The organism is Flavobacterium laiguense (assembly GCF_003097655.1).
Lineage (GTDB): Bacteria > Bacteroidota > Bacteroidia > Flavobacteriales > Flavobacteriaceae > Flavobacterium > Flavobacterium laiguense.
On the sequence record NZ_QCZH01000008.1, the window covers coordinates 1 to 57,671 of the forward strand.

Here is a 57,671-nt window from a genome sequence, read left to right on the forward strand (position 1 = left end):
CATCCCAAAAAAATATCCCGAAAATTCATTGTGAAAAAACGTCGTAGTCTAAGTGGTACGTGCCAATTACCTCCAACTAGTATATATGCGAAACAAACCTTCGTCTATACATCCGTCAGTTGGGTAGATTGGCGAAGGTTTGTTTCGTTTTTTTGTTTTTCAAAAATAACAAAAAAAGATTACAAATCATCAAAAGGACTTTTTATTTGCTGAATACTTTTCGTACTAACGTGGGTGTATATTTCGGTGGTTTTACTGCTGTTATGGCCTAGTAATTCTTGGATATAACGTAAATCAGTTCCGCTTTCCAATAAATGTGTGGCAAAACTGTGGCGTAACCAATGCAATGTTACTGGTTTTAGAATTCCAACCTTTTTTAAAGCTTGTTTTAATACAAGTTGTAAACTCCTTGAATCGTATGGAGAGCCAGAAATTTGTCCTTCAAATAAATAGGTAGTGGGTTTGTGAATTGTGTAATAATCCCGCAACATCTCCAATATCTTTGGACTTAAGGGAGCTATTCTGTCTTTCTTCCCTTTTGCGCTTTTTAACATTACAATATTTCTTTTGGAATCGATATGAACCGGTTTAAGGGCTAGGAGTTCTCCACAACGCAATCCGCAAGCATAAATTAAACTCAACATCGTTTTGTGTTTTAGGTTGCTGTGTGCATTCAGTATCAATTTTACCTCTTCCTTACTCAAAACATTGGGAAGTAGTTTTTCTCGCTTGGGACGGTGAATTTTGTCTAGCTCTATTTTCGTGTCTAGTACGGTTGTGAAAAACAATTTGATGGCATTCACGATTTGATTTTGATAGGATGCCGACAAATTGTTATTTAAAATGTACTCATTATTGTACCGTATGACATCGTTATTGGTGATTTCGGCAACCGGTTTTTCGTTGTAAAAGGTTAGAAAGGATTTTAAGGCTTCGGTATAGGTTTTTATGGTGCTTTCGCTATAGCGTCTGGATAATAACCAGTGCTTGAATTTTTCTATTTGTGCGATTCCTTCTGTCGAAGGGTGTCTGATTGGAGTTTCGACAATCTGAAACTTCATTCGGTTCTCGAAGGTGTCGGGTAAGTGCCAAACTCCTAAGGTTTGGCTCCATCGGGATCCTTCTTGTTGCTTGATTCGGTCAGTCCAATCGGGATTTTTTTCGAAATAAATGGCGATTCGGCTTTCACCACGGCGTTTGATGAGTTGTGCTTTCCAGTTCATAAGGCGTATATTTGAAGTATGGCGTATAATTGAAGTATAAAGATAGGGGAATTATTTTAGATTGAAGATTTTAGATTAACGATTTCAGACTTCAGGTTTTCTGATAAGTGAATGGAAATTTAGATTTTAGGAGGTTTAAAACTTTTGAAATCAAAAATCTTTAATCATTTTTAGGCGTCAGGGTTAAAAAAAAGCTGCAATCCCAAATTTTATGGAATTGCAGCTTATGTGATTTTTGAAAACAAATCTTCTTTTGAAAATGAATGCCCTAGCCCTGATAGAAGCGGTATCCTTTTTTTGAGGCAATTTTTCTTTGCCTTAAGAAAAGATACAAGCGGATAGCAGGAAATGGCTCCTAATAATGCTACTCTTTATTGCTATAATATTTTTTTCTAAACCAAAAGGCGACATTGACTAAGGCGATTAGAGCGGGAACTTCGACCAATGGGCCTATGACACCTGCAAAGGCTTGGCCACTGTTGATGCCGAAAACGCCAATGGCTACGGCGATGGCCAACTCAAAATTGTTCCCAGTGGCGGTGAAGGCAATGGCGGTTGACTTGGAATAATCAGCGCCAAAGTACTTGCCGATGAAGAAACTCATGACGAACATAATGACGAAATAAATCACTAGCGGGATGGCGATGCGTACAACGTCCATTGGGATTTGGACGATTAATTCGCCCTTGAGGCTGAACATTAATACGATGGTGAACAGCAAGGAAATTAAGGTGATGGGGGAGATGAAAGGAACGTATTTGGTATCGAACCATTCGGCTCCTTTGGTGGTAATTAAGGCGTAGCGACTGATGATACCAAGGGCAAAGGGGATGCCGAGATAGATGCCCACACTTTCGGCAATTTGCCCAATGCTGATGTTGACTTCAAAGCCGTCGTACCCAAAATAAGGTGGCAGTATAGTGATGAATACGTAAGCGTAAAAGCTGAACATTAATACTTGGAAGATACTGTTGAGGGCGATTAATCCCGCGGCATATTCTCGGTTTCCGTCGGCTAGGTCATTCCAGACTACGACCATGGCGATGCAGCGTGCAAGCCCGATGAGGATGACTCCTATCATGTATTCGGGATAGCCGTTTAGGAAGAGTAAGGCGAGAGTAAACATTAAAATTGGCCCCACAACCCAATTGAGAAACAGAGATGCGCCAAGAACTTTGGTGTTTTTAAAAACTTCACCCATTTGTTCGTACTTGACTTTGGCCAGTGGCGGATACATCATCAAGATTAACCCAATTGCCAAAGGAATGTTGGTTGTTCCACTCGAAAAGGAGTTGATGAATCCGCTACTCGATGGAATAAAATAACCAATGGAAACGCCTAGAGCCATGGCTAGAAATATCCAAAGGGTAAGGTTGCGGTCGAGGAAGCCTAATTTTTTTCGCTCTAAAGCGGGAGCACAATTATTTGCTGACATAATTTAATTATTTTTTAGCATTTATTTTTTTTGAACCATTAAGGGATTAAGGCTCATTAAGCTTTACTTTGAACCTTCATTTACTTAATCTCTTAATGGTTAAAATTTTGAGTTTATTTTTTTACTTGTGAGAAAACATAAAACAGTTCGGTTGCAATTTGGATGCTACGTTCTTGATATTTCTCGGCTTGTTGTGGGGTGTTGTCAAAGGCTTTTGGGTCTTCGAAGGTGATGGGGATTCGTTTTTCGGCTCCTACAATAAGCGGACAACCGTCATCGGCTGAGGAACAAGTCAGAATGGCTGCAAATTCGCTTTGAGGGTTGAAAGCGTCATCGTATGTTTTGGAAAAGCAAATCACCGGATGATCGTTTTCGTTGTATTTTACGCTGTACACGGGATTGTTGCCCTCGGAAAGCGTTTTGATTTGAAAACCAGTATTGGTTAATGTTTGGGCTACCATCGGGAATAAAGCGGTAGCTTCGGTTCCGCCCGAATAGCTAAACACGTTTTTGATGTTGTAATACGCTGCTGCGGTTTGCGCCCAGATTTGGGACAAATGGCTTCTGCGGGAATTGTGGGTACAGATGAAATTGAGTCGGATGTCTTGGTTTGCCGTTACTTTCGATTGGATGAAATCTATAAGCGGTTGCAAAATGGTTTTGCGTTCGACTGAAATGCTTGCGAAATCTAAAGTGTCTATGGTATTATTGATGAGCGTAAATAGATTGCTTTTGGTTTGTGTCATTTGAAATAGGTCTTTGGTTGTTTGCTTGCAAGGTGAATATTAGCCCACAGTTAACAAGGAATGAACTGATTGGCACGGATTTTTGAATGAGATTTTTAATCTGTGTATGATCTGCTCGATCGGTGTTATCTGTGGGCCATCTTTTTTTGAATATAATGTTGACTGTTTATTAAGTTAAAAAGTATTCACGAGTGAAATAGTTATGAGTTTGTGTTTGTTAGCAACATCCTGAACCAGGAGTGCAACAGTTGGCTTCGTTTCCTATTTCGGATAATTTTACTTTTTGTTTTTCCTGTGGAGGACAACATTGATCTAATGCCAAACAAGCGGTTTGTTTGTTCAACAATAAAAAAGTCTCTCCGTTATAACCCAAATCGTATTTTCCGATAGTGTTGTCTTGGTATTCCACCTCAATTTCTAGATCTTCAAGTCCCAATACTTTTTCGGAAAGGGCAATGATATTCAATAATTTTTGGGCTTTCAATCGGTGGTCAAAATCGTTGGCATCCCACAATTGAAAATTCACAACCGATTCTTTGCGGACGGTTCCACCACAATCGATAAAGTTTTTGGTAATCATTCCAACTTCAGTTACGTGGAAATGTTCGGGTACGAATGTTCCGTTTGGCAACTGAAAAGTCACTCCTGTTGCAGTGCTTAAGTGTTTTTTTATTTCTGATAGTTTCATGATGAGGAAAGTTTAAAAGTTTAAATTGTTTAAGAGTTTAGAAGTTTATGGTTTCTTTGTACTTGATACTCAATTCTTGATATTTTCATTAACAACAATGATTTTTCTTTTTATCTATATAATTACTGACCAACTGAAAAAAGCCTTTGATTTTCTCGAAACCAACTTCGTTGATACAATAACAGGCTGAGTTTCCTTCTACATTGCCTTTTATAAGTCCGGCGTTTTTGAGTTCTTTTAGGTGTTGCGAAACGGTAGGCTGAGCTAGAGGCAATACATTTACAATATCTCCGCAAATACAGCTGTCCATTTTTAATAGGTATTCGATAATGGCAATGCGGGCAGGATGACCGATAGCTTTTGCCAAAATAGCCAATTCGTTTTGCTCGTCTGTGAAGTGTTCTGTTTTAGTAATTCCCATCGTCATATATTTATATTGCAATATTACGATATAGTTTTTAAATAAAAAAGCAAAACTGATTAAATTTTGCTTTTTAGGTAATCTTAATATAATTTGTTTCCAATGTGTTAATACAACATTTGTACTAATGGTGTTACTGCAGAAGCTGATTTTGGCAATAAAGCACTAAGTGCTGTAAACTGGGTTGGACTTACTAATTTTTTCATTTTGGCTGAAAACGATTCTCTGTTGGCTGTCATTTTTGAAGCGTAACCGGCTTTATCAGTTGTCATAGTTGGTAAAATATTTTTCTTTTTGTTTAGTGTTTCGTTTACTAATGAGTTTACAGCCGGTTTTTGGGCGTCGGTTAACTTCAATTTTGGAGATAATACTCCCATTACTTGGTTTGAAATGCTTGCAACGTCAAATGAGCTTGCTGCGGCAGTAGTTGCTGTTTTGCTTGCGGTGTTGGTTGCTTTTGTGATGTCTCCCACGCTTTGTGCATTGGTAAATGAAATGGTTCCAAGGAGAACGGCTGTGATAAATAGTTTCTTTTTCATAGTTGTTTTTTGTGTCGTTAAATAGTTAGTTATTAAATATTTGTAATTTTTATTATGTAAAAGTAAGTAAAAATTTAAAAAAAAATTAAATGTAAGAAATGTATGTTTTTTAATATTTATAATTAATATTTTAATATGACTATCCGTAATGAGTACCAAGAGTCTTTTTTATTAATTAGATTATAATCCGTCAACTGCCGAAGGCGGGATAATCCGCTATTTTCAACACATTCTAAATTGAAATCCGTTTTTATCAGCGTTTTCTCTTTAGTGAATCAGTATAATCCGTGTTCCATTCTCCGTTTATATATTTTTGGTACAAGTCACGGATAGTCATATATTTTAATATTGGCTTAGTGTCATTTTTATTTTAATAAGTGCGATAAATGGAAAAAAAATATATATTTTTGGTTGTAAGGAATGTTATATTAATTTAAAAATAAAAAGTAAATGAAAAAAATTGTTTTTGCAGTATTATTTGTTTCTTCTATCATGAGCGCCCAAGATATGGATGTTGTAAAAGGAGATTTCGGATTCTTAAAGGATCAAAAAGAGATTAATGTTGAATTTGATTATTCAAAAATGACTCTTTTGAAAGAGAAATTGACCGAAGGGCAATATGTTGCCAATAGAACCAAAGAATTAAATGATAAGACTAAAGGAACTGGTGATACTTGGAAAAAGAAATGGGATTCAAGTAAGGAATTAATTTGGAATCCTAAATTTTTGGAATTAATAAATATTGTTTTAGTAAAGGAGAATAAAGAGGTTAGTTTTCAAGAAGGATTGGTAAACGCAAAATATACTCTAATAGTAGAAACAGTTTGGATTTATCCAGGTTGGGATGCGGCAATCATGAAGCAACCAGCCAAGGTGAGTACGGTATTGAGATTTGTGGAAACGAGTAAAAAGTCGAATGTTTTATTGGAGATTTCTAGTGATAGCGCACCAGGAGATCAATGGGGGAATAATTTTAGTAACGAATCCAGAATTGGGGAAGGTTTTGCAAAAACTGGAAAATCAGTAGCCAAAATGCTCTTAAAAAAAGCATATAAGTAATAGTTTAATACTAGAAACGAAAGAGTCCCTATTTATGGGGATTTTTTTATGCCATAGAAGTCATATCAAATTGTTTAAGATTATTTTACCTATGAAATCGCCATGACAACAGTTGTCGCAAACACCAATGAAGATCTGGCGATACCTCCCGATACCTATCGGGATCTAACAAAAACAATATTATCTACATATGAAAAAAAGTGTCGTTTTATTATTTTTATTTTTTATTTCTGTTGCTTCCGCACAGCGATTTGATGTTTTATCAGGAAAAGTGAGTAACCTAAAAGGGATTGCTGCCTATAATGTTACTTTTGATTATACGAATCTGAAAGTCGATGGTTTTGAAACTGAAGAAGCGTATTTGGCCGATAAAATGGATAAAAGGAAAGAGGTTGAAGGGGAATCGGAAAAATTCAGAAAGGATTGGTATAAGGACAGAGAAAATAAATACGAACCCAAATTCATGGAATATTTCAACAAACGATTTGAAAAAGGGGAAATAAAATGTGAGAAGAACAGTGATTTACAATATACCATGAGCATTAAAACCACTTGGATCTATCCTGGTTATAGTGTTGTTGCTGCAGCCCAACCTGCAAAAATCAGTGCTGTTATAACAATTGTGGAAACGGCTAACCCCAAAAATATTTTGGTGGAAATGGAATTTGATAAGTCAATAGGATTGGCACAAGGCACATTTGAATTTGATCAAGGAGATCGTATCGCCGGGGCTTATGAAAAATTGGCTAAAAACATGGTTATGCAACTTAAAAGGTTTTTATAAAGACAATAACATTTTAAAATTTAAGACAAATGAAAAAAATAATTGTAGTTACAGTATTGTTCATTTCATGCTTGATGACAGCTCAAGAGATGAGTGTCATGCAAGGAGATTTTGATTTTCTCAAAGATCAAAAAGAAATTAATGTTGAATTTGACTATAGCAAAATGACTTTGCTAAAAGAAAAATTATCAGAAGAACAGTATATTACAAAAAGAGCTCAGGAGCTAAATGAAAAAACAAAAGGCATTGGTGATATCTGGAAAAAAAAATGGAATGCCGGTAAAGAATTAATTTGGAATCCAAAATTTTTGGAATTAATGAATGTTGTCTATTCAAAGGGTAAAAAGGAAGTTAGTTTTCAAGAGGGATTAACCACCGCAAAATATACTTTAATTGTAAAAACAATATGGATTTATCCGGGTTGGGATGCAGGAATAATGAAAGAACCTGCAAGAGTCTCAACATTTTTGCTATTCGTGGAAACCAATAATAAATCAAATGTTTTGTTTGAGATTTCCAGTAAAAATGCACCAGGAGACCAGTGGGGTAATAATTTCAGTAATGAAGCCAGGATTGGAGAAGGATATGCTAAAACTGGAAAATCATTGGCGAAAATGCTTTTGGAGAAAGTATATAAATAATTTTGAGGTAAAAAAAATCCTAGTTTTAAAACTAGGATTTTTTTTGTGCACTTTCCATTTCGAGTAAGTGAGCCATATTTTTGATAAGATTATCGTGTTTTTTTACAAACGGATTGTCCTCATCCCAAACATAACCGGCAAGTACGGCACATATTTTTCTTTTTACTTCTAGGTTTTCTGGTTGATGAAAAAACAAGGTTTGTAAATTACCGGTGTACCACTCTTTTACGTAAGTGGTAAAAACCGCAATTCCTCTTTTCATATATCCTGTAAATTCGGTTTCCCAATCTACAGTAATGCCTTGTGATTCTTTCAAGAAAAGTTTTGCTGCAAGCATACCGGATTCGGTTGCAAATGCAACACCCGATGAGAATACTGGATCTAAAAATTCTGAACTATTTCCTGTAAGTGCAAATCCATCACCGTACATTTTCTTTACAGAACGAGAGTAGTTTTCTAATTTTACGGGTTCAAATATAAAATCGACTCCGGCAAAACGTTTTATATAATAATCAGATAGTTGTATGGCGTTTTTTAATGCTTCGGCATTGTCTTTATTTTCGGAAAGGGAGTTGATAAATGAAGTTGGTCCAACTACTCCTAAACTTGTGTTTCCGTTAGAAAAAGGGATTACCCATAACCAAACTTCGGTTTCCAGTATGTCAAAGGAGATCATCGTTCCTTCCTCGCCTTCGGGACGGTTGACATCTACAACATGGGTAAAAATAGACGAATGCGGATCTAGTTTTGAAGGCGTATCCAAATCTAAAAGTCGAGGTAAAACTCTGCCGTAACCACTGGAATCGATGATGAACTTAGCATGAATTTCTTTTAAATTTCCGTCCTTGTCTTTAACAACGGTTGTCGAATTTTTGCCTTCGAAAGTAACCGAAATGACTTCCGATTCAAATTCTAAATCGATTCCTTTTCGAATCACTTCTTGCGCCATTGTATTGTCAAAATCAGCTCTTGGAACTTGCCAAGTCCAATCCCAACCTTTTGTGAATTTGTCGCTAAAATCAAATACACAAATTTCTTCTCCCCTAATAAAACGGGCGCCTAATTTTTTCTCAAAATTCATGGCATCTAGACATTCAAATAATTCTGCTTCAGCAAAATGATCCATTACTCTAGGTATAAGACTTTCTCCAACTACAATTCGGGGGAATTTTGTTTTTTCTACAACCTTAATTTTTATTCCGTTTTTATGAAGATAGGAGGCTGATACACATCCGGATGGCCCCGCTCCTATAATTAAAACATCTACGAATTCTTGTAACATTTTTATTGTTTTTATAAACTGTGTTGATTAATACTTGATTCATGCACTTTTCAAAAAAAAAGGAGCATTTTATTATTAGCTTAAATCAGTATTGCTTTTTTATTATGTGCAAATTTAAAATTTTATAGGCTTATAAAATTCTTTTTTTGCATTTAATGAGTGTATGGCTCATTCCTATGATTTCATGCATTTCATCAACTACAAATCCTGCTTTTTCGATAACTTTTAAAATGTCTTTTGAATGGAACATTTGGCTATTTCCATTGGCAACAGCCGTGAAATATAAGGAAGTGGCATGTAAACTGTATGTTGATGCTTGGAATTTTTGTAAATCCCAAAAGGTTTCCAAGATATAAAAACTAGCATCATCGGTCATTGCTTCATAAGCTCTTGCAAAAAGTCCGCTGATTTCCTGTAAAGAAAAACAGTCTATAAATTGACTCATCCATATAATGTCATATCCTTTTGGGAAAGGAATGGAATTATCTAATAAATTAGTGTCGATTGCAGTAATTCTGTTTTCAAATCCGGCTTCGGCTATATTTTTTCGAGCAACATTGGCTTGGCCAGGTAGGTCTAAAATGGTGATGTTCACCTTTGGATCATACTTTGCACATTGCATAGAAAATTTACCGGTATTACCGCCCACATCCAAAAAAGATTTAGGATTGTTTCCAAATAATATTGGCATTATTTCAGGGAAAGTATAATCCGAATAAAAATGATCGAAATCAAACCAACTTTTCTTGATTTTTTCGGGTAATTCAGATAATCCGATGTAGACAGTATCCCAATTTCCCAGTTCTTTCAATCCTTCAGGTTTTCCGTTAACAATAGAAGCTTCTAGATGGTTAATAGCAAGATAATTGACGTCTTGTGTGAAATCCATATTTATATTGGTCATTTTGTCTCTTAGTATAAAATAACCCGTTTTAGTTAATATGAATTCATTGTCTTTCAAGTATACCATTTCTAAACTCAATCCGGCTTCAAGCAAAACTTTTACGCCGTATACGGATAAATTCAATTCAGTTGCAATTGTTTCTATAGTTGCGTTGCCTTTATTGAATAAATAGTCTAATATGCCTAAATTACGAAGTGACTTTGCTGCTTGAAACATAATTGGGGCAAAAGCAATTTTTTGTGCATCTAAATTTGCTTGGACAACATTCTTTTTATCAGAACCAAAATCTTTCATTCTTTTTTTTTGTTAGTTTAGTATAAGTGGCTGTTGTAGTTATTGTTAGCGGTGATAAAGAAGTTGAGAAACAAAAAAATGTGTCGATTTACTTTTTTAAGTGATATTATGCTACATTTGCGTCCGTCAAATAAACCACAATATATTCTAAATAAAAATTAATTTTTGATTTATTTAGTTAAAAAACACCGTTAGAATGAATGAAATTAAGGAATTTTTAAGTTTACAAGAGTTCGAAGCCGTTATCTTTAATAATGGTAAAATAGATATAAGCCAAGTTGTTTTAGATAGAGTAAATGAAAGTTTTGATTTTTTAAAAAACTTCTCAGTTAATAAAATTATTTACGGTGTTAATACGGGTTTTGGACCAATGGCTCAGTATCGTATAAAAGATGAAGATCGTATTCAATTGCAATATAACTTAATTAGAAGTCATGCTTCGGGTACCGGAAAACCATTGAATGCTATTTGTGTTAAAGCAGCGATATTGGCTAGACTAAATACACTTTCCTTAGGTAATTCAGGAGTTCATCCTTCTTTAATTCACCTTATGAAAGAATTAATAAATAGAGATATTACCCCATTAATTTTTGAGCATGGTGGCGTGGGGGCAAGTGGTGATTTAGTGCAATTGGCTCACTTAGCTTTAGTTCTTATAGGGGAAGGTGAGGTTTTTTATAAAGGAGAAAGAAGACCTACCCAAGAGGTTTTCAAATTAGAGAATTTAGAACCTATTCAAGTAGAAATTAGAGAAGGTTTAGCTTTGATGAACGGAACCTCTGTAATGACGGGTATTGGAGTGGTAAATGTGCACCATGCCAATAAATTATTAGACTGGTCACTTAAATTTTCTTGTGCTATAAATGAAATTGTACAAGCTTATGATGACCATTTTTCGGAAGAATTAAACAATACGAAACGTCACAAAGGACAACGCGAAGTGGCTGCAAGAATGAGAAAAAATCTTGCGGACAGTACCTTAATTAGAAAAAGAGAAGACCATTTATATTCTGGAGAAAACACCGAAAATATTTTTAAGGAAAAAGTTCAGGAGTATTATTCCCTGCGTTGTGTTCCTCAAATTTTAGGTCCTGTTTTGGAAACAATTGATAATGTAGCTTCGATTCTTGAAGAGGAATTTAACTCGGCTAATGACAACCCGATTATCGACGTGAAAAATCAACACGTTTATCATGGAGGGAATTTTCATGGAGATTATATTTCCTTGGAAATGGATAAATTAAAAATAGTAATTACCAAATTGACTATGCTTGCAGAGCGTCAATTGAATTATTTGTTGAATTCAAAAATAAACGAAATTTTACCTCCATTTGTAAATTTAGGGACTTTAGGCTTTAATTTCGGGATGCAAGGAGTTCAGTTTACCGCCACTTCAACCACTGCCGAAAACCAGATGTTGTCTAATCCGATGTATATCCACAGTATTCCAAACAATAATGACAATCAGGACATTGTGAGTATGGGGACAAATGCAGCAGTTATTACCGCAAAAGTAATTGAGAATTCTTTTGAAGTATTAGCAATAGAGTTGATTACGATTGTTCAAGCGATTGACTATTTAGAACAAAAAGATCAAATTTCATCGGTAACCAGAAAAATATACGATGATATTCGTGTCATTATTCCAAGGTTCGAAAAAGATCAGGTAATGTATCCTTTTGTTCAAAAAGTGAAAGACTATTTGATTAATAATTAATTGTAACATTGAAATACACAACTATAAATTAGTATTATACACGAAAAATGAAACTAAAAATTATTATAATAGCTTTAATGTTTTCATCAATTGCAAATGCGCAAAATTACATTAGTATTAATACATCAGGAGTTAATGCTGTGGATCAAACGAACAAAAGACCTGCTGTTCCTGGCGCGTTCAGTAGTTGGAAGACTCATATTAACATGATTGCATACGGAGGATCTTCATTAAAAAAGACCATATTTAATAAAAAGAAAAGAGAAGCAAATTTATCAGAAACTCAAGCAAAAGTTAATTTAGTTAAAACAACTTATAACGATTCCGAACATTATCCTGAAAAAATTATAGATGGATGGCATTCTATTATTGCTACTGATAGTTATAACTATTGTTCTCCTGCAAAAGTATTGATGAAAAACAATGAAATTAAAGAATTTGTTGTAGAAAATTGGAACCGATTATCAAAGCCATTTACTGTTATGTCAGCTATTAAAAAAGGGAAGGGTTTGATTAGTGTTGAATTTGAAGAAGGAACAGTAACTTTAGAATTATATTTTACAAATGATTTAGAGCAACCTACTATTGTTGATAAGCCTTTAGGTTCAGGTTTTGTTTCATTTTGGTGTGATTCAAAAAAATTAAATGAAATAAAAATATTCTTAGAGGAAAAATATTACGGAGAACTTGGGGAAGCATTTACTTCTCAACCTGAATGCTCATCTATAGGAACAATTACTGTAGAAGTTAAACCGGGGATACATCGTTTTACAGCTGAGGGTAGTGGTACTATTAGTTGGGAAGGAGATGTTGAAGTTAAAGAAAATCTTTGTTTAAGTTACTTATTAAATAAGGATAATAAAAAAGACTGATTTTATTAGTCTTTTAGATTTATACTTGTTCAAAAAAAAGTTAAGCTTTATTTGAACTTAGCTTTTTGCTAGTCGTATAATGGGGTTTCATAAAACCAAACGATTCTGTTTTAGGAAATCAATGGTTTAAAAATGCCGAAGTTTTTTAAAAATAAAAATAATTTTATATTGTATGAAATCTAAAATAAAAATATGAAATGTGCATTGGTAACAGGAGGTTCAAGAGGAATTGGTAGTGCTATTTGTGAAAAATTAGCGCAAGACAGCAGCTATCATATTTTGATTAATTATCATTCGAATAAAGAAGCCGCTGAAAAAACATTAGAAAAAGTTATTGCAAATGGAGCTACTGGTGAGATTTTGCAATTTGATGTAGTAAACTTCGAAGAAGTGAAAAGTGTTTTAACACAATGGCAAGAAGCGAATCCTACTGCTATTGTTGAAGCTATTGTGAATAATGCAGGTATTACAAAAGACGGATTGTTTATGTGGATGAGTCCGGAAGATTGGTCTAGTGTTGTGAATACCAGTTTGAATGGATTCTTTAATGTGACTAACTTCTTTATCCAAAAAATGTTGCGCAATAAATACGGACGTATTGTTAATATCGTTTCGCTATCTGGGGTAAAAGGTACTGCTGGACAAACCAATTATTCTGCCGCCAAAGGAGCTGTAGTTGCCGCAACAAAAGCCTTGGCACAAGAAGTTGCCAAAAGAAATATCACAGTAAATGCAGTGGCTCCAGGTTTTATTAAAACCGATATGACGAGCCAACTTGATGAAAAAGAGCTAATAAAAATGGTTCCCGTGAATCGTTTTGGTGAAGCCGAAGAAGTAGCTGATTTAGTTAGTTTTTTGGTTTCTAAGAAGTCGAGCTATATTACTGGGGAGATAATTAATATAAATGGTGGGATTTATTCATAAAAATTACCTTAAGCAAAAATGAGTAAAAGAGTTGTGATCACAGGAATGGGAATTTATTCCTGTATAGGAACATCGTTAGACGAAGTAAAAGATTCCTTGTATAAAGGAAAATCTGGCATTTCTATTGATCCCGAGCGTAAGGAATTTGGCTTTCGCTCTGCTTTAACGGGTATGGTTCCTAAGCCCGATTTAAAAAATTTACTTTCAAGAAGACAAAGAATTAGTCTGGGAGAAGAAACAGAGTATGCCTATATGGCAACTATTGAGGCGTTGAAAAATGCCAATATAGATGATTCTTTTTTTGACGAAAATGAAGTTGGGATAATGTACGGAAACGATAGTGTTTCAAAGGCTATTATTGAAGCTACGGATATTATTCGAGAAAAAAAAGATACTGCTTTAATTGGTTCTGGAGCAATTTTTAAATCCATGAATTCAACCGTTACGATGAATCTCTCCACCATTTTTAAATTGAGAGGGATTAATCTAACCATTAGTGCGGCTTGTGCAAGTGGATCCCATTCTATCGGATTGGCTTATTTTTTAATCAAAAGTGGTTTTCAGGAAATGATTATTTGCGGAGGAGCACAAGAAATTAATAAATATGCGATGAGTAGTTTTGACGGATTAGGTGTTTTTTCCCCTAGGGAAGACGAACCATCTAAAGCGTCAAGACCTTTTGACTCTGGCCGTGATGGATTAATCCCTAGTGGTGGTGGTGCAACATTAATTCTGGAATCATACGAATCTGCCATAAAAAGAGGAGCAACTATTCTGGCCGAAGTTGTAGGGTATGGGTTTTCGTCTAATGGGGGACATATTTCGACTCCAAATGTTGAAGGTCCTTCTATAGCCATGCAAAGAGCCCTTGATGAAGCTGGAATAAAAGCGAGTCAAGTAGATTACATAAACGCACACGCAACATCTACACCTGTAGGGGATACAAATGAGGCAAAAGCCATTTTTGAAGTTTTTGGAGAAAGTAATCCGTATGTGAGTTCCACAAAATCAATGACAGGACACGAATGTTGGATGGCGGGAGCTAGTGAGGTTATTTATTCTATTTTGATGATGCAAAACGATTTTATTGCGCCAAATATCAATTTAGAAAACCCAGATGAAGATGCAGCAAAATTAAATTTGGTTAAAACCACTTTAAATAAAAAAATTGATATATTTTTGTCGAATTCCTTTGGTTTTGGAGGAACAAATTCAGCATTAGTAGTTAAAAAGTATAAAAAAAACAATGAAATGAGCCTATCTTAAAATTAGTCGTAAAAGCTAATGTTGATAGACAAATTGCATGTTACCAATAAAAAAAACATAATAGTATACATGAATAAAGAAGTTATAATAGAGAAAATTAAAGCGTTTTTGATTGAAGAATTCGAAGTGGATGGAGATGATATTCAGCCAGAAGCCAATTTAAAAGACACTTTGGGATTAGATAGTTTAGATTATGTAGATTTAGTTGTTTCAATTGAATCTAATTTTGGTGTAAAATTGGTTGAAGTGGATTTCGTAGGGATCGATTCATTTCAAAGTTTTTATGATTTAATCGAAAATAAATTAAAAGTTAAAGCCTAATTAATATTTTTAGATGCGACAAGCAATCTAAAATCTACTCCCGAAAACTTTCGGGACTAAAATCTACAATTTAAAAATGAGTGAATGGGATGGAAAATCTAAAGGCACTGTTTTAGGATATAAAATCTTCGTTTTTTTTATTAAAAAAGTAGGAATTAAATCCGCTTATCTGATCCTTTATTTTGTAGCTTCATATTATTTTATTTTCCTTAAAAAAAGCAATACCTCAATCTTTTATTATTTTAGAAAAAGATTGGGGTATTCCTATTTTAAATCTAAAAGAATGGTTTTTAAGAGCTATTATACTTTTGGTCAGACTATTATAGATAAAATTGCAATTGGAGCTGGATTGAAAAGCAAGTTTACTTATGAGCATGATGGAAGAGAAATTCTTATCAAACTTTTAGAAGAGAAAAAAGGGGGAGTGCTTATAAGTGCTCATATTGGGAATTTTGAAATAGCCGAACATTTCTTTAGTGAGATTGATGTTAATTTTCAAATTAACTTGGTTACTACCGATTTAGAGCATTCTTCGATAAAAAATTATCTGGAAAGTATTACCCAAAAACCAACCATTAAGTTTATAATCATTAGTGATGACTTATCTCACATTTTTGAGATAAATGCAGCTTTGGCTAGAAATGAATTGGTTTGTTTTACAGGCGATAGATATTTTGAAGGGGTAAAATCTTTGAGCGAGAATTTACTGGGACAAGAAGCCCTTTTTCCGGCAGGTCCTTTCCTTATAGCCTCTAGATTAAAAGTTCCAGTTGTTTTTGTATATGTAATGAAAGAGCCCAATCTGCATTATCATCTTTATACAAGAGAAGCCAAAGTAAAACATCGTGATGAAAAAGGATTGTTGAGAGAATACACAAAGAATGTTGAAATGATGCTTGAAAAATACCCTTTGCAGTGGTTCAATTATTTTGATTTTTGGAACCAATTACAAAAATAATAACGGTTTATTAGACTACAATTCAGCTTTTCCATTGATTTTGTATTTTATAAAAAGATAAAAATTTATGGAGAAATTTGATACAGTCATTATTGGTTCAGGTGTTGGAGGATTGGCTACAGCGATTTGTTTAGCCCGTGCGGGTCAAAAAGTTTTGGTTTTAGAACAACATTATGTTCCGGGTGGTTGGAGTCATAGTTTTACTTTAAAAGGACAACGTTTTAGTCCAGGCGTACATTATGTAGGATTGATAGATGAAGGACAATCTGTAAATGAACTTTATAGAGGTCTTGGAATTGCTAATGACATGGTTTTCTTTCGGATGAATAAAAACGGTTATGAGCGCGGAATTATTGGTGACGAAACTTTTAATTTTCCGTCAGGGGTCGAAAATTTAATAAAGGTACTTGTTGATCGTTTTCCAAAAGAAGAAAAAAACATCAAAGAATACTTGACTCTTGTGCAAAGAGTGAGTCGTGAACTGCAATTGATCCCAAAATTGAAAGGTTTTTGGCAAAATATTACCGTTCCATTTAGAACCAAACACTTCGGAAAATTTTCTTTATTTCCTTTAAAAAGAGTTATTGGTTGGCATATTAAAGATCCCTTATTAAAAGCAGTTTTAAATCTTCAATGTGGTGATCACGGTCTTTCGCCTAAGAGAGCTTGTTTTCCGGTACATTGTTCTGTAATGAGTCACTATTTAGATGGTGGTTTTTACCCAATGGGCGGAGGTGGCGGTATCGTAAAAGCGATGACCAATGGCGTAAAAAGAAATGGCGGTGAAGTTCGGGTCAAGCAAGATGTCGAAAAAATCATCGTAGAAAACAAGAAAGCGATTGGAGTACAACTTAAAAGTGGTCAAATTATTTTGTCTGAAAACGTGGTTTCTAATGCCGATCCTTCCATTACGTACTTAAGTCTTATAGGAAAATCACATTTAAGCAAAGGTTTGGTCAAGAAATTAGAAAAAACAAAATACTCTGTGACCTCTTTAATCCTTTTTTTGACATTAGACATCGATGTTACTCAATTTGGGATTGATTCCGGTAATATCTGGATGATGAAGGACGAGAATGATGATGCCAATTTTGAAGATCTAATGCACAATGAAATTGCCGAAGGTGATGCATTTCCGGCTGTTTTCATTAGTTGTACAACAATGAAAGACCCAGTTAGTTTCAATGGAAGATATCATAATTTTGAAGTAGTTACTTATGTCAATTATGATAGTCTAAGTGATTTTAATGGCTTAGAAGATTATCATAATGAGGAGTACATTATTTTTAAAGAGAAAGTGATTAACAAATTAATGAATAATATAGAAAAAGTTATTCCCGGTGCGAAACAAAATTGCGTTCAAGTAGAATTGGGTACTCCTAAAACAAATGAGTTCTATGTTAATTCAACCAGAGGGAATGTTTATGGTACGGAAAAAACATTAAATCAGGTGGGGCCTTTCTCCTTTAAGAATAAATCGGAGATTGAAAACGTGGTTCTTTGCGGTGCAAGTACGCTTTCGCATGGAGTGGCGGGAGCAACACATTCGGGAGTTGCTGCAGCGGCAGTAATTATGGGGTGTAAACCGGAAGACTTGTTAATTGACGATGCCAATCAAAAATTACGAATTTATGATGCCGAAGACTCAACGACATGGCCAGATTGGATTCATGTGAAAAGAGATCATAAATTAAGAAATTTCAAAGATTTGAAAGTCGATTAGTATTAATTATAATTTTAAGTTAAATTCGCTTTTTTTAAATCTACCTAAATGAAAAACGTCCTTGTAATCTATTATTCTCAATCGGGACAATTAGAATCTATAGCCAGAAATATTGCAAAACCGCTTTTACAATCAAATGACCTAAATGTACTATTTCATGAAATTAAGTTAGAGAAGCCTTTTCCATTTCCTTGGAACAATGAGGCTTTTTTTGGCGCATTTCCGGAATCATTTTTGCAAATTCCAACAGCGTTAAAGCCTGTCTCGGAAGAAATAATGAAAACCAAATTTGATTTGATTCTTTTGAATTACCAAGTTTGGTACTTAACACCTTCAATTCCAGTAAATTCATTTTTAAAAAGTCCAGAGGCTAAAGTACTATTGAATAATACAGCTGTTGTGACCATAAGCGGTTCAAGAAACATGTGGGTTATGGCTCAAGAAAAAGTAAAAGTTTTATTGAAACAAAATGGGGCACTGTTAAAAGGGAATATTGCTTTAGTAGATCGGGTTGGTAATTTAATAAGTGTTATTACTATTGTTGAATGGATGTTTTCGGGTGTGAAAAAGAAATACTTAGGTATTTTTCCTTTACCAGGAGTTTCTGAAAAAGATATTGCTGAATCTTCAAAATTTGGAAATGTAATTCTTTCTAGTTTGCACGAAAATAAATTGGATGATTTACAGAAAAAATTAATTGAAATAGATGCGGTAAGAATCAGTTCCTATTTAGTTACCGTTGATAGAACGGCTAACAAAATATTCAATAAATGGTCCAACTTTATTACTACTAAAAAGGAATCCAGAAAGTTATGGATAAAAGTCTTTAAAGTGTATTTGTTACTTGCGATATGGTTAATCTCACCAATAGTTTATATATTGCACCTTGTTACTTATCCGTTTAAGATTCAGAAAATAAAAAAAGAAATACAGTATTATAAAGGAATAAATTAGAATAATTATGTTTGATGTGTATATTACAAAAGCGGCTAAATATTTGCCAAATAAAGCCGTTTCTAATGACGAAATGGAGGATTATTTGGGACTTATAAATGATACCGCTTCTAAAGCTAGAAGACTAATATTAAGAAATAACAAAATTGTTAGCCGTTATTATGCTCTTGATAAAAACGGAACAAGCACACATAACAATGCTGAATTGACAAATAATGCCATTCAGGAATTATTTGATGATCGTTTTACCGCTCAGGATATGGAATTACTTTCTTGTGGTACAACTACACCAGATATTCTTGTTCCGTCCCATGCTGCAATGGTTCATGGTTTGTTAAAAAATAAATCGGTAGAATTAAATTCGTCTGCAGGAGTTTGTTGCGCAGGAATGAATGCTTTAAAATTCGGATTTCTATCCGTAAAATCAGGGAGTACTAATAATGCTGTTTGTACAGGTTCTGAAAAATTATCTACTTGGATGGTTTCCAAAAAATTTGAAAATGAAGTTGTTAATTTAAAGAATTTGGAAGAGCAACCTATTTTGGCTTTCAAAAAGGATTTTTTGCGATGGATGTTATCAGACGGAGCAGGTGCTTTTTTGCTAGAAAATAAACCAAGTGATTCGATTTCTTTAAAAATCGAATGGATGGAAGCTTTTTCATATGCACACGAGCTAGAAACGTGTATGTATGCAGGTGGAGATAAATTAGAAAGCGGAGAGATAAAACCTTGGAATGACTATAGTCCGGATCAATGGCTCAAAGAATCATTATTCGCATTCAAGCAAGATGTTAAATTGTTAGATGAGTTCATATTAGTAAAGGGCGCTCAAAGTATGGGTGATGCTTTAGCTAAAAATAATGTTACAGCTGATCAAATAGATTTCTTTCTACCTCACGTTTCCTCTCATTATTTTGTTGAAGGATTGAGTAAATCTCTAGCAGAAAGAGGAATGGTTATACCAATGGAGAAATGGTTTATGAATTTGGCATATGTCGGAAACGTAGGAGCCGCTTCTATTTATTTGGCTTTAGAAGAATTAATGAGTTCCGGTAAACTGAAAAAAGGAAATAAAATACTTTTGTCTGTTCCAGAAAGCGGTCGTTTTTCGTATGCTTATGCTTATTTAACGGTTTGTTAATGATGAATTCTACAATTGATAAAGGGTTGGATAAAGATTTTGTAGGGAGTTTAATTCCACAAAAATTCCCATTTGTAATGGTAGATAAGCTCTACTCTTATACCGAAACTTCATTGCTTTCTAGTTTTAGAATTGAAGAAAATGCTATTTTTTTTCAAAACGGAAATTTGCTAGAGTCTGGTTTGATAGAACACATGGCACAATCTGTGGCGTTACACACCGGATATCAGTTTTATTTGAAACAAGAACCAGCACCAACGGGTTACATAGGTTCCATTAAAGAAATTCAAATAAAAGAACTCCCAAAATTGAACGACGAAATTCAGACAACAGTTTCTATTTTACAGGAATTTGGGGGGATTACTTTGGTTGATGTTGTATCAAAAATAAATGATGTAGAAATAGCTAAAGGTCAAATGAAGACTGTTTTGGCTAAATAATTTTGAAACACCATAAATGAAAGAAGCCTCAAATCTTGTTGACATAAAGCGGTATTTGCCACATCGAGATCCGATGCTTATGGTGGATTTGATTTTAAAAATGGATAACGAAAACGTAGAAACCATTTTTGAAATTAAAGAGAATAATATTTTTATCGAAAACAATATTCTTGTCGAAGCCGGATTAATAGAGAATATGGCCCAAACGTGCTCTTCCGTCGTGGCAAAAGACTATTTTATAGATGAAGATTGCAATGATAAAGAAGGGGTAGATGTTGTCGGTTTTATAAGTGCCATCAAAACATTAAAAATTCATTCGCTTCCAAAAGTTGGCGATGTCATTATTGCGAAAGCCGTATTGGTTTCCAGTTTTGTTACCGATTCTTATAGCTTATGCATCATGAATTGTAAAACATATACTGGGGAAAAATTACTTTTGGAGGGAGAAATTAATCTTTATATACAAGAGAATAATTTAAAAAAATAGATTATATGAAGCAAGAAGAAGTTCCACAGGATAAAGGCAATCTTTCGAATAAAAACATGAAAGAGTTGGTTTATGCCACAGATGAGAAAGGCAATTATACAACTGCTTTGAGTACAGGATGGGAACCAAAAACGATTGCATTAACTAATTCTATTGATGAAATAAGCGAACGTATCGCTATTGCAAAAGAACAAGTGAAAAATAATGAAGTAAGTCCAATTTGTTATTTCATGGAAGTTAGCAGAATGGATATTGGTGTTCTTGCCAGTTACGTAGGAATGTGGCAATGGCGTGTGAAGAGACACTTCAAACCCAAAGTATTTGCGGGATTAAGCGATACTATTTTAAAAAAATATGCAGAGTCATTCAATATCAGTATTGAAGAATTAAAAAATTTTAAAACAAAGTAATGGAAACTAATTTTACGCATCATCAATCTGCCCATTGTGAAAATGGAGTAGCTTCCAATTTGTTAAAGCATAATGGATTAAATATTAGTGAGCCGATGGTTTTTGGAATAGGTTCGGGACTTTTCTTTGTTTATTTACCTTTTTTGAAAGTAAATTATGCACCGGCAATTAGTTATAGACCTATGCCAGGGCAAATTTTTAATAAACTGGCTAACCGTTTGGGTTTAAAAATAAAAAGACAAAAATTTTCTAGCGAAGCCAATGCCATTAAAGCATTAGATGAAAATTTAAAAAATAATATCCCTTCTGGATTGCAGGTTGGGGTGTACAACTTAACGTATTTTCCGGACGAATATCGTTTCCATTTTAACGCTCACAACTTAGTGGTTTACGGAAAAACGGAAACGGATTATTTAATCAGCGATCCCGTAATGGAAAATGTGACGACTTTGACGCATGATGAACTAAATAAAGTTCGTTTTGCCAAAGGTGCTTTTGCTCCAAGAGGACAGATGTATTATCCGATTCAAATTCCCCAAAACGTTGATTTAAAAGGCGCAATTGTCAAAGGAATAAAAAATACTTGTCGCGATATGTTGGCACCAATGCCAATAATAGGAGTGCGTGGTATTCGATTTGTAGCTAAACAAATCAGAAAATGGCCTGTTAAAAACGGAACTAAGAAAGCCAATCATTATTTGGCTCAAATGGTTAGAATGCAAGAAGAAATAGGAACTGGAGGCGGTGGTTTCCGATTTATATATGCTGCTTTTCTTGAAGAAGCATCGGTTATTTTAGAAAATAGTGAACTTAAAATTCTTTCACAAGAAATGACTGCTATCGGTGATTTATGGAGAGATTTTGCAGTAGAAGCTTCAAGGATTTATAAAAACAGAAGTACAAAAGAAGATGCCTACAATACAATTGCAGACGAACTTTTGGCTATTGCCGATAAAGAAGAAGTGTTTTTTAAGAAACTGAAACAAGCAATACGCTAATACCCTATTTTGAAATCCATTATCCAAATATCAAATTTATCCAAAATATACAAAGATGCCGAAATGTATTCTTTGAACGATTTTACTTTGGATATAAAAGAAGGAGAAATCTTCGGTTTGCTAGGTCCCAACGGTGCCGGAAAAACGACTTTGATTTCGATACTTTGTGGTTTGGTAAAACCAACCTCGGGTAGTTTTACCATTGATGGTTTGAGCTACGCCAAAAACGCAGATGAAATTAAACAAATCATTGGTGTTGTGCCTCAGGAATATGCCTTGTATCCTACTTTGACCGCTAGGGAAAACCTTCTCTATTTTGGAAGTATGTATGGCTTAAAAGGAAATGATCTTAAAGAAAAAGTAATTGACAGTCTGGATTTTCTTGGATTGTTAAAATTTGCGGATAAACGTGTTGAAACTTTTTCGGGAGGGATGAAACGTCGTGTCAATTTGATTGCAGGAATATTGCATAACCCGAAAGTATTGTTTCTAGACGAGCCTACTGTTGGTGTCGACGTACACTCTAAAAATGTTATTATCGAATATCTAAAACAACTCAACAAGTCAGGGACAACTATTATTTATACGTCACATCACTTATCTGAAGCACAAGATTTTTGTACCCATATTGCGATTGTTGATGAAGGAATAATTTATGCAGAAGGAACGCCGCGTGATTTAATTGCCGCTACAGCGAATGCCAGAGATCTTGAAGATGTATTTATTTCATTAACCGGAAACGAATTGAGAGATGTTATATAAACTTTTCATGTCCGTTTATAAAGAGTTCTTGTTGTTAAAACGAGATATGGGAGGAGTTGTTACCCTTTTTTTAATGCCCTTGGTATTGATAATAACAGTGACATTAATTCAAGATAATACTTTTAAAACGGTAACCGATTCAAAAATCCCAATTTTGTTGGTTGATTATGACAAAGGAAATGTCTCTAAAACGGTTTTTGATAATTTGCAAAAGAGCAACGTTTTTAGTGTTGTTACCACTATAGATGATGTGCCAATTACAGAGGCTGTGGCCAAAGAAGCTGTTTTTAAAGGGAAATTCCAAATGGCTATTGTTATTCCGTCGCATTTAAGTAGGGATTTACAACTCAAGATTGATCAAAATGTAGAACGAATTGTAAGCAGTTTAGGTTTTTCGGACTCCTTGGCGGTAAAGAAGCAAATAAAAATTGTAAACCAAAAAGAGGTAAAACTTTATTTTGATCCAGCAGTTCAGCTGAGTTTTAAAAGTGGAGTAATGAACTCCATTGATAAAATGATTTCTCAAATAGAAACCAAATCCATTTATACCACTTTTCAAGATCAATTAGGGGAGGGAGATACTAGTTTTGAGCAAAATAGTTTTATTACTTTCAAAGAGATCGTTCCTAGAATAAACAACAAGGAAATTATACCCAACTCAGTACAACATAATGTTCCGGCTTGGACACTTTTTGCTATATTTTTTATTGTAATTCCATTGTCAATCAATATCGTAAAAGAGAAAACGCAAGGAACCTTTATCCGATTACGCACCAATCCTGTCTCGAGTCAAATTGTTTTGGCGGGAAAAACGCTAATGTATTTGATCATTTGTATGATTCAGTTTTATATGATGATTGGGGTTGCCGTGTTTCTGTTTCCATATTTGGGTTTACCGGCTCTAAACGTTCAAGGGAATTTAATTTTGATGAGTGTTGTCGCTTTGTTTTCTGGATTTGCGGCGATAGGATTCGGAATTTTATTGGGAACCGTAGCCAAAACACAAGAGCAATCGGCCCCTTTTGGAGCTACTTCAGTCATAATTTTGGCTGCCATAGGAGGAGTTTGGGTTCCTGTTTTTGCCATGCCCAAAATAATGCAAGTTATTGCACAATCCTCACCTATGAACTGGGGTTTAGAAGCTTTTTATGATGTACTTTTGCGCAACGCAAGTATTTTGGATTTACTACCAGAATTAGGTTTGTTATTTTTATTTTTCATAGTTACCACAACCATAGCATTGCTGTATGATAAGAAGAAAAGAGCAGTATAAAGAAGCTAAAGCTTTGACAATTACACAAGAGATTAGAGTACGATTTAACGAAACAGATCCTCTTGGAATTGTTTGGCATGGCTACTATATAACTTATTTTGAAGACGGAAGAGAAGCTTTTGGTCGTCATCATGGGATTTCTTATTTAGATGTTTTTGATAGCGGTTTTACCACTCCCATTGTAAAATCTACCTGCGAACATAAACTATCGTTGCGTTATGGTGATGTGGCTCGAATAGAAACCACCATTGTAGATACGCCTGCCGCAAAAATGATTTTTAGATATAAAATATTTGATGCCAAGAATGAAATTGCCTGTACTGGAGAAACAGTCCAAGTATTTTTGGATAATAAAGGAGAATTAATGCTGACCAATCCTCCATTTTATGAAGAATGGAAACGAAAAGTGGGATTGTTGTAAATATAGAATCCTGACAGGGTTGATTGATAAAATAAAATGATAAAAGAAGTATATATAACCGAAACAAATTGCATTACTCCCATTGGGTTTGATGTGGCTACCAATATAAAAAATATTGGGGATGTAGTTTCCGGTATTCAATTGCATCACAATTCGTTGTTGATGAAAACCCCATTTTATGCTTCTATTATTAAGGATGCCGATTTGGATTTGGCTTTCGCCAAAGTGACTCCTGCTACCCATTATTCTAGGTTAGAAAAAATGATGATTTTGGCTTTAGAACCAATCCTTAAAAAAGCTAAAATTGTTTTAAATGAACGAACGGCCTTTATTCTTTCTACCACAAAAGGAAATATTACGGCTTTAGAAAATCAAAATGCTGTTGAACCTGCTTATTTGCATCTATTAGCCAAAACGATTGCAGATTTTTTCGAATTTAAAACAGAACCAATTGTGGTTTCAAATGCTTGTGTGTCTGGTGTATTATCGGTTTCGGTGGCCAAACGATTAGTTCAAAGCGGAGCGTATGACAATGTATTCATAGTGGCAGGTGATGAAGTTTCAGCGTTTGTTTTATCCGGTTTTAATTCTTTTCAAGCGATGAGTGACTTGCCATGTAAACCCTATTCTTTAAACAGAACCGGGGTAACGCTAGGAGAAGCAGCAGCAGCAGTATTAGTTTCTAAGGATAAAGAAAATGCTAAAATAAAAATTATTGGGGATGGTTCTATCAATGATGCCAACCATATTTCAGGTCCTTCAAGAACTGGAGAAGGTCTTTTTAGAAGTATCGAAAGTGCTTTGGCGGAAGCCCAAATAAACAGTAATCAAGTTGATTATATTTCGGCACATGGTACAGCAACTCCTTTTAATGATGAAATGGAAGCCATTGCGCTTAATAGATTAGGACTTGAAAAGGTTCCCGTAAATAGTTTGAAAGGTTTTTATGGGCATACTCTAGGCGCTTCGGGATTACTAGAAACAGTAATAGGAATTCAATCTGTATTGGAGAATAAATTATTTGTTTCTTTGGGTTTTGATACATTGGGAGTGAGTCAATCTATTAACGTTATTGAAAAAAATGAAAATAAAAGCATTCATTATTTTCTAAAAACAGCTTCTGGATTTGGTGGCTGTAATACGGCGGTTTTATTCGAAAAAGTGAACTAATGGTAACAAATAAGACTTACATAGAATCCTTTTGTACGATCCAGAATAATGAAGTTGTACTGAATGGGGAATCTGTTTTTAAAATAGATTCGACTGCATTTGCTGATTTTTCGAAGAAAGCATACCAGCATTTCGACATAAATTATCCTAAGTTTTTTAAAATGGATAGTTTGAGTAAACTCGCTTTTCTTGGAGCGGAATTACTTTTAAAAGCAGATAATGATCCTTTGGTAGAAAACAATACTGCCCTTGTATTTTCCAATAAATCATCGAGTCTGGATACCGATGTGAAATATCAAAAATCAATTTCCGACAAGGAGAATTATTTTCCAAGTCCAGCCGTTTTTGTTTATACTTTGCCTAATATTTGTTTAGGCGAAATTAGTATTAGACATCAACTCAAAAGCGAAAATTCTTTCTATATATTTGCGGACTTCAATCCAGTATTTATGGAGCAGTATGCAAACCTACTTTTGGAAACCAAAAAAGCGGATAAAGTACTGTGTGGTTGGGTGGAATATTATAATGAAGAATACACTGCTTTCCTTTATTTAGTTGGTAAGCAAGGTGATTTTATGCACAATGAACAAACATTAAAAAAACTATATAATAATTAACATGGAAGCATTAAAACAAGAATTAAAAAGCAAAATCGTTGAAGTATTAAATTTAGAAGATATTGCTGTTGCCGATATTAATGATAATGACGCCTTATTTGGCGACGGATTAGGACTTGATTCTATTGATGCATTAGAACTTATTGTAATGCTTGATAAAGATTATGGAATTAAATTAGTAGATCCAAAAGAAGGAAAAACTATTTTTCAATCTATAGAAACTATGGCGGCCTATATTGGGGCTAATAGAGTTAAGTAATTTTAGATTTTAGAGCTTAGATTTTAGATTTAAAAGTAGGTATGACAACAAATGAATTAAAATTAAGAACTAAGAAGTTTTCTTTAGAGATTATTGATTTGGTTGAAAAATTACCAAATTCAATTGCTGGCAGAACCATTTCGAATCAAATTATAAGAAGCGGAACGTCAGTGGGCGCTAACTATAGAGCAGTATGTAGAGCAAGAAGTGATAAAGAGTTTGTTTCTAAAATGAATATTGTTCTGGAAGAAGCAGACGAAACTGTTTTTTGGCTAGAAATAATTAATGAGAAAAAGTGGTTATCTGATTTAGAAATCCAAAATGTATTAGACGAGGGAAATCAATTAACAGCTATTTTTGTTAGTTCTTTAAAAACGGTTAATACTAGATTGAGTAACATATAATCTAAAATTAAAATAATAAATTATTGTAAATCAGTTTGTATTGATTTGAATCATTATAAACGGTTAATTTTAGATTAAGTAACACATAATCTAAAATCTAAAATCTAAAATCTAAAATGAATAAAGGCGTTGCCATAACAGGAATGGGTATTATTTCTTCAATAGGTAATACGGTTGAGGAAAATTTTATTTCGTTAATGAATAACAAAGTTGGCATTACCACTATCGAAAACATTTCGACAGTTCATACCGATGTTATTAAAGTGGGTGAAATAAAAAAAACAAACCAACAGTTGGTTGATGATCTCCAACTTTCTCCTGAGAACAATTTCTCCAGAACCGCTATGCTTGGTGCTATAGCAGCTAAACAGGCCGTAAAAAATGCTGGAATAACTTCGATAAATGAATACAAGACGGGATTGATTTCGGCTACGAGTGTAGGTGGAATGGATATGACGGAACGATTTTATTATGAGTATTTTGAAAATGCGGATACAGAAAAATACATCAGCAGTCATAATGCAGGAGATATTGCGGACAAAATAGCAAATGAATTAGGTTTAATAGGAATGGTAACCACCATCAGCACTGCTTGTTCCTCTGCGGCAAATGCTATTATGTTGGGAGCTAGACTGATAAAGTCGGGTAAACTAGACCGTGTTATTGTGGGCGGAACAGATGCATTATCCAAATTTACCATTAATGGATTTAAGACTTTGATGATTTTGTCAGATGGGTATAATAAGCCATTTGATAACGACAGAAAAGGGTTAAACCTTGGTGAAGCTGCCGCTTATTTGGTGCTGGAATCAGATGAAATAGTAAAAAAGGAAAATAAAAAAGTGCTGGCAAGAGTTTCGGGTTATGGAAATGCAAATGACGCTTTTCATCAAACCGCTTCTTCAGAGAACGGTGATGGTGCTTTTCTAGCGATGGAAAAAGCGTTTCAAGTTGCTCAATTAAAACCAGAACAAATTGACTATATCAATGTTCATGGAACAGCAACCCCCAATAATGATTTATCCGAAGGACGTGCCATCGTTCGATTGTTTGGAGAAAATAAAACACCGGATTTTAGTTCAACAAAGCCTTTTACAGGACATACTTTAGCGGCTGCGGCTGCAATTGAAGCTGTTTTTAGTGTTTTGGCCATTCAGCATAATGTGGTTTTTCCAAATCTGAATTTTACAACACAGATGGAAGAATTTAATTTGGTGCCACAAACGACTTTAAAACATGCAACTATTGAACACGTACTCTCTAATTCTTTTGGGTTTGGAGGAAATTGTTCGACCCTTATATTTTCGAAATGCGAATAAAAAAGACATACATCAACGGATTAGGTTGTATTTCGGCTCAAAAAACATTCGATACTGTTTTTTTGGAAGAAGCAGAATTGAACGAAAATGACACGATATTATCGTTAAAAGTACCCGTTTACAAAGATTTTATCCCACCTGTAGCTATCAGAAGAATGGCAAAAGGAGTCAAAAACGGAATTGTAGCTTCCACTCTTGCTTTAAGAGATGCGCAATTAGAAACCGTTGATGCTATTATAACAGGAACCGGAATGGGCTGTATTGAAGATTCTGAGAAATTTTTGAAAGCCATTCTGGATAATAATGAACAGTTTTTAACGCCTACTTCCTTTATACAATCAACACACAATACCGTTGGTGGTCAAATTGCTTTGGGATTGCAATGCAAAGCCTATAATTTAACGTATGTGAATGGTTCGGTTTCTTTTGAATCAGCGCTATTGGATGCGAAAATGAAAATTGAAGAGGAGGATACTTCTTCGGTATTGGTTGGAGGAATTGATGAAACTGGCGATTATACGATGTCATTGTTCAAATTAATTGGTTTTATTAAAGAAGAAAATCAAAGTCCTTATACGGTTCTAAACTCCACTACAAAAGGTGTGGTTTTTGGGGAAGGTGCTGCTTTTTTTGCTTTGGAAAATGAGAAAAAAGAGCATTCTTATGCAGAAATCCTAGATGTAGAAATTCTTAATAAACTAGAAGTTCAAGATGTTGAAAAGAGGATTATTGCTTTTTTAGATTCAAATGATTTGGCAATTACTGATGTTGACGCTGTAGTTTTAGGATATAATGGAGATGTAGAATCTGATTTGTATTATAAAGACCTAGCCGATAGTACTTTTGCAAATACGCCCCAAGTGTACTACAAACATTTGAGCGGGGAATACGATACGGCTTCTGCATTTGGATTGTGGGTTGGTGTAAAAATCATTAAAAACCAAACTATTCCTGAAATTGTAAAAAGTAATAGTTTAGAAAAATCAGCCTATAAAACGATTCTTTTATACAATCAGCGCAACGGAATTGACCATGGTTTTACTTTGATTTCGAGATGTTAAAGCATAAAGCAGTCACTGTTTTTTTTATTTTGGTTCTAATGCTACTCGCTTTAGTCAGTGTTTTTGTAGTGGTAGAAATCAAGTATTTTGTATTGCTTGGGTGTCTTTGGTTTTTGGTGGTGTTTTTTGGATCCTCGTATATTGCATCCAATTATCATGTCAAAACATACTGTTGTAATCCATTGGAAACCGAAAAAAAAATAGCCATTACATTTGATGATGGTCCGCATGAAATGACGGTTTTGGTTTTGGATGCTTTGAGGCAATACAATGCTAAAGCTACTTTTTTTTGCATTGGAAAAAATATAGAGAAAAATCCAGATATTTTTAGGAAAATTATTGAAGAAGGTCATCTTGTTGGAAATCATTCTTACGGTCATTCTTCTTTTTTTGATTTTTATAGAAAAAAAAGAGTGATCGCCGAAATTGAAAAAACCGATGCTTTGATTGCAGCTGTTTTAGGAAAAAAAACAAGACTGTTTAGACCGCCTTTTGGGGTTACAAATCCTTCGATGAGGAGAGCTTTAGCGGTTACTAAACACAAAACCATTGGTTGGAATATTCGGTCATTGGATGGGATTACTAAAAACGAAAAGTTTATTTATAAGCGAATTGTAAAAAGAATAGCCCCTGGAGGAATTATACTTTTGCATGATACATCCCTACAAACGGTAAATGTATTGAAGCAAATTTTGGAGTTTTTGCAAAATAATAATTATACAGTTGTTTCATTAGAACAACTCTTGAAAATAAAAGCACATGAAGAGTAACGTTTTTCTATTATTGGTATTTATAAATAGTTTCTGTTTTAGTTCTTTTGCCCAAGAGCAAAAAATGACTGACAATGAGATTGCGGTGTTCAAACAATCGGTAGCGATGGTGTCCAAAAAAATAAAATCATTAAGTACAGATTTTGTACAATACAAGCATCTGGATTTTTTGTCGAAAGACATTGAAACTTCGGGGAAAATGGTTTTTAAGGAGCCTAATTCATTACTTTGGCAATACAAAAAACCGTACAGTTATGCTATCATTTTTAAGAATGGAAAAATACTCATTAACGATGAGGGCAAAAAAAGTGCTGTAGATATAGGAAATAGTAAGTTATTTGGAAAAATCAATAAACTTATTGTGGGGAGTGTGAGCGGAGATTTATTTGATGATAAGGAGTTTACTATTTCATACTTTAAAAACAAGAACCAAAATATTAGCAAGTTTGTTCCAAAAGATGCCGCTTTAAAGAAATACATCAAGCAGATAGAATTAACTTTTGATAAAGAGGACGCTACAGTTGTTCAGGTTAAATTATTGGAATCATCAGCAGATTTTACCCGAATTGTATTAAAAAACAAAGTAATCAATGCAAAAATCGATGAAGCTTCTTTTACGAATTAGTTGTTTTCTTGTTCTGGTTTTAACTTCATGTGCAACCAATACGGTGGTTAAGGATTATGCAACGGTTGCTTTAGAAAAATCAAGTTATGATGTTCCCTATTTTTCTAATCCCACAATTGATTATGTTTATAAAGCCAATATTACGGTTTATGGAAATGAATTATCCGGAATTTTTATAGCAAAAAAAATTAACGACACTACGCATAGAGTGGTTTTTACAACTGAATTTGGGAATAAATTATTGGATTTTGAAATTTCGGAAACCAATTTCAACGTCAATTTCATCGTAGAAGAACTAGATCGCAAAATGTTGATCAATACCTTGATAACTGATTTTAGATTGCTTTTGCGAAGTCATTATGCAATTAAAGCTCAGTTTGATAACACAGAAAATGAAGTTTATCTCTCTGAAGAAGGGAAAAGGTTGAATTATCTTTTTGTTTCCAAATCGGATAATAATTTAAGTAAAATTGTACATTCGACTAAAAGAAAAGAAAAAATAAACCTCTTTTTCACCTCAGAAAACAATATTTTTGCTACAAAAATTATAATTCAGCATAAAACAATCCCATTAAAAATAGAATTAAATTATTTTAAAGATCAAACAAATTAACAACTATGAAAACAAGCAACCAGATTAGCAAAGGAATCAGTATTATCTTTTTTATTTTATTCGGAATTTCTCAAACTCAAGCTCAAGTAACTTTTAAACCAGGAATAAGAGCTGGAGCTAATTTTTCGCATTTTACAAAAGGGAGTGGATATTATTCGGATCCTTATGATTCAAACTATTATAATAGAGAATATGTTAATTTTTCGAATAAAACAGACTTTTACATTGGCTTTTATGGCGCTTTGAAATTGTCTAAATTTTATACTTTGCAACCTGAAATTGATTATTCAGCTCAAGGATCAGAATATACTTCTCCCGCCAATAGAAATGGTAATTTAAATGTAGATTATTTATCTTTCGAAGTGATGAATAAATTTACTTTTGGAGAAATGTTTAATATTCATTTTGGGCCAACACTTGATTTTGTAGTAAGTAAAGATTTTGATACAGATGCCAATGTTGATATGGCTTTTGTTTTAGGTGCAGGTGTAAAATTTACTCCGAATTTTGGTATTGAGGCTAGAGTAAAAAAAGGAATCATACCAGTTATTGATTTTGATAATAATCATACAAATGTTGTTTTTTCTCTAGGAGGGACTTATACCTTTGATATAAAATAAGATGAAGAGAAACTTAATTATCGCATTTTTTGTATTGACTGGAATTCTGCAATCAAATGCTCAAGTAACTTTTAAACCGGGTATTAATGCAGGTTTGAATGTTTCGAAAATACAAAACACAAATCTTGATTCAAAACTAGGGTTTTACTTTGGTGCTTTTGGCGCTTTAAAACTTTCGAGTTTTTATACTTTACAGCCAGAAATTAGTTATTCTGTGCAAGGAGGTAAAGGTACTGTTGTGGGTACTGATGTTTTTTATGATAATCAAACGGGTTATGAAACTTATATGTACAAAGAAGGAGAGGCTGAATTAGCATTAAGTTATATTTCATCTGCAACGATTAATAAATTCAACTTAAATAAAAGTTTATATGTTTTGGTAGGCCCTTTTGTTGATATTCTGGTAGGAAGTAGCTCATCTGTCGATTTGGATAATAATTACAATATCTATATTTCCAAAGGAGAAGATATTGATTTTGGGATCATTGGAGGTGTTGGATTTAATTTTAATAAAGGTCTTGCATTAGAATCTAGAATTAAGATAGGTACTAGAGATGCTTATGATGATCATCAAGATAATATAGACGTAAATTCAAACCTTGTTTTTCAATTTGGTGGAACTTATACATTTGATTTTAAATAATTTATACTATATGATGAAGAAAAGATTAATTATCGCATGTTTTGTACTGATTGGAATTACACAGATAAAAGCTCAAGTTACTATAAAACCGGGTGTAAAATCGGGGGTGAATTTTTCTAGGTTTACCAACTTTGATTCGGATTTTAAGACGGGTTTTTATTTAGGAGGTCAATTGGCTATAAAATTCAATAAACTATACACTTTGCAACCCGAACTGCTATATTCGCAACAAGGAGCAAGTAGAACCTATCATTTTGATGTATTAAATCAATATGATCCGGATCCAGCATTTTATAGTGAGTCAAAAACAAATTATGAGATTGATTATCTTTCTTTAAGTGTCATTAATAAATTTTATTTTGGAGATGGATTTCACTTTGCGGTCGGACCTTCATTAGATTTTAAGGTTAACGACAATTTTCAACAAGATTACTTATCTAAGGATCCTATTGGATTTGACTTTGCGATTATTGGTGGTGTTGGTTACTCCTTTTCTAATGGTTTGTCTTTTGATGCACGTTTTAAACAAGGAATGATTGATATTTATGGAAATAATTACAATACGAATATAGATAACAATAATAACGGAAATTATGACGAGGTTGTTTTGAATCAATCTTTTCAACTGGGACTTTCTTATATTTTTGATTTAAAATAATGACAATGCTACTAAAAGATTTTTATACAATATCTTCATTAGAAAACACAGCCGATTCTAAATATTTGGCAACCATTTTAATCAATGAAGAGCACGAAGTTTTTAAAGGACATTTTCCAGGTAACCCAATAATGCCGGGGGTTTGTATGATGCAAATTATAAAAGAGCTTACAGAACAAATCACTGAAAGTCCTTTGTTTATGCAATCCTTGTCAAACGTTAAGTTTATGGCGTTAATCAATCCTTTTAATACGCCTGAGTTGCGTTTGGAATTGGATGTTGCCACTATAGAGGATAACTTGGTGAAAGTAAAAAACATCACTTGTTTTAATGAAACGGTGGCCTTAAAATTGAGCTGTGTTTATAAAAAAGTATAATTTAAGGTACTTGTAATTTTTAATTTATTTTGTAATGAAAATACTTTTTTCACTCTTTCTTTTTGCATCCATTTTTTTTACTGTTTCTGTTGCCGAAATAAGGAAATTATATACCACGGCTACCAGTTCTGAAAGTAATGCCAAGGAGTTTGCGGTGAAGCTGAAGGATGTCACCAAAGAAGATAATAAAACGCTAGTGGCGTACAAGGGGGCTTCTTTGACAATTATTTCAAAGCTGGAAAAGAAAGTTTCGGATAAGTCCAAGAAATTCAAAGAAGGGTCCAGCTTAATTGAATATGCAGTGGCTAATGATCCCAATGCTATAGAAATACGGATGATTCGATTGAGTGTTCAAGAAAATGTTCCTAAAATTGTAAATTATAGGGGAAATAAAAAAGAAGATAAAAAGTTTTTGTTAGACCACTATAATGAACAAACGGGAGCATTAAAAACATATATTGGTGATTTTATAAAACAATCGAAAAGTTTTACGGCAACCGAAAAACAAGTATTAAAATAGTTAAAGTATAAATAGGATGAATACTCATTTTCCTGAGGCAGAACGGATCAATCAACTTAAAGTTTGTATTATTGTGCCCACGTACAATAATCACAAAACCTTGAAACGTGTTCTAGATTCGGTTTTGCAGTATACTTCAAATATTATTGTGGTTAATGATGGCTCTACAGACACAACGGGACAAATTCTTGAAAGTTATTCCCATTTAGTTCAAATTCATCATCCTAAAAATGCTGGGAAAGGAATTGCATTGCGAAATGGGTTTAAAAAAGCATTAGAATTAAATTATAATTATGCGATAACAATAGATTCCGATGGGCAACATTTTGCTTCGGATATTCCTGATTTTATTTCGATTTTAGAAAAGGAAGGCGATGTTCTTTTGATCGGGAGCCGAAACATGACGCAGGAAAATGTCCCTAAAAAAAGTAGTTTCGGGAATAAGTTTTCTAATTTTTGGTTTTGGTTTGAAACAGGTCATAAATTAGAGGATACACAATCAGGCTATAGATTATATCCTTTGCAAAAAATTCCCGTTCGTTATTTTACCAATAAATTTGAGTTTGAAATTGAAGTTATTGTTCGATCGGCATGGAAAAACATTGCTGTAAAAAATATTCCTATTCAAGTTTTGTATGACCCAACCGAACGTGTGTCTCATTTTCGTCCTTTCAAAGATTTTACAAGAATTAGTGTTTTGAACACGGTACTGGTTTGTATTTCATTATTTTATATAAAGCCCCGTGACTTTTTTCGAAAATTAAAAAAAAAAGGACTTAAGAAGTTTTTGCTAGAAAATGTTTTAGAAAGTAATGATTCAAATGCCCGAAAAGCAGCTTCAATTGCTTTAGGGGTTTTTATTGGAATTTCTCCGTTTTGGGGTTTTCAAACTGTCTTAGTTATTGCTTTAGCGGTTTTGTTGAAGTTGAATAAAGCCATTGCGTTTGCTTTTTCGAATGTTAGTTTTCCTCCTTTGATTCCGTTTGTTATTTATGGATCGCTAAAAATAGGCAGCTATTTCATTACGAGTGATAAACCATTAATTTTGAATATGGATATGACTTTGGTGGATATTCAAAAAAACATTACCCAGTATCTAGTCGGAAGTTTTATTTTGGCTACGGTTATGGCCATCCTTTTTGGGGTTACGAGTTATTTACTTTTAACTTTTGTGAATAATTTAAAACATAAAAAATAGCAGCATGCGCAATAGTTTATTTCATTTATATACATTCTGTAATAAGAATAAATTGCTGTCTACAGGAATCGCGATAGCTGTATTTTTGCTTTTAGGATTTTTCGCTACCCGTATTTCATTTCAAGAAAATATAAACCAATTAATTCCTTCTAATGATCAATCTGGAATAACTTCAAAAGTATTGGAACAGGTTAATTTTGCCGATAAAATTACCATTATTGTTTCCAGTAAACAGGATGGATCGCCAGATGATTTAACGGAGTATGCCAATGCCTTTATTGACAGTTTAGAAACTAATTGTACGCCATTTGTAGCGAAAATTCAGGGAAAAATTGAAGATAAAAACATACAGGAAACCATTGGGTTTGTGTATGCTAATTTGCCTCTTTTTTTAGATCAAAAGGATTATATTGTCATTCAGAATAAGTTGCAAAAGGATAGTGTCGCAGCAAGTATCGCAGCAGATTATAAATCATTAATTTCCCCAACCGGAATAATTTCTAAAGATTTTATTCTTCAAGATCCATTAGGGATTTCATTTATCGCCTTAAAAAAACTGCAACAACTTAGCGTGGGAGATGATTTCGAATTACAAAACGGATTTGTTTTAACCAAAGACAAGAAGAATTTATTGCTTTTTGTCACGCCAAAATTAGCTACCAATGAAACCGATAAAAACACTTTGTTTATAAAGAATTTAGAGAAAATCAGAAATAATTTAAATCTAAAATTCAAAGGCAAGGTGGGAATGACTTATTTTGGAGCCACTCCGGTTGCTGTTGCCAATGCCACCCAGATTAAAGCTGATGTGCAAAAGACCTCAATTTTTGCGGGGTTAACTTTAATTTTGATTCTTGCTTTTTTCTATAGAAGTATAACAACTCCAATCATTATTTTTATTCCATCTCTACTTGGAGCGCTTTTTGCTTTGGCTGTTTTATATTTTTTCAAAGGGACTATTTCTGCAATTTCTTTGGGGATAAGTTCCATTTTATTAGGTGAAACAACGGATTATTCCATTTATGTTTTAACGCATTTACGGAATAATAAGAATGTAAAGCTACTTTATAAAGACATTACCAAACCGCTATTACTTTGTGGAGTGACAACTTCTATTTCTTTTTTGTGTTTGTTTTTTATTAAATCGGAAGCTTTGCAGGATTTAGGGATTTTTGCAGCTTTGAGCGTGGTTTCAACGTCTGTGTTTTCTATAGTGTTAATTCCGCTTTTGTATAAAACGAATACGAAACTATTTGTTCCCAAAAGTAATGTGATTGACAAGCTAGGGGAGTATTCCTATCATAAAAATAAATTTTTGATAGCTTCGATAGCAGTTCTTTTGATAGTCTCTCTTTTTACGTACTCTAAGGTGACTTTCAATAATGATCTTTCGGCTTTAAATTTTATGAGCCCAGAGTTGAAAACGGCAGAGAAAAAGTTGGAAGATATTGCTGATTTTTCGTCTAAATCCATTTATTTGGCAACATATGGCAAGAGCTATGATGAAGTTGTAGCCAATAATAATGCACTTTTTAATGCTTTGGAAAAAAATAAAAATTCGAAAGAAATATTGAATTTCAGCTCTATTGGTGGAATAGTTTTTTCTTCGGATGTTCAAAAACAAAAAATACAGGAATGGAATACTTTTTGGACTTCTCAAAAAAAATCAACCCTTACTGGTGCATTAATTGATGAAGGGAATAAATTTGGATTTAAAGCCACTACTTTTTCGGGATTTCATGAACTTTTAAACAAACAATTCACTCCAATACCTATTGAAGAATATCTAAAAGTAAAATCCTTTTTTCTAGACGAATTTGTCTCTCAAAAAAATGGATTTTATACTATTTCCACTTTGGTAAAAGTGCCAAAAGCCAAACGAGATATCTTTGTCAATAAAATAAAGAAGCAACCCAATTTAGTGGTTATTGACAGGCAACAAACCAATGAGACTTTCCTTGGCGCGCTGAAAACTAATTTTGAAGACCTTGTTAATTATTCCTTTATAGCCATATTTTTGGTTCTTTTATTGGCTTTTAGAAAAATAGAATTGGTCATTGTGAGTATTATACCAATAATGATTAGTTGGATTTTTACCACAGGATTAATGGGTATGTTTGGGTTACAATTTAATGTTGTGAATATCATTGTTTGCACCTTAATTTTTGGAATAGGAGTAGACTATAGCATTTTTATGACTTCAGCTTTACAAAAGGAACATACTTTTGGTAAAAGTGAATTACCCAGTTATCGAACCTCCATTTTACTATCTGTGGCTACCACAATTTTAGGAATAGGAGTGCTTATTTTTGCCAAGCATCCCGCTTTAAAATCCATATCATTAATTGCAATTATTGGAATATTCTCGGCATTGATGATTACCTTTATTTTGCAACCCTTAGTCTTTCATTTTTTTGTTACCAATAGAGTGAAAAAAGGAAAATCACCTTATGAAATTAAACGTTTAATTCATTCTTCTTTGTCTTTTGCCTATTTTGGTTTGGGTGGTTTTATTTTATCTGTATTTGGAAATATCATGATGAAAATTTTACCCTTTTCGAAAAAAAGTAAACTGATGGGCTTCCATTATTTATTGTCAAAATTCATGGGTTCTGTGTTTTTGACTTATCCATCAAATAGGCGAACAATCATTAATAAACCAAATGAAGACTTTAAAAAACCAGCAGTAATCATTGCAAATCATTCTTCATTTTTGGATATTTTGGCAATAGGTATGTTAAGCCCCAAAATTATATTTTTGGTAAGTGATTGGGTTTATAATTCTCCTGTTTTTGGTATTGGAGTTCGTATGGTTGGTTTTTATCCTGTTTCGAGTGGGATGGATAATGGGGTAGAGCATTTGCGTTCAAAAGTAGAACAAGGTTTTTCAATTATGGTTTTTCCTGAGGGAAGCCGTTCAGAGGATAATACGATAAAACGTTTTCATAAAGGCGCTTTTTATTTGGCGGAGCAATTCAATTTGGATATTATTCCTGTAGTTATTCATGGTTATTCAGAGGTTTTGCCCAAAGGGGATTTTTTAATCAATGGCGGAACGACTACTGTTGAAATTTTAGACAGAATTCAACCCAATGATTCTACTTTTGGGAAAGAGTATGGGGAAAGAACTAAGAAATTGAGTTCGTTTTTTAAATTGCATCATAAAAAAATGCGTCAAGATTTAGAAGGGCCAAACTATTTCAAAAAAATGATTCTCAATAGTTTCGATTTTAAAGAAAGGGAGGTGGTTCAAGCAGTGAAAGCAGATTTGAATACAAATCTAGAATTATATTATCAGTTAAATAAGTGTATTGATTCTAAAGCTAGAATAGCGCATATATCCAATGATTATGGGCAATTGGATGTATTGCTTTCGCTTCAGGAACCACAAAGAAAAATAGATTCTTTTATTGCTGACGAATGGAATAAGGCTGTTGCCAAAACGAATTATATCTTAAAGAAAAGAAATATTCATTATGTTGAAAATGAATTAGAATTGAATCAAAAGAAGTACAATGTTGTTTTGTTCTCAGATAAAAATGACCTAGACAATTTGGAAGGAATCTGTAATTTGGCCGAAAAGGTTATTTTATTAAATGCAGAAAATTTAAAGGAGAGTATATTGAATTTTGGTTTTGAAGTTGATATTGAAATCGATAATTTAATTACATTTAAGAAAAAGGTATCATGAAAGAGCATTATGATGTAGTTATAATTGGAAGTGGATTGGGCGGATTGGTGTCTGCTATTATATTGGCAAAAGAAGGGTATAGTGTTTGTGTACTCGAAAAAAACAATCAGTTTGGTGGTAATTTGCAAACTTTTGTACGGGATAAAACTATTTTTGACACCGGGATTCATTATATAGGAGGACTAAGTGAAGGTCAAAATTTGTATAAATATTTTAAGTATTTAGGCATAATGGATGACTTGAAACTTAAAAAAATGGATGAAGATGGTTTTGATATCGTTTCTTTTGAAGATCAAGATCAAGAGTTTCCACACGCCCAAGGTTATGCTAATTTTGTTAATCAATTGGAGAAAAGTTTTCCTGAAGAAGGGGCTACGATTCAAAAATATTGTGATGATATTATTGCTACTTGTGATTTTTTTCCTTTGTATAATTTAAAAACAGAAGGGCAATATGACCATGCTATTTTGTCTATTAATGCAAAACAATATATTGATGAGTTAACGGAGAATAAAAAATTAAGGGCCGTTCTTGCGGGTACTAATTTTCTGTATGCCGGAATTGCTGACAAATCTCCTTTTTATGTTCATGCACTATCTGTAAATTCGTATATTCAAAGTGCTTGGCGTTGTGTTAATGGAGGGAGTCAAATCACAAAACAACTGATAAAGCAACTCAAAATTAACGGAGGTGAAGTATATAAATACAAAGAAGTAATTCAATTAGTTGTTGAGAACAATGCCGTTACTACTGCCAAAATGAAAGATGGCACTACTGTCACCAGTCAATACTTTATTTCTAATGTTGATCCCAAAGCCACACTTAAAATGGCTGGAGAAAATAACTTTAGGAAAGCATTTGTCAATAGAATTTCGAGTTTAGAGGGAGGGGTTTCTGCTTTTAGTTTGTATATTGTTTTTAAACCGGAATCATTTAAATACTTAAACCGGAATTATTACCATTTTAAGGATAGTAATGAAGTTTGGACAGCGCACGATTATACTGAGGAAACTTGGCCAAAAGCTTTTATGGCTTCTATGAATGCCTCCAAAAAAGAGGATGGCTGGGCAGAGGGAATGACTTTTATTACCTACATGAAATTTGCTGATTTAAAACCATGGGAGCAAACCTTTAATACTACGGCCGAAAAAGAGGATAGAGGAGAAAGCTATGAGGCCTTCAAAATCCGAAAATCGAATCGTTTTCTGGAAGAGATTGAACTCAAATTTCCAGGGATTAAGGATTGTATCAAGTCTATTTATTCATCAACACCACTTTCTTATAGAGATTATATTGGTGGACATAACGGAAATATGTATGGCTATGAAAAGGATTCTAATAACCCTATGAAAACATTTATTGCCTCCAAAACAAAGCTTGATAATCTATTGCTTACTGGGCAGAGTATTAATATGCATGGTGTTCTTGGAGTGACTATTGGTGCTGTGGTTACTTGTTCTGAGATTGTTGGGAAAGATTACTTGGTAGGGAAAATTAATCAAACTTCAGTTTAATAGATTATTCTTGATATGGAAAACAGAATTCGATATGCTTTTTTAGTTGCATTTATTTTTTTATTAGCTTCTTGTGGCACATCCAATTCTATGCGACATCAACCTGAATTAACGGGGTATAATGATGTTGTTCCGCCAGTTAAAAAACATAGCAATACCTCTTTTTCTATGGGCAATAATTTTTTGTTTAAAAACAAACAAAATCTTTGGGAACTCTATGTTGAAGGGGATCCGCTAGAAAGAGGTCTGGTAATGGGAAGCTTGACGGATTCATTGATATTGAAGCAAAATCGATTGTTTTTCTCTAAAATTAAAGAAATAGTACCTTCAAAATTCAAACAACGGATGCTGAGGAATTTTCTAAAATGGTATAATCGAAAATTATATCTCAATGTACCCGAGGAATACCAAACCGAAATTTATGGGGTTTCTAAAAATAGCAACCCGGAATACGACTATCTTGCTTCTTCCTATCAGAGAAGTTTGTATTTGCATGCAGCACACGATATTGGACATGTTTTGCAAGATTTTAAATTTGCAGGTTGTTCCTCTTTTGCCGCATGGGGTGATAAAACTGAAGATGGATCCTTGATTTTGGGACGTAATTTAGATTTTTATGCTGGGGATGATTTTGCCCAAGATAAATTAGTGTCTTTTGTCAATCCAAAAAAAGGTCATCCGTTTATGATGGTCACTTGGCCTGGAATGATAGGTGTTCTTTCGGGAATGAATATCGAAGGTTTAACGGTAACCATAAATTCTGCAAAATCTAAAATCCCTTTGATCGCTAAAACACCGATCTCTATTTTGACTAGAGAAATTCTGCAATACGCCAAGAATATTGAAGAAGCCATTGTTATTGCAAAAAAAAGAAAAGTATTTGTATCGGAATCTATCATGGTGGGAAGTGCCTATGATAAAAAAGCAATTTTAATTGAGGTATCCCCTGATACTATGGGGATTTATGATGTTCCAAACAGCAATCAATTGATTTGTACCAACCATTTTCAAAGCAATAGTTTAAAAAATGCTGACCGTAATCTAGATCAAATAGTCAACAGCCATTCCAAATACCGATACGATAGAATGACGCAGCTTTTAGCCGAAAATAAAAAAATCACCCCACAAGTTGCAGTAAATATTCTTAGAAATACGGAAGGGTTTAATAATTTACCTTTGGGTTACGGGAATGAAAAGGCCATAAATTATTTATTGGCACACCATGGAGTTGTTTTTAAACCCGATCAATTATTAGTTTGGGTATCGGCGAATCCTTATCAATTGGGTGAGTTTGTCTGTTATGATCTGAATACCATTTTTAAAAACAGAAAATGTAACGACACGATCGTTTCTTCCGAAAAAAATACTGTTTCCCTAGGGGAATCAGGAATGCCTTTCCCAAATAAAATAGAAGAAAATTTATTCATGGGCGTTTCTTTGGAAGATGAAAAAAGAAATATTCCAAAAGACCCTTTTCTAGAAACGACTGTCTATAAAAACTATGAATTGTTCCGTTTAGAAGACCGAAAAATGGACGCTTTTTTAAAAAACAAAAAAGGTTTACCGGTAAATTTTATCGAATTTTATCAATCTTTAAATCCTGATTATTGGGTTGTTTATTATAAAGCAGGATTGTACTTTTATCAAAACAAAAAATTTGTTTTGGCCAAGGAACAATTTGAAAAAGCATTGACCAAAGAAATTGGCACGCTTACTGAAAGAGAAGTGGTTAGTCACTATTTAAAGAAAATTAAAAGAAAACTGTAATGATTCCAAAGATAGAAATAGCTACGACAGCCGAAATAAAATCGTTTCAGGAACAAAGATTAACGGAATTGTTATCCTATGTGAATGCCAATTCACCTTTTTACAAGGCTCTTTTTGCTAAAAACAACATTGATATTGCCCGCATAAAAACATTGGAGGATTTGTCCTTGTTGCCTGTTACCACAAAAGAGGATTTACAAAAGCAGAATGATGATTTTCTATGTGTTCCAGTCCATAAAATTATTGATTATTCCACTACATCTGGTACTTTGGGAGATCCCGTTACTTTTGGGTTAACAGATAAAGATTTAGATCGATTGGCGTATAATGAAGCCATTTCGTTTGATTGTGCAGGAATAAAAGAAGGCGATGTGGTGCAATTGATGACTACTATCGACCGTCGATTCATGGCGGGATTGGCTTATTTTTTAGGTCTCCGAAAAATGAAGGTCGGTGTTATTCGTGTGGGCGCTGGAATTCCTGAATTGCAATGGGATTCAATCTTGAAATACAAACCAACCCATTTGATTACAGTTCCATCTTTTTTACTAAAAATGATTGAATATGCCGAAAATCACAATATAGACATCAATAATTCTAGTGTAAAAGGCGCTATTTGTATTGGGGAATCTCTTAGAAATCAAGATTTCACTATGAATGTGCTGTCCAAAAAAATTACGGACAAATGGAATATTAAATTGTTCTCTACCTATGCTTCTACTGAAATGAGTACGGCTTTTACTGAATGTGAACATGGAGTAGGAGGGCACCATCATCCCGAATTGATTATTGTGGAAGTATTGGATTCAACTAATAATCCCGTAAAAAATGGGGAATCGGGTGAACTGACCTTTACCACTTTAGGGATTGAAGCCATGCCTTTGGTTCGTTTTAAAACCGGGGATATTGTACAATTACAGACCGATCCTTGTTTGTGTGGTCGAAATACATTGCGTGTAGGTCCAGTGATTGGCAGAAAACAGCACATGATAAAATACAAGGGAACCACTTTATACCCACCAGCGATGAATGATGTTTTGAATGATTTTGATGCTATCGAAAGTCATATCATCGAAATTTCAACCAATGAGTTAGGAACTGATGAAATCCTGATTAAAATAGCGGTTAAGCATCCAACAGCGGCCTTTCTACAGGAATTAAAAGACCATTTTCGTGCCAAATTGCGTGTAACTCCCAGAATTGAATTTACTACGAACGAGGCTTTAAAACCTTTAATATTTAATCCGATGAGTAGAAAACCAATTCATTTTTTTGATAATAGAAAAAGCATGTAATAAGCTGACTTTGTGGAAGTGTGATTTTTTTTTGACACCGATTTTACCGATTTATACAAATTATACCATCTATATTTTCTAGATAGCCCAATAGTAAGTGGTATAATGCCGATATAGTATGAAAATAGTCCTCCCGAACCTTCGGGATTATTGGATTATATTGAATACATAATCGGCATTAATCTGTGGGAATTTGTGAAATCTGTGTCAAACCTATAATTATATTCACTCATGTATATGCTCTGTAATTTACACTTATAAAAAATTTTAGTTCCCAAAAATAATGTAACTTTAGAAACCGAAATTTTTTAAGGATGCTATTGTGACTATTATTATCTGAACCCTTTTTGTAGCAGTACCATTGGCATCCTCCAAATTTAAACTTTGACAAATGCTGCAAAACATACTATTAGAACGCAAGATTTATGCCACCGAAGAGCATAAAATGATGCAAGCAATGATTCAGGAATTCATTGCAAATGACATTGTGGATCACTTAGAGGAATGGGAGAAAAATGGAATGGTATCCCGTGAAATATGGAGGAAGGCAGGGGATTTGGGGTTGTTGTGTTTGGACATGCCGGAAATGTATGGCGGGGGAGGATTGGATTTTACATTTAATTCTTTGCTTATTGAAGAGTTTGCCAAAAAGGGGATAACCGGTCCTGGTTTTTCGTTGCATTCGGATATTGTGGCCCCTTATTTATTGAAGTACGGAACCGAGTCACAAAAACAAAAGTATTTGCCGCTAATGGCATCAGGAGAAATTATTACGGCCATAGGAATGACAGAACCCAATTGCGGGAGTGATTTGAAAGCACTTCGTACAACGGCCGAAGACAAAGGAGATTATTATCTGGTGAATGGTCAAAAGACCTTTATAACCAATGGTTTTATGTGTGATATGGCTATTGTGGCCGTAAAAACAGGCCACAATACCGATCAGGAAGGGGTTACGTTACTTATTTTAGAATCGACTATGGAAGGGTTCAGTAAAGGGGTTCCGCTCAAAAAAATTGGAATGAAATCTCAAGATACTGCCGAGCTGTTTTTCGATAATGTAAAAGTACCAAAGGAAAATAGACTTGGAGACGAAAAAGCAGGATTCAAAATTATGATGCAGGAATTGGCTAGGGAACGATTAACCGTTGGGATTATGGCAGTAGCCACGGCCGAAGGAGCCATCCAAAACACGATTGCCTATACGATGGAGCGCACCGCTTTTGAAACACCTATAGCTGGATTTCAAAATACCCAATTTAAATTGGCAGAATGTACGACTCAAATGCAAATACATCAGGCTTTTTTAGATCGTTGTATCGAATTATTAATTGACCATAAATTAACAACCGAAAGTGCTTCGATGATTAAATACTCGGCAACCGACATGTGCGGTAACGTCGTTGATGAATGTTTGCAATTATTTGGCGGGTATGGTTATATGTGGGATTACCCTATTGCCCATATGTATGCTGATAATCGTGTGGCGCGTATTTATGCCGGAACGAATGAGATCATGAAAATACTCATTGCCCGTAAATTGTTTAAGGATTTATAGGGATTCGTTGAGTATAACATTGTCATGGTGCAGCCCAATTATCTTGATAGGGAATTGTAATGGAGCAAAAAAGCAACTCGGTTTGGAGTTGCTTTTTTGGTTTTAGAAATATAAAGTTCTTATTTTCTAAACTGATTGCGAGTAATAACTGCGTTGATTTTGGCTTTCAAATCTTCGCCGGTATCATAAACCATTTGCTCGCTAGTAGGAAAGGGAACAACTCTCTTGTCGAAATAGGCATAATAATTAGCATCGGCAGCACGACGATCTCCTTTGTAGGTCGAATAAATATTTTCAAAAACAAACTCACTTGCTATTGGAAAAGATTCTATTGATTGGTTGGTTTTATTATCGATGTAATCCACTTTTGCAGTGATTTGGCACGATTTGAATTGTCTAATCTCATAGATATTTACCGATGCATTCACGAGATTATCGATCATTACGGGTTTTCCTTGTCTGTCCAAAACCACTCTCCCGTTAGCATCTAGTTGTTTTTTTTGTCCGTCAACGATTTGACGCTCTTTTATAAATTCTCTTTCTTTTATTTGTTCAGGCGATATAAAGATCGATCTGAAGTTGATCAGCATTCCGTAATCATAGTTGGTTCCTTTTTGTTTGGCACTATGGTAAACCGTCCATTTATCATTCAGTTTATAGCTTTTGAAATCCAACAAATCGTTTTGAAGTTGTGTCGGAATAACCATGTTGGTTTCGTTTTGGGTATAAACGATCACAAAATCGGTTCCTTTAAACTGAGCTTCATCCATAATTTTCGCAACATCCTTATAATTGGGATTTATTTTATCCAAATAAGCTAAATCATCATAAACCCTGCGGTAGTTCATTTTGTTTTTGGTCAGCATCAAGGCTTTTGCGTTGGCATACAGGTAATTGGATAGATTGTTTTTACTGCTGATGATTCCGTCATTATAATTATCGAAAGGAAAAATAGCATTTCGTCCTTCATTGATCAATTTTAGCGGAAGCAAAGGTTTGATTTTTTCTTGACGATCATTTAATGCCAAATAGGTATTGTATATTTTCTCCAAATTATTTGGATTGTTTTCTTTGCTTAAAAAGCCAATGGTGTTTAAATCTCGTTCTTTGGCTTTGGCGAAAGCCTCTTCGAGTAAATAGATATAATCTTGTTTTCCTTTTTTGTCTTTATTGGTGCGTAAATTGGAAACGGCAATATCAATTGCGGCATCATAATTTCCAGAAGCCAGGTTGTTTTGGGTTTGTTTTACTCCACAAGAGCTAAGCAGAATAAAGAATGCAATTATAAAAGTAATTTTTTTCATGTTTTGGGGGCAATGAATTATATCGATTTTAAGCTAAAAAATATTTTTACAAACTTACTATTCCTTTAGAGTATTATGCTTAAAATTTTTCATAAAAAAACCGACAACTGTAAAATTGTCGGTTTGTATAAGAGTTTTTGTCGTTATTCAGTGATTGTTGAATAGCTTCAAGTATTATACAGCTAGCAGCTAATTACTCTTCACTAATCACTAATTCTAAATTATTGTCTTACATAAGGAGGGAGTAACTTGCTAGAGCATTCTCCAAACCCAATGCGAACTTGCCCGTTCTCGCTGTACCCTTTAATAATTACGGTATCGCCATCATTTATAAATTTACGTTCAGTACCGTCATTTAATGTGATAGGGTTTTTTCCTCCCCAAGTCAATTCTAGCATTGATCCGAAGCTGTCTGGAGTCGATCCTGAAAGTGTTCCAGAACCCATCATGTCTCCCGAGTTTACACGACAACCGTTTGAGGTATGGTGTGCTAGTTGTTGGCTCATGGTCCAATACATGTATTTAAAGTTGGTTCTAGAAACAACAGTTGGTTCTGCGTTTTCTGGAGCGATTGCCACTTCAAGATTAATATCGAAAGAGTGTTTTCCTTTTTGTTGTAAATAAGGGAAAGGTGTTGGTTCTTGTTTAGGTCCTTTGGTTCTAAAAGGTTCTAAAGCGTCCATAGTAACTATCCAGGGTGAAATTGATGAACCAAAGTTTTTGGCCAAAAATGGTCCTAGTGGTACATATTCCCATTTTTGAATATCACGGGCGCTCCAGTCATTTAATAAAACCATCCCGAAAATATAATCTTCGGTTTCACTAATTGGAATGGTTTCTCCCATAATATTGCAATCGGTAGTGATAAATGCAGTTTCTAGTTCAAAATCTACTAATCGTGAAGGTCCAAAAACAGGAGTCGTCTCGCCATTTGGCAAGGTTTGTCCCATTGGTCTGTGTACCGGAATTCCAGACGGAATAATAGTAGAACTTCTTCCGTGGTATCCTACCGGAATGTGTAACCAGTTGGGTAATAAAGCATTTTCGGGATCACGGAACATTTTTCCAGTATTGGTAGCGTGTTCTTTGCTAGAGAAGAAATCAGTATAATCACCAATTAATACAGGAAGTTGCATTTCGACATCTTCCATTTTAAAAATTACTATTTCTCTATGTTTGGTATTGTCTCTTAATTCGGGATTCACTTCGTTAAAAAGATCAGCTATTCTATTTCGTACCAATCTCCATGTTTTTTGACCATCGGATATAAAATCGTTCAAAGTGTCTTGCATGAACATATCGTCCGTCAATTCTATCCCTTCAAAGTAGTTTAGCTGCTGTAAAGCTCCTAAATCGATTGCGAAGTCACCAATTCTTGTTCCTACGGTAACTATGTTTTCTTTTGTTAAAAAAACACCAAAAGGTATATTCTGAATAGGGAAGTCACTGTTTGTTAGTACTTCTAACCATGATTTTCTACTGGGATCGTTGGCTGTTATTGGCATAATAATGTTAATTATTTTGTTGAAAATTACTCGTCAAATATATTATAATCTAACTGTTAAACAAACGTTTTTTTGTATTTTTGCGCCAAATTAACTAAAATCAAAGAAATGCAACGCGACGAACAAATTTTTGACCTCATTCTTGAAGAACAAGACAGACAAATACACGGACTAGAACTTATTGCTTCTGAAAACTTTGTAAGTGACGAAGTGATGGAAGCAGCTGGATCTGTTTTAACCAATAAATATGCCGAGGGATACCCTGGTAAAAGATACTACGGCGGATGCGAAGTAGTAGATATAGTAGAACAAATTGCAATAGACAGAGCCAAAGAATTATTTGGAGCTGAATACGCAAATGTGCAACCACACTCAGGTTCACAAGCCAATACAGCAGTGTTTTTTGCTTGTTTGAAACCAGGTGATAAAATATTAGGTTTCGATTTATCACATGGAGGACACTTGACTCACGGTTCACCAGTAAACTTTTCTGGACGTTTGTACAGCCCGGTTTTTTACGGTGTAGATCAAGAAACAGGACGTTTGAACTACGATAAAATTCAAGAAATTGCAACAAGAGAGCAACCAAAATTAATCATCGCAGGTGCTTCGGCTTATTCCCGTGATATGGATTTTGAGCGTTTTAGAGTAATTGCTGATAGCGTTGGGGCTATTTTAATGGCAGATATTTCTCATCCTGCTGGGCTTATCGCCAAAGGTTTGATGAATGACCCAATTCCCCATTGTCATATTGTAACAACAACTACTCACAAAACATTACGTGGTCCTCGTGGTGGTTTGATCATGATGGGTAAAGATTTTGAAAATCCTTGGGGATTAACTACACCAAAAGGAGAAATCAGAATGATGTCTTCATTATTAGATCTTGCTGTTTTCCCTGGAAATCAAGGTGGGCCATTAATGCACATTATTGCTGCCAAAGCGGTTGCTTTTGGAGAAGCATTGAAAGATGAATTTTTCACTTACGCGATGCAATTGCAAAAGAACGCTAATGCAATGGCAGATGCTTTTGTAAAAAGAGGATACAACATTATTTCTGGAGGAACAGACAATCACATGATGTTGATTGACCTTAGAAATAAAGGAATTTCAGGTAAAGAGGCAGAAAATGCTTTAGTAAAAGCTGAAATCACCGTAAATAAAAATATGGTTCCATTTGATGATAAATCACCATTTGTAACTTCAGGTATCCGTGTTGGAACTCCAGCAATCACCACTCGTGGTCTTGTTGAAGAAGATATGGAAACGATTGTAGCTATGATTGATAAGGTTTTAATGAACCATACCGATGAAGATATTATCGAAGAAGTAGCCAATGAAGTAAACGAAATGATGAGCGAAAGAGCAATCTTTGTTTACTAAATTTTTGTTTAAAGTTTAAAGAGTTTAAAGTTTAAGGTTTTGTATTATGCAAAAGTTCGAACTTTAAACTCTTTTCGTTTTTAAGAAAACCTTAAACTTTTTCTATTTAATAACAAGATTCTGCAATCTAAAATCTATATTCTAAAATCTAAAATCTTTCCATGTCAGTACTAAGATTAAAATTGCCAACCGATCCTAGATGGGTAAATATTGTAGAAAAAAACATCGAAGAGATTCTAACGGATCATGCTTGGTGCGAGCAAAAAGCAGCTACTAACGCCATAACCATAATTACCAATAATTCCGAACATCAAGATTTAGTAAAGGATTTATTGGCTTTGGCCAAAGAAGAAATCGACCATTTTGAACAAGTACATAACATCATCATCAAGCGTGGATTGAAATTGGGTCGTGAGCGCAAAGACGATTATGTAAATGAATTGTATTTGTACATGAAAAAAAGCGGGGATAGAAGCAGAGTTTCTAGTTTGGTGGAACGTTTGTTGTTTTCGGCTATGATTGAAGCCAGAAGCTGTGAGCGTTTTAAAGTACTTTCTGAAAACATTAAAGACGAAGAGTTATCTGTTTTCTATAGAGATTTAATGGAAAGCGAGGCGGGTCATTACACTACATTTATAACCTATGCTCGAAAATACGGCGTTGGAATCGATGTCGAAAAACGCTGGAGAGAATGGCTGGAGTTCGAAGAATCTGTTATTGCCAATTACGGTAAAGGCGAAACAATTCATGGATAGTTTTTAAGAGCTCAGAGATTCGTTTTGTCATTGAAATAAACGGAACAACCATATCTTTCAATCACTATTTTCTTTATTCTTTACTCTTTTTTCTAATTTCTAACTTCTAAAATGATCACAATAGTTTCCGCTACAGCAAACGATTACCAAACAATTCGCGATATTGCACATCAAACTTGGCCTATTGCCTATGGAGAAATCCTTCCAAAAGTGCAATTGGATTATATGCTGGGAGCCTTTTATAATGATGAAGCCTTAAAGGATAGTGTTGTCAATATAGGACACCGCTTTGTATTAGCCAAAGAAGGAGAACTTACTTTGGGTTTTGCGTCTTATGAACATCATTACAATCAAAAGCCGCAAACCAAAATTCATAAAATTTATATTTTGCCAGAAATACAAGGTAAAGGAATTGGAAAAACAGTAATTGATTTCATCGAAAATTTGGCCAAAGAAAATCATTCGACCACACTTACCTTAAATGTAAATCGATCCAATAAAGCATTGCATTTCTATCAAAAATTAGGTTTCCAAATTGTAGGCGAAGTTGATATCGAATTAGATCATGGCTACCTGATGGAAGATTATGTGATGGAGAAACCTTTTTAATAACCTTTTTAATACACACTGAAGCCGAAGCACATAGTCTTCGGTTTTTTTGTGCAGTTTTGTTTTGAAATTGGGAATTAAAATTTTTAAGTAAACGATCTATTTTTTTAAATTTATTTATTGTAATGTATTGAATTACAGAAAAATAAGCGTATTTAATGCACTGTTTAAGATAGCGTTTTATTTGCTCTACACAAAAAAATAACCACTTAAAAAATTAGAACACATGCAAACATCACACATTTATCCAGGAGCGTACCCGCTAAATGCTTACATAACAATCAAAGGATGTAGCGAAGCTATTGAATTTTACAAAAAAGCATTTGGCGCTACAGAAAGAGGCCGATTATTGATACCAAATGGACTAATCGGTCACGCAGAAATACTAATTGAAGGGTCTTTATTGATGATGGCGGACGAAAATATAGAATGGGGGAACAAAAGCCCTGAAACCATTGGTGGGAACCCAATGACTTTTGGATTGTATGTTGAAGATGTAGATGCAGTTTTTCAGAAAGCTCTTGATGCAGGTGGAACTGTAGTAATGGCAATCGAGGATATGTTTTATGGAGACCGTGTGGGGAAGGTAATGGATCCATTTGGCTATAAGTGGATGATAACAACCCACAAAGAAGATATGAGTTTTGAGGAAATGCAAAAAAGATTTGACAAAATGTTATGTGAATAAAAAACTTGGGATAAGAAATCGACTAACTTACCTGAGAATACAATCAAACCCCATTAATTCTACTTAGATAATACCATCTTTAAAATTAGTCAAAATATAAATAAATTTTGTATTCTAAAGTGTTAAATAATAATGTGTAAGCAGCTTAAATTCATAACTTTACTAAGAATAGTATGATATTGAGTAATCGTTGTTAATGCCCTAAAAATATAACATTATGGAATCACAAATTGCAATTTATGATACCCACGAAAAGGCGGTTAATGCCATCAAGGAGTTAAGTGCTCAAGGTTTTTCTATGGAAAATGTTTCGCTGTTGGGTAAGGCAGAAGTAATTGAAGACCATATTCATATCAAATCGCTAGATACTATAAAAGAAGCTCCGGCAATAGTTGGTATGGGAGCAGGTACTCTAATAGGTTTGCTTTCAGGTATTGGAGTATTTACTATTCCTGGTTTCGGTTTTTTGTACGGAGCGGGCGCACTAGTAGGAATCATTGCGGGATTTGACTTAGGTATAGTTGCGGGGGGGGTTATTTCACTTTTGACTTTTGCCGGAATAAAAGAAGATAAGGTCGTTAAATGTCATGAACATCTCAAAGAAGGGAAATTTATGGTAATAGTGAATGGCTCTAAGGAAGAAATTCAGAGAGCAAAACATATTTTGCATACTGAAGGGAATCATATTGGGTTTGTCAGTTGAAAATGTTAATTGCGTATTTTAAGTTAGTCTCTTTAGCTGTCTGGAGTTTTTTTTAATAGAATTACTTCACGATGATGTCGTGTTTATACAGCAAACCTTTTAGACCTTCTAAAGCAAAAACTGCTTTCTTCAATTTGGTGGTTTTGGGGTCAATCGTGTAGTTGAAACTGCTCTTAAAATTAGCTTTGTTGGCTATGGCTTTGGCAAATTCGGCACGGTATAGGTCACAATTTTCAAAAAAAACTTCGGTCAAATCCGTAGCCATAAAATCCACAGCAATCAAACTACAATTTATAAACGGAGTTCCTTTTATTTTCAGGGTATAAAATTTGGAAAAATCTAAAACACAATCATTAAAACGGACTTCAAAAATAAGTTTGTTGCACATAGAAAAATTAACATCCTTGATTTCACATCCGTTAAACGTGACAGTTCTTAAAGCAACATGATTGATTTTACCTTCGCTAAAAATACAATCATTAAAGACACAATCGATAAAAGTAACATCCATAAAGTTACAAGCCGAAAATGTGCAACGGTTAAACGTACAACATTCAAATTCCTTAAAATTGACTTCATCCACGCCATAAGTGTGGTTATTGTATTCGGCATCTAGGAAATATTCTGACATGAAGGAGTTTTGATTTTTATGAGTTACAGTCATAGATTTTGGCAAAGAAACAAAATTCTGTAACTGAAAAAGAATGGAAATCAAATAAATTTTAAAGTAATAGGCTTTATTTATTTTAGCTATGTAACTGCCTTAAATCTGCAGAAGGCAAAGTTTGTCTATAATTGTCTTTCTAATTTTGAAATCGCTTCTTTAATTTCGTTTTCCGTTAATTCTATTTTAGTATTTGATTTCAATAGATTCTCTAGTGCTGTAATATGCGCTTTTATTAACGCTTTTTCAGAGCTTATTTTTATATCGGCATCAATGCCTTTATGTTCCCAATTTGTATTTGTTATTGCATTTTTTTCAATTGATACAGGTATAAATAAATGGTATTTATTATCTATAAAAAATGGTTTTACAGAATTAGCAGCGCCATAAGTTGGAGCTCCAATTACTTTTGCAATATTATTTTGTTGTAAGTTATATGCTAATGCTTCAGCAGCAGAGATAGTCTTATTGTTCACAAGAATATATACGGGTTTATTTAAATGCTTTTTACCATTCACTTTTTGCATTGTGTAAGATTTTGTTGTTTTGTCATCATATCTCGTGTAGCTTTCACTTAATTTTGCTTTTTTATCAAAAAAGTAACTTAAAAACAGTTCAACCATTTTGCCATCTCCACCTTGGTTGTTTCTTAAATCAATAATTAAGGCATTAGTATTTGAAATAAAATTCATTGTAGCGTCAAGAATTTGTTGAGCAGATTTGTTTCCTTCAGGAAATCCGGTGTATTCTATATAACCTATATTGCCATCTAGTCTCTCCACTTTTTCAAAACCATAATTGAATTGCTTGTTTATGGAATCATATTTTTTTAATAACTCTTTTTCGTTAATTGGTTTTTCTTCATGGCTTGGGCGGTATAATACATTAAAATGCAAATCATTTCCGTTTTTAGTTAAATAAGAAGAAATAGAAATTGCAAATTCTTTGTCTGTAAGACTGTCAAAAGTTTTTAGTTCTATTTGAGATTTTAATTTTACTGAAAGTTGATTGGCAACATCCTCGAAAATATAAAACTCTTTAATTTTATTGGCTATTTCGGTTAACACTATTTTTCTGTTTGGTTTAGATATATCTGTATTTTGTCCGATTGAAAATGTTGATATAAAAATGATTATAGAGGAAAGGATTGTTTTCATTGTCTTATTTGGTTTTGTTTTTTGTTTCTTTTACCCCGGCTTTCGAAACCAGTAGCTGTCCTATTTTTCCTTTTTTGTTTTTAATAAATTCAATCGTTCTGTCATTATTGTCTGAACGGAAAAATTTTGTTTTGGATTCTGGTACTAATTCTATTTCGTAATCGAAGTAATACAATTTATTGTTTTTCTTTAGAATTTTGATGTCTTCATACTTACCTATATATGTATCATAAATAGCGGGGTCTATTTCTATTTGACTATGCTTGTATGGAATTTCTACATCTTTCCCAAAGCATATTCCGGCAAGACCATAGGCAATGAGGTAAGAGGGAGATTGATTATTTGATAAAACAGTTATGAAAATATTATCGTCTGTGAACTTATTGAAAGAAGTCATGGCTCCAAAAAAACCGCCATCATGAGCAATTAATCGATGATTATAATTGTAAAAAGGATTAATTAAAACACCTAAACCAAAGTTTTGTTCATTATAGGATGTAAACATTTTTCTTTTAGATTCTTCTGAGAGTAGGGATGTACCATTAAACAGCGCTTTATTCCATAAATATAAATCCTCGACTGTTGCATATACACCATCGTGTCCTATGTTAAAATTCCAGTTGATGTATGGATTCTTTATCAATTTATTGTTTTTTAAATAATACGTTTTAGCTATTTTTTCAACTATTGAATCATTATTGCTAATACCCGTATTTTTCATTTTTGCTTTGTCAAATACATTTTCTTTTAAATAGTGTGAATAGGATTGTCTAGATACTTTTTCAATGATACGCCCCAGTAAATAATAACCAATATTGCTATATGCTGTGCTAGAACCAGGTTCAAATAATAAGGGTTTTTGTTTTATATAGCTATCAACAGCGTCTTTATCTAAAGATGTTTTTGATAAATACAATTCATCATAATCCATTTGTAATCCAGAATTATGAGTTAACATCATTTTTAGGGTTATTTTTTCTCCATTAGGAAAATCAGAAAAATATTTATTGAGTTTATCTTCAAGTGAAAGTTTTTTGCTTTCTGCAAGTTGTAAAATGGCGACAGCTGTAAATTGTTTTGAAACGGAGGCCAAACTGAATTTGGTGTCTATTGTGTTTTTTACCTGCCACTCATAATCAGCAAGGCCATAAGCTTTTTTTAATACAATAGAATCATTTTTAGTAATAAGGACAGTACCACCAAAATTATGAATAGCAAATTGTGCATCCATATAATTTTCTAGTTTGCCAATAAGTTCTTTTTGCGAATAACCTAAAGTAGCTATTAATAGAAGTATAGTAGTTATAATTTGTTTCATTTGTATCATTTTTTGCAATTAATGATTATTTTATTGAGCGTTTTATCGAGCAACGTTATTTCTTCCAATGACAAACCATTTAGAGCTGTTTCTCTATTTAGTTGAATAATAGGTTCTATTAATTCAATCGTTTTTATCCCTTTTTCTGTTATTTCAAGATTAAATTTTCTTCTGTCTTCTTGATGAATAGTTCTAATTAGATACTCTTTTTTTACCATTAATTCTATCATTCTTGTGATAGAGGCATTGTCTTTAAATACAAGATTTGCCAATTCATTTTGAGAAATTTCAGCATTGTTGTTAAGTATAATTAGCACTAAACATTGGTCTATGGTGATGTCTTTTACAATTTGTAAAATATTTTTCTGTGCTATTTTTCGATATTCTTTAATTGCCTGTTCAATTGTATAAAGGACCGTTCCTGTTGGATTATTGTGTCTCATGTCATCTTGTTTGATGCAAATATAATTGATACATCAATATTAATTAAAGAAAAGATTAAATATTTTTAGAATATTTAAATTATGGCTAGTAAAATTTCAAAAATAAAATGATTTACTTCAAAATACGCTATTCATAAAGAGGTGTTTTTATAACTTATAGCATCTCATTTTTGCTCATTTTGTAGATTGCTTACTGCTAACGGAATAGTTGTGGATGTTTTTAAAAGTGTAATTATTTGATTGTCAGTTATTTTTAGTATTTTTATTAAAAATAAAAAACATGATAGCAACAAAAGGATTTGCAGTACAGGATGCTAAGTCAGACTTGGCACCATGGAATTTTGAAAGACGTGAAGTCGGACCACATGATGTACAATTCGACATTCAATTTTGTGGGGTATGTCATAGTGACCTCCATCAGATAAAAGATGATTGGGGCGGAGGTATTTTTCCGATGGTTCCGGGACATGAAATTGTTGGGAAAGTGGTAAAAGTTGGAAGTCATGTCAAGAAATTTAAAGTAGGCGATCTTGCAGGAACAGGTTGTTTGGTTGATTCCTGTCGTACTTGCGAAAACTGTGAGGAGGGTTTAGAGCAATTTTGCTTAAACGGATTCTCTGCCACTTATAATAGCATGGAACAAGACAAAAAAACGCCAACTTACGGCGGCTATTCAAATACCATTGTCGTTCATGAAGATTTTGTTTTGCATATATCCGATAAGTTGAATTTGGCCGCAGTAGCTCCTTTGCTTTGTGCCGGAATCACGACTTATTCTCCACTAAAATTTTTAGGAGTGGGAAAAGGGCATAAAGTAGCGGTTTTGGGTCTTGGTGGTTTGGGGCACATGGCGGTTAAGTTTGGAGTCGCTTTTGGTGCCGAAGTAACCGTTCTTAGTACATCACCCTCAAAAGAAGCTGATGCCGAGAAACTAGGTGCCCATAAATTTGTGGTTACCAAAGATGAAAAACAGCTTGAAAGTGTGACGGGCTATTTTGATTTTATTCTGGATACGGTTTCGGCACCACATGATTTGAATTTATATATTTCGCTTCTAAAAACAAAAGGGGTTCATGTTTGTATCGGAGTTCCTCCAAAACCGTATGAGATTCATGCTTTTGGTCTTATTGGCGGTCGAAAAAGTATTGTGGGCTCTTTGATAGGCGGATTGCCGGAAACTCAGGAAATGCTTGATTATTGTGCAGAACACGGAATTGTTTCGGATATTGAAATGATAGACATCAAAAATATTAATGAAGCTTACGATCGAATGGTAAAAGGCGATGTACGCTATCGTTTTGTCATTGATATGGCAACATTGTAGGAAAGGTATATAAAAGTAAAATCCTAAACAGTTTAAAATGTTTGGTTTTTTTGTGTCAATGAAAAATATTTAGTGATTGAATTTTAGGAGCACAAGATTTCCTAATCAACAACATCAGTCCTGCTTCCCGATAGTTATCGGGACACTATATCTTTTTATAAGGCTAAGAAAAATAGCCTTATAAAAAGGATGCCGTTTCCATCAGGGCTAGGTGACAAATTTAGTTATTGTATCAACTTTTAAGAAGTAGGCCATGAATTAAACCAATTACATGAATTAATTATTTTAAAAAAAATAGTGGTAATTCGTGTAATTGCTACGCCTATTCGCTATCGCTCGGGTCGTGGCTAAAATTTTAGTTGTCGAGAATGCTATATCTTTTTATAAGGCTAATAAAAATGTATTATCTAGAGCTATTGCCAGATAATTGATTGAATTTTTTAAAAAACTCTTTGG

60 protein-coding genes (1 of these 60 running past the window's edge) are annotated in these 57,671 nt (G+C 33.8%); 45 read left to right on the forward strand and 15 right to left on the reverse strand.

All coding sequences use genetic code 11. The features are described from left to right. Nucleotides 1-179: 179 nt before the first annotated feature. From xerA to DB891_RS09020, 6 genes are all read right to left on the reverse strand, one after another. Nucleotides 180-1,223, reverse strand: a complete 1,044-nt coding sequence (gene xerA, locus DB891_RS08995) for a site-specific tyrosine recombinase/integron integrase (protein ID WP_116762719.1) — start codon at nt 1,221-1,223, stop codon at nt 180-182. Between the two features lie 364 nt (nt 1,224-1,587). Continuing rightward, nucleotides 1,588-2,658: an ACR3 family arsenite efflux transporter gene (arsB, locus tag DB891_RS09000; RefSeq protein ID WP_116762721.1), complete on the reverse strand. Its 1,071-nt coding sequence runs from the start codon at nt 2,656-2,658 to the stop codon at nt 1,588-1,590. 113 nt (nt 2,659-2,771) lie between these two features. Continuing rightward, a complete protein-coding gene (locus DB891_RS09005) occupies nt 2,772-3,404 on the reverse strand; it encodes an arsenate-mycothiol transferase ArsC (RefSeq protein WP_116762723.1) in 633 nt (210 codons plus the stop codon). A gap of 217 nt (nt 3,405-3,621) precedes the next feature. Continuing rightward, nucleotides 3,622-4,092 carry a DUF6428 family protein gene (locus DB891_RS09010; RefSeq protein ID WP_116762725.1) on the reverse strand — a complete coding sequence of 157 codons (471 nt, stop codon included), beginning with the start codon at nt 4,090-4,092 and terminating at the stop codon, nt 3,622-3,624. Nucleotides 4,093-4,180: 88 nt separating this feature from the next. Beyond that, nucleotides 4,181-4,513 carry an ArsR/SmtB family transcription factor gene (locus DB891_RS09015; protein WP_116762727.1) on the reverse strand — a complete coding sequence of 111 codons (333 nt, stop codon included), beginning with the start codon at nt 4,511-4,513 and terminating at the stop codon, nt 4,181-4,183. A gap of 107 nt (nt 4,514-4,620) precedes the next feature. Further along, a complete protein-coding gene (locus DB891_RS09020) occupies nt 4,621-5,052 on the reverse strand; it encodes a hypothetical protein (RefSeq protein WP_116762729.1) in 432 nt (143 codons plus the stop codon). Between the two features lie 450 nt (nt 5,053-5,502). On the opposite strand from DB891_RS09020, the gene DB891_RS09025 reads away from it, so the two are divergent. From DB891_RS09025 to DB891_RS09035, 3 genes are all read left to right on the forward strand, one after another. Further along, nucleotides 5,503-6,111 carry a hypothetical protein gene (locus DB891_RS09025; RefSeq protein WP_116762731.1) on the forward strand — a complete coding sequence of 203 codons (609 nt, stop codon included), beginning with the start codon at nt 5,503-5,505 and terminating at the stop codon, nt 6,109-6,111. A gap of 190 nt (nt 6,112-6,301) precedes the next feature. Then, nucleotides 6,302-6,895, forward strand: a complete 594-nt coding sequence (locus DB891_RS09030; protein ID WP_116762733.1) for a hypothetical protein — start codon at nt 6,302-6,304, stop codon at nt 6,893-6,895. Between the two features lie 29 nt (nt 6,896-6,924). After that, the gene (locus tag DB891_RS09035) at nt 6,925-7,536 is read left to right on the forward strand and encodes a hypothetical protein (protein ID WP_116762735.1); all 612 of its coding nucleotides are present in this window, start codon (nt 6,925-6,927) and stop codon (nt 7,534-7,536) included. Nucleotides 7,537-7,567: 31 nt separating this feature from the next. Here the strand turns inward: DB891_RS09035 and DB891_RS09040 are convergent, their stop codons facing one another. Further along, nucleotides 7,568-8,818, reverse strand: a complete 1,251-nt coding sequence (locus tag DB891_RS09040; protein WP_116762737.1) for an NAD(P)/FAD-dependent oxidoreductase — start codon at nt 8,816-8,818, stop codon at nt 7,568-7,570. Nucleotides 8,819-8,948: 130 nt separating this feature from the next. After that, entirely contained in the window at nt 8,949-10,016 is a 1,068-nt protein-coding gene (locus DB891_RS09045) for a methyltransferase (protein ID WP_116762739.1), read from the reverse strand. 196 nt (nt 10,017-10,212) lie between these two features. On the opposite strand from DB891_RS09045, the gene DB891_RS09050 reads away from it, so the two are divergent. The 36 genes from DB891_RS09050 to DB891_RS09225 all read left to right on the forward strand — a co-directional run bounded on the left by DB891_RS09050 (nt 10,213) and on the right by DB891_RS09225 (nt 45,362). Further along, nucleotides 10,213-11,733 carry an HAL/PAL/TAL family ammonia-lyase gene (locus DB891_RS09050; protein ID WP_116762741.1) on the forward strand — a complete coding sequence of 507 codons (1,521 nt, stop codon included), beginning with the start codon at nt 10,213-10,215 and terminating at the stop codon, nt 11,731-11,733. A gap of 47 nt (nt 11,734-11,780) precedes the next feature. Further along, nucleotides 11,781-12,605: a hypothetical protein gene (locus DB891_RS09055; protein ID WP_116762743.1), complete on the forward strand. Its 825-nt coding sequence runs from the start codon at nt 11,781-11,783 to the stop codon at nt 12,603-12,605. Nucleotides 12,606-12,797: 192 nt separating this feature from the next. Continuing rightward, the gene (gene fabG, locus DB891_RS09060) at nt 12,798-13,529 is read left to right on the forward strand and encodes a 3-oxoacyl-ACP reductase FabG (protein ID WP_116762745.1); all 732 of its coding nucleotides are present in this window, start codon (nt 12,798-12,800) and stop codon (nt 13,527-13,529) included. An 18-nt stretch (nt 13,530-13,547) separates the two neighbouring features. Then, nucleotides 13,548-14,795, forward strand: coding sequence for a beta-ketoacyl-[acyl-carrier-protein] synthase family protein (locus DB891_RS09065; RefSeq protein WP_116762747.1), 1,248 nt, complete (start codon nt 13,548-13,550; stop codon nt 14,793-14,795). Nucleotides 14,796-14,864: 69 nt separating this feature from the next. Next, complete coding sequence (locus tag DB891_RS09070) at nt 14,865-15,116, forward strand: acyl carrier protein (RefSeq protein ID WP_116762944.1); 252 nt, start codon at nt 14,865-14,867, stop codon at nt 15,114-15,116. A gap of 76 nt (nt 15,117-15,192) precedes the next feature. Then, entirely contained in the window at nt 15,193-16,074 is an 882-nt protein-coding gene (locus tag DB891_RS09075; RefSeq protein WP_116762749.1) for an LpxL/LpxP family acyltransferase, read from the forward strand. 67 nt (nt 16,075-16,141) lie between these two features. Further along, nucleotides 16,142-17,797 carry a phytoene desaturase family protein gene (locus DB891_RS09080; RefSeq protein WP_116762751.1) on the forward strand — a complete coding sequence of 552 codons (1,656 nt, stop codon included), beginning with the start codon at nt 16,142-16,144 and terminating at the stop codon, nt 17,795-17,797. 48 nt (nt 17,798-17,845) lie between these two features. Beyond that, nucleotides 17,846-18,751, forward strand: coding sequence for an NADPH-dependent FMN reductase family protein (locus tag DB891_RS09085; protein ID WP_116762753.1), 906 nt, complete (start codon nt 17,846-17,848; stop codon nt 18,749-18,751). 7 nt (nt 18,752-18,758) lie between these two features. Continuing rightward, nucleotides 18,759-19,892, forward strand: coding sequence for a beta-ketoacyl-ACP synthase III (locus tag DB891_RS09090; RefSeq protein WP_116762755.1), 1,134 nt, complete (start codon nt 18,759-18,761; stop codon nt 19,890-19,892). Continuing rightward, nucleotides 19,892-20,332 carry a hypothetical protein gene (locus tag DB891_RS09095; RefSeq protein ID WP_394335992.1) on the forward strand — a complete coding sequence of 147 codons (441 nt, stop codon included), beginning with the start codon at nt 19,892-19,894 and terminating at the stop codon, nt 20,330-20,332. Before DB891_RS09090 ends, DB891_RS09095 begins: the two co-directional genes overlap by 1 nt. A gap of 16 nt (nt 20,333-20,348) precedes the next feature. After that, nucleotides 20,349-20,819, forward strand: coding sequence for an ABC transporter permease (locus DB891_RS09100; RefSeq protein WP_116762757.1), 471 nt, complete (start codon nt 20,349-20,351; stop codon nt 20,817-20,819). A 5-nt stretch (nt 20,820-20,824) separates the two neighbouring features. Then, nucleotides 20,825-21,229 (forward strand): hypothetical protein, encoded by a 405-nt coding sequence (locus DB891_RS09105; RefSeq protein ID WP_116762759.1) that lies wholly within the window; start codon nt 20,825-20,827, stop codon nt 21,227-21,229. Continuing rightward, nucleotides 21,229-22,227 carry a BtrH N-terminal domain-containing protein gene (locus tag DB891_RS09110; RefSeq protein ID WP_116762761.1) on the forward strand — a complete coding sequence of 333 codons (999 nt, stop codon included), beginning with the start codon at nt 21,229-21,231 and terminating at the stop codon, nt 22,225-22,227. The genes DB891_RS09105 and DB891_RS09110 overlap by 1 nt, the downstream gene beginning before the upstream one ends. Nucleotides 22,228-22,290: 63 nt before the next feature. Then, nucleotides 22,291-22,989 carry an ABC transporter ATP-binding protein gene (locus DB891_RS09115; RefSeq protein WP_189337130.1) on the forward strand — a complete coding sequence of 233 codons (699 nt, stop codon included), beginning with the start codon at nt 22,291-22,293 and terminating at the stop codon, nt 22,987-22,989. After that, nucleotides 22,979-24,262: an ABC transporter permease gene (locus tag DB891_RS09120; protein WP_189337128.1), complete on the forward strand. Its 1,284-nt coding sequence runs from the start codon at nt 22,979-22,981 to the stop codon at nt 24,260-24,262. Before DB891_RS09115 ends, DB891_RS09120 begins: the two co-directional genes overlap by 11 nt. Next, the gene (locus DB891_RS09125) at nt 24,237-24,683 is read left to right on the forward strand and encodes an acyl-CoA thioesterase (RefSeq protein WP_116762764.1); all 447 of its coding nucleotides are present in this window, start codon (nt 24,237-24,239) and stop codon (nt 24,681-24,683) included. Before DB891_RS09120 ends, DB891_RS09125 begins: the two co-directional genes overlap by 26 nt. Before the next feature lie 36 nt (nt 24,684-24,719). Next, nucleotides 24,720-25,853: a beta-ketoacyl-[acyl-carrier-protein] synthase family protein gene (locus DB891_RS09130; protein WP_116762766.1), complete on the forward strand. Its 1,134-nt coding sequence runs from the start codon at nt 24,720-24,722 to the stop codon at nt 25,851-25,853. Further along, nucleotides 25,853-26,470: a 3-oxoacyl-ACP synthase gene (locus DB891_RS09135; RefSeq protein ID WP_116762767.1), complete on the forward strand. Its 618-nt coding sequence runs from the start codon at nt 25,853-25,855 to the stop codon at nt 26,468-26,470. The genes DB891_RS09130 and DB891_RS09135 overlap by 1 nt, the downstream gene beginning before the upstream one ends. Nucleotide 26,471: 1 nt before the next feature. Then, nucleotides 26,472-26,729 carry a phosphopantetheine-binding protein gene (locus DB891_RS09140; RefSeq protein ID WP_116762769.1) on the forward strand — a complete coding sequence of 86 codons (258 nt, stop codon included), beginning with the start codon at nt 26,472-26,474 and terminating at the stop codon, nt 26,727-26,729. A gap of 41 nt (nt 26,730-26,770) precedes the next feature. After that, on the forward strand, nt 26,771-27,133 hold the full coding sequence (locus DB891_RS09145; protein WP_116762771.1) for a four helix bundle protein: 363 nt from the start codon (nt 26,771-26,773) through the stop codon (nt 27,131-27,133). 116 nt (nt 27,134-27,249) lie between these two features. Beyond that, a complete protein-coding gene (locus DB891_RS09150) occupies nt 27,250-28,452 on the forward strand; it encodes a beta-ketoacyl-[acyl-carrier-protein] synthase family protein (protein ID WP_116762773.1) in 1,203 nt (400 codons plus the stop codon). Continuing rightward, nucleotides 28,449-29,513, forward strand: a complete 1,065-nt coding sequence (locus DB891_RS09155; RefSeq protein ID WP_116762951.1) for a beta-ketoacyl synthase chain length factor — start codon at nt 28,449-28,451, stop codon at nt 29,511-29,513. Before DB891_RS09150 ends, DB891_RS09155 begins: the two co-directional genes overlap by 4 nt. Nucleotides 29,514-29,551: 38 nt before the next feature. Next, complete coding sequence (locus DB891_RS09160) at nt 29,552-30,283, forward strand: polysaccharide deacetylase family protein (RefSeq protein ID WP_223256079.1); 732 nt, start codon at nt 29,552-29,554, stop codon at nt 30,281-30,283. Further along, on the forward strand, nt 30,273-30,908 hold the full coding sequence (locus DB891_RS09165; RefSeq protein ID WP_116762777.1) for an outer membrane lipoprotein carrier protein LolA: 636 nt from the start codon (nt 30,273-30,275) through the stop codon (nt 30,906-30,908). Before DB891_RS09160 ends, DB891_RS09165 begins: the two co-directional genes overlap by 11 nt. Next, complete coding sequence (locus tag DB891_RS09170; RefSeq protein WP_223256080.1) at nt 30,886-31,521, forward strand: hypothetical protein; 636 nt, start codon at nt 30,886-30,888, stop codon at nt 31,519-31,521. The genes DB891_RS09165 and DB891_RS09170 overlap by 23 nt, the downstream gene beginning before the upstream one ends. 5 nt (nt 31,522-31,526) lie before the next feature. Then, nucleotides 31,527-32,141 carry an outer membrane beta-barrel protein gene (locus DB891_RS09175; RefSeq protein WP_116762781.1) on the forward strand — a complete coding sequence of 205 codons (615 nt, stop codon included), beginning with the start codon at nt 31,527-31,529 and terminating at the stop codon, nt 32,139-32,141. A gap of 1 nt (nt 32,142) precedes the next feature. Beyond that, nucleotides 32,143-32,784: an outer membrane beta-barrel protein gene (locus tag DB891_RS09180; RefSeq protein WP_116762783.1), complete on the forward strand. Its 642-nt coding sequence runs from the start codon at nt 32,143-32,145 to the stop codon at nt 32,782-32,784. 10 nt (nt 32,785-32,794) lie between these two features. Beyond that, nucleotides 32,795-33,442 carry a porin family protein gene (locus tag DB891_RS09185; RefSeq protein ID WP_223256081.1) on the forward strand — a complete coding sequence of 216 codons (648 nt, stop codon included), beginning with the start codon at nt 32,795-32,797 and terminating at the stop codon, nt 33,440-33,442. Between the two features lie 5 nt (nt 33,443-33,447). Then, nucleotides 33,448-33,819 (forward strand): 3-hydroxyacyl-ACP dehydratase, encoded by a 372-nt coding sequence (locus tag DB891_RS09190; protein WP_116762955.1) that lies wholly within the window; start codon nt 33,448-33,450, stop codon nt 33,817-33,819. Between the two features lie 34 nt (nt 33,820-33,853). Next, nucleotides 33,854-34,339, forward strand: coding sequence for a hypothetical protein (locus DB891_RS09195; RefSeq protein ID WP_116762785.1), 486 nt, complete (start codon nt 33,854-33,856; stop codon nt 34,337-34,339). 16 nt (nt 34,340-34,355) lie between these two features. Further along, complete coding sequence (locus tag DB891_RS09200) at nt 34,356-35,537, forward strand: DUF2062 domain-containing protein (protein WP_116762787.1); 1,182 nt, start codon at nt 34,356-34,358, stop codon at nt 35,535-35,537. Nucleotides 35,538-35,541: 4 nt separating this feature from the next. Continuing rightward, nucleotides 35,542-39,228 carry a 1-acyl-sn-glycerol-3-phosphate acyltransferase gene (locus DB891_RS09205; protein WP_116762789.1) on the forward strand — a complete coding sequence of 1,229 codons (3,687 nt, stop codon included), beginning with the start codon at nt 35,542-35,544 and terminating at the stop codon, nt 39,226-39,228. After that, nucleotides 39,225-40,742, forward strand: a complete 1,518-nt coding sequence (locus DB891_RS09210; RefSeq protein WP_116762791.1) for a phytoene desaturase family protein — start codon at nt 39,225-39,227, stop codon at nt 40,740-40,742. Before DB891_RS09205 ends, DB891_RS09210 begins: the two co-directional genes overlap by 4 nt. A 15-nt stretch (nt 40,743-40,757) precedes the next feature. Further along, the gene (locus DB891_RS09215; protein ID WP_116762793.1) at nt 40,758-42,509 is read left to right on the forward strand and encodes a C45 family autoproteolytic acyltransferase/hydolase; all 1,752 of its coding nucleotides are present in this window, start codon (nt 40,758-40,760) and stop codon (nt 42,507-42,509) included. Next, complete coding sequence (locus tag DB891_RS09220; protein ID WP_116762795.1) at nt 42,509-43,804, forward strand: phenylacetate--CoA ligase; 1,296 nt, start codon at nt 42,509-42,511, stop codon at nt 43,802-43,804. Before DB891_RS09215 ends, DB891_RS09220 begins: the two co-directional genes overlap by 1 nt. A gap of 391 nt (nt 43,805-44,195) precedes the next feature. Continuing rightward, nucleotides 44,196-45,362: an acyl-CoA dehydrogenase family protein gene (locus DB891_RS09225; RefSeq protein ID WP_116762797.1), complete on the forward strand. Its 1,167-nt coding sequence runs from the start codon at nt 44,196-44,198 to the stop codon at nt 45,360-45,362. Nucleotides 45,363-45,481: 119 nt separating this feature from the next. Here the strand turns inward: DB891_RS09225 and DB891_RS09230 are convergent, their stop codons facing one another. Further along, nucleotides 45,482-46,666, reverse strand: coding sequence for a hypothetical protein (locus tag DB891_RS09230; RefSeq protein ID WP_116762799.1), 1,185 nt, complete (start codon nt 46,664-46,666; stop codon nt 45,482-45,484). 221 nt (nt 46,667-46,887) lie between these two features. Then, nucleotides 46,888-48,171 carry a fumarylacetoacetase gene (fahA, locus tag DB891_RS09235; protein ID WP_116762801.1) on the reverse strand — a complete coding sequence of 428 codons (1,284 nt, stop codon included), beginning with the start codon at nt 48,169-48,171 and terminating at the stop codon, nt 46,888-46,890. Between the two features lie 108 nt (nt 48,172-48,279). On the opposite strand from fahA, the gene glyA reads away from it, so the two are divergent. The 5 genes from glyA to DB891_RS09260 all read left to right on the forward strand — a co-directional run bounded on the left by glyA (nt 48,280) and on the right by DB891_RS09260 (nt 52,309). Continuing rightward, nucleotides 48,280-49,554: a serine hydroxymethyltransferase gene (gene glyA, locus DB891_RS09240; protein WP_116762803.1), complete on the forward strand. Its 1,275-nt coding sequence runs from the start codon at nt 48,280-48,282 to the stop codon at nt 49,552-49,554. Between the two features lie 161 nt (nt 49,555-49,715). Next, the gene (gene miaE / locus DB891_RS09245; RefSeq protein WP_116762805.1) at nt 49,716-50,309 is read left to right on the forward strand and encodes a tRNA-(ms[2]io[6]A)-hydroxylase; all 594 of its coding nucleotides are present in this window, start codon (nt 49,716-49,718) and stop codon (nt 50,307-50,309) included. A gap of 111 nt (nt 50,310-50,420) precedes the next feature. Further along, nucleotides 50,421-50,918 carry a GNAT family N-acetyltransferase gene (locus DB891_RS09250; RefSeq protein ID WP_116762807.1) on the forward strand — a complete coding sequence of 166 codons (498 nt, stop codon included), beginning with the start codon at nt 50,421-50,423 and terminating at the stop codon, nt 50,916-50,918. A gap of 226 nt (nt 50,919-51,144) precedes the next feature. Continuing rightward, nucleotides 51,145-51,606 (forward strand): VOC family protein, encoded by a 462-nt coding sequence (locus DB891_RS09255; RefSeq protein WP_116762809.1) that lies wholly within the window; start codon nt 51,145-51,147, stop codon nt 51,604-51,606. A gap of 217 nt (nt 51,607-51,823) precedes the next feature. Next, a complete protein-coding gene (locus DB891_RS09260; protein ID WP_116762811.1) occupies nt 51,824-52,309 on the forward strand; it encodes a hypothetical protein in 486 nt (161 codons plus the stop codon). Nucleotides 52,310-52,370: 61 nt separating this feature from the next. On the opposite strand, the gene DB891_RS09265 is transcribed toward DB891_RS09260, so the two are convergent. The 4 genes from DB891_RS09265 to DB891_RS09280 form a co-directional block, all read right to left on the reverse strand. Then, the gene (locus DB891_RS09265; RefSeq protein ID WP_116762957.1) at nt 52,371-52,940 is read right to left on the reverse strand and encodes a pentapeptide repeat-containing protein; all 570 of its coding nucleotides are present in this window, start codon (nt 52,938-52,940) and stop codon (nt 52,371-52,373) included. 158 nt (nt 52,941-53,098) lie between these two features. Further along, nucleotides 53,099-54,130, reverse strand: coding sequence for a S41 family peptidase (locus DB891_RS09270; protein ID WP_116762813.1), 1,032 nt, complete (start codon nt 54,128-54,130; stop codon nt 53,099-53,101). A 4-nt stretch (nt 54,131-54,134) separates the two neighbouring features. Then, on the reverse strand, nt 54,135-55,448 hold the full coding sequence (locus DB891_RS09275; RefSeq protein WP_116762959.1) for a serine hydrolase: 1,314 nt from the start codon (nt 55,446-55,448) through the stop codon (nt 54,135-54,137). A gap of 5 nt (nt 55,449-55,453) precedes the next feature. Beyond that, nucleotides 55,454-55,891 (reverse strand): MarR family winged helix-turn-helix transcriptional regulator, encoded by a 438-nt coding sequence (locus DB891_RS09280; RefSeq protein WP_116762815.1) that lies wholly within the window; start codon nt 55,889-55,891, stop codon nt 55,454-55,456. Between the two features lie 280 nt (nt 55,892-56,171). Between DB891_RS09280 and DB891_RS09285 the strand changes: the two genes are divergently transcribed. Then, nucleotides 56,172-57,215 carry an NAD(P)-dependent alcohol dehydrogenase gene (locus DB891_RS09285; protein ID WP_116762817.1) on the forward strand — a complete coding sequence of 348 codons (1,044 nt, stop codon included), beginning with the start codon at nt 56,172-56,174 and terminating at the stop codon, nt 57,213-57,215. Nucleotides 57,216-57,618: 403 nt separating this feature from the next. Here the strand turns inward: DB891_RS09285 and DB891_RS09290 are convergent, their stop codons facing one another. Further along, nucleotides 57,619-57,671, reverse strand: partial view of a tetratricopeptide repeat protein gene (locus DB891_RS09290; protein ID WP_116762819.1) — the end only. The gene runs 907 nt beyond the window's last position; only the last 53 of its 960 coding nucleotides appear in the window; the start codon falls outside the window, past its right edge — the gene reads right to left on this strand; it ends in the stop codon at nt 57,619-57,621.

Bases quoted from the DNA above. Each gene is read 5' to 3' on its own strand.
- DB891_RS09180 (WP_116762783.1), top strand. From the start codon at position 32,143: ATGAAGAGAAACTTAATTATCGCATTTTTTGTATTGACTGGAATTCTG.
- DB891_RS09085 (WP_116762753.1), top strand. From the start codon at position 17,846: ATGAAAAACGTCCTTGTAATCTATTATTCTCAATCGGGACAATTAGAA.
- arsB (WP_116762721.1), bottom strand. From the start codon at position 2,658: ATGTCAGCAAATAATTGTGCTCCCGCTTTAGAGCGAAAAAAATTAGGC.
- DB891_RS09285 (WP_116762817.1), top strand. From the start codon at position 56,172: ATGATAGCAACAAAAGGATTTGCAGTACAGGATGCTAAGTCAGACTTG.
- DB891_RS09115 (WP_189337130.1), top strand. From the start codon at position 22,291: ATGTATTCTTTGAACGATTTTACTTTGGATATAAAAGAAGGAGAAATC.
- xerA (WP_116762719.1), bottom strand. From the start codon at position 1,223: ATGAACTGGAAAGCACAACTCATCAAACGCCGTGGTGAAAGCCGAATC.
- DB891_RS09015 (WP_116762727.1), bottom strand. From the start codon at position 4,513: ATGGGAATTACTAAAACAGAACACTTCACAGACGAGCAAAACGAATTG.
- DB891_RS09080 (WP_116762751.1), top strand. From the start codon at position 16,142: ATGGAGAAATTTGATACAGTCATTATTGGTTCAGGTGTTGGAGGATTG.
- DB891_RS09065 (WP_116762747.1), top strand. From the start codon at position 13,548: ATGAGTAAAAGAGTTGTGATCACAGGAATGGGAATTTATTCCTGTATA.
- DB891_RS09020 (WP_116762729.1), bottom strand. From the start codon at position 5,052: ATGAAAAAGAAACTATTTATCACAGCCGTTCTCCTTGGAACCATTTCA.
- DB891_RS09230 (WP_116762799.1), bottom strand. From the start codon at position 46,666: ATGAAAAAAATTACTTTTATAATTGCATTCTTTATTCTGCTTAGCTCT.
- DB891_RS09270 (WP_116762813.1), bottom strand. From the start codon at position 54,130: ATGAAAACAATCCTTTCCTCTATAATCATTTTTATATCAACATTTTCA.
- DB891_RS09250 (WP_116762807.1), top strand. From the start codon at position 50,421: ATGATCACAATAGTTTCCGCTACAGCAAACGATTACCAAACAATTCGC.
- DB891_RS09265 (WP_116762957.1), bottom strand. From the start codon at position 52,940: ATGTCAGAATATTTCCTAGATGCCGAATACAATAACCACACTTATGGC.
- DB891_RS09215 (WP_116762793.1), top strand. From the start codon at position 40,758: ATGGAAAACAGAATTCGATATGCTTTTTTAGTTGCATTTATTTTTTTA.
- DB891_RS09160 (WP_223256079.1), top strand. From the start codon at position 29,552: ATGCTACTCGCTTTAGTCAGTGTTTTTGTAGTGGTAGAAATCAAGTAT.
- DB891_RS09150 (WP_116762773.1), top strand. From the start codon at position 27,250: ATGAATAAAGGCGTTGCCATAACAGGAATGGGTATTATTTCTTCAATA.
- DB891_RS09140 (WP_116762769.1), top strand. From the start codon at position 26,472: ATGGAAGCATTAAAACAAGAATTAAAAAGCAAAATCGTTGAAGTATTA.
- DB891_RS09195 (WP_116762785.1), top strand. From the start codon at position 33,854: ATGAAAATACTTTTTTCACTCTTTCTTTTTGCATCCATTTTTTTTACT.
- DB891_RS09070 (WP_116762944.1), top strand. From the start codon at position 14,865: ATGAATAAAGAAGTTATAATAGAGAAAATTAAAGCGTTTTTGATTGAA.
- DB891_RS09255 (WP_116762809.1), top strand. From the start codon at position 51,145: ATGCAAACATCACACATTTATCCAGGAGCGTACCCGCTAAATGCTTAC.
- DB891_RS09025 (WP_116762731.1), top strand. From the start codon at position 5,503: ATGAAAAAAATTGTTTTTGCAGTATTATTTGTTTCTTCTATCATGAGC.
- DB891_RS09280 (WP_116762815.1), bottom strand. From the start codon at position 55,891: ATGAGACACAATAATCCAACAGGAACGGTCCTTTATACAATTGAACAG.
- DB891_RS09205 (WP_116762789.1), top strand. From the start codon at position 35,542: ATGCGCAATAGTTTATTTCATTTATATACATTCTGTAATAAGAATAAA.
- DB891_RS09030 (WP_116762733.1), top strand. From the start codon at position 6,302: ATGAAAAAAAGTGTCGTTTTATTATTTTTATTTTTTATTTCTGTTGCT.
- DB891_RS09035 (WP_116762735.1), top strand. From the start codon at position 6,925: ATGAAAAAAATAATTGTAGTTACAGTATTGTTCATTTCATGCTTGATG.
- DB891_RS09220 (WP_116762795.1), top strand. From the start codon at position 42,509: ATGATTCCAAAGATAGAAATAGCTACGACAGCCGAAATAAAATCGTTT.
- DB891_RS09075 (WP_116762749.1), top strand. From the start codon at position 15,193: ATGAGTGAATGGGATGGAAAATCTAAAGGCACTGTTTTAGGATATAAA.
- DB891_RS09005 (WP_116762723.1), bottom strand. From the start codon at position 3,404: ATGACACAAACCAAAAGCAATCTATTTACGCTCATCAATAATACCATA.
- DB891_RS09210 (WP_116762791.1), top strand. From the start codon at position 39,225: ATGAAAGAGCATTATGATGTAGTTATAATTGGAAGTGGATTGGGCGGA.
- DB891_RS09190 (WP_116762955.1), top strand. From the start codon at position 33,448: ATGCTACTAAAAGATTTTTATACAATATCTTCATTAGAAAACACAGCC.
- DB891_RS09125 (WP_116762764.1), top strand. From the start codon at position 24,237: ATGATAAGAAGAAAAGAGCAGTATAAAGAAGCTAAAGCTTTGACAATT.
- DB891_RS09275 (WP_116762959.1), bottom strand. From the start codon at position 55,448: ATGAAACAAATTATAACTACTATACTTCTATTAATAGCTACTTTAGGT.
- fabG (WP_116762745.1), top strand. From the start codon at position 12,798: ATGAAATGTGCATTGGTAACAGGAGGTTCAAGAGGAATTGGTAGTGCT.
- miaE (WP_116762805.1), top strand. From the start codon at position 49,716: ATGTCAGTACTAAGATTAAAATTGCCAACCGATCCTAGATGGGTAAAT.
- DB891_RS09045 (WP_116762739.1), bottom strand. From the start codon at position 10,016: ATGAAAGATTTTGGTTCTGATAAAAAGAATGTTGTCCAAGCAAATTTA.
- DB891_RS09200 (WP_116762787.1), top strand. From the start codon at position 34,356: ATGAATACTCATTTTCCTGAGGCAGAACGGATCAATCAACTTAAAGTT.
- DB891_RS09090 (WP_116762755.1), top strand. From the start codon at position 18,759: ATGTTTGATGTGTATATTACAAAAGCGGCTAAATATTTGCCAAATAAA.
- DB891_RS09135 (WP_116762767.1), top strand. From the start codon at position 25,853: ATGGTAACAAATAAGACTTACATAGAATCCTTTTGTACGATCCAGAAT.
- DB891_RS09120 (WP_189337128.1), top strand. From the start codon at position 22,979: ATGTTATATAAACTTTTCATGTCCGTTTATAAAGAGTTCTTGTTGTTA.
- DB891_RS09170 (WP_223256080.1), top strand. From the start codon at position 30,886: ATGAAGCTTCTTTTACGAATTAGTTGTTTTCTTGTTCTGGTTTTAACT.
- DB891_RS09110 (WP_116762761.1), top strand. From the start codon at position 21,229: ATGGAAACTAATTTTACGCATCATCAATCTGCCCATTGTGAAAATGGA.
- DB891_RS09010 (WP_116762725.1), bottom strand. From the start codon at position 4,092: ATGAAACTATCAGAAATAAAAAAACACTTAAGCACTGCAACAGGAGTG.
- DB891_RS09185 (WP_223256081.1), top strand. From the start codon at position 32,795: ATGATGAAGAAAAGATTAATTATCGCATGTTTTGTACTGATTGGAATT.
- DB891_RS09095 (WP_394335992.1), top strand. From the start codon at position 19,892: ATGATGAATTCTACAATTGATAAAGGGTTGGATAAAGATTTTGTAGGG.
- glyA (WP_116762803.1), top strand. From the start codon at position 48,280: ATGCAACGCGACGAACAAATTTTTGACCTCATTCTTGAAGAACAAGAC.
- DB891_RS09100 (WP_116762757.1), top strand. From the start codon at position 20,349: ATGAAAGAAGCCTCAAATCTTGTTGACATAAAGCGGTATTTGCCACAT.
- DB891_RS09225 (WP_116762797.1), top strand. From the start codon at position 44,196: ATGCTGCAAAACATACTATTAGAACGCAAGATTTATGCCACCGAAGAG.
- DB891_RS09175 (WP_116762781.1), top strand. From the start codon at position 31,527: ATGAAAACAAGCAACCAGATTAGCAAAGGAATCAGTATTATCTTTTTT.
- DB891_RS09145 (WP_116762771.1), top strand. From the start codon at position 26,771: ATGACAACAAATGAATTAAAATTAAGAACTAAGAAGTTTTCTTTAGAG.
- DB891_RS09165 (WP_116762777.1), top strand. From the start codon at position 30,273: ATGAAGAGTAACGTTTTTCTATTATTGGTATTTATAAATAGTTTCTGT.
- DB891_RS09050 (WP_116762741.1), top strand. From the start codon at position 10,213: ATGAATGAAATTAAGGAATTTTTAAGTTTACAAGAGTTCGAAGCCGTT.
- DB891_RS09260 (WP_116762811.1), top strand. From the start codon at position 51,824: ATGGAATCACAAATTGCAATTTATGATACCCACGAAAAGGCGGTTAAT.
- fahA (WP_116762801.1), bottom strand. From the start codon at position 48,171: ATGCCAATAACAGCCAACGATCCCAGTAGAAAATCATGGTTAGAAGTA.
- DB891_RS09105 (WP_116762759.1), top strand. From the start codon at position 20,825: ATGAAGCAAGAAGAAGTTCCACAGGATAAAGGCAATCTTTCGAATAAA.
- DB891_RS09055 (WP_116762743.1), top strand. From the start codon at position 11,781: ATGAAACTAAAAATTATTATAATAGCTTTAATGTTTTCATCAATTGCA.
- DB891_RS09130 (WP_116762766.1), top strand. From the start codon at position 24,720: ATGATAAAAGAAGTATATATAACCGAAACAAATTGCATTACTCCCATT.
- DB891_RS09040 (WP_116762737.1), bottom strand. From the start codon at position 8,818: ATGTTACAAGAATTCGTAGATGTTTTAATTATAGGAGCGGGGCCATCC.